Below are 56,996 nucleotides of genomic sequence, written 5' to 3'. Positions count from 1 at the left end.
CGTGGATGTCTCGTGCGGTTGCCTTCTGCAGCCCGACGAGCGTGGAGTAGACGCTTGCCTCGTATTCGTTCATCCCGAGAGCCCGGAGCCCGGGAACTATTTCAGCAACCATTGCACCTCTGTTTGGTTGCAACACACTTATGGTTTGCGGGAGAGACGGATAGATCAGCGAGAGAGAACCCGTCTCCTCGCAAGAACGTCCCCATAGCAGCCGCCCGCAGAGGCATACACCCCGAACCGACCCCCACGCAGAATGGGTCGGATCGCCAGGCCGGGAATACCCACCATCGAAGAAGGCTGTCCTGGTGAGGACGAATTAGAGCAGCACGCAAGAGCGATACCACCTGAACCAACAGATACCCCGGATAGGAATGTCCTCAAAAGACCGAGATAGGTCATCAACATGCCCTGGAACGTATCCGGCGGCGACGGCGGCTGGCCCGGGGTGTGGCTGACCCGCCGCTCGAACCGCTACCTCTCCCGGGGACACTTCTATTCTACGGTATACCGGGACAGGCGGCACCTGCCGTCAGTAGCCGGCAAGGAGCGTGGCAATGAGCCGTGCCTCCGCCTTTCGCAGGTGCTCTATCGCGGTGGCTTTGCTGATGCCCACCTTCTCCGCCAGCTGCTGGCTGTTGATCTTACGAGGGTACTCGTAGTAGCCATACTGTTTTGCCGCGATCAGCAGGTCCCTCTGCCGGGGAGTGAGCCGTGAGAGGGGATTGTTCCCGGAAAAGGTTGCTTCCTCGAAGATGACGTTCTGGATCTCGCCGTAGGTGGACATGAGAAGGAGAACTTTGTTCAGGTTCTCGGCGTCGCCGATGCAGGTGTAGACATACAGTCGCGGGACTTGTACATGGGCAACGTCCAGATAATATCCAGGTCGAACTCGCGCATCTTCTCCAGCAGGAACTCGTCCTGGATGACACATCGCAGAAAGCAGGTATACGTCCGGCCGTCGGCCTTGAGCACCTCAAGAGAACCGAGAACTTCCGGGAGCTCAAGGTCGTTCGCGGTGTATCCCGCTTTCATCGTGATCTCGGCAATCACCGTCTCCTCCCCCCGCTCAAAGTTCATCTTGAGCAACTCGACGAGCCTGACAGATTCGACCCTATCCATGAAGTGCTGCACCGCCTGGTTGAGAACCTCTGCGTCGGCGGGCATGCCCATCAACGGATCCTTCAGGCAGACCTCGACGGTCATCTTGCGCATACACCGTGTGGGACGCCGCACCCTATAATCCCCGTACATATACGGGAGAACCTTGAATCCCCGGGTATTCCAGAGTACTGTATGGGAAGCACACGTGAACCGGCTGCAGGGAATCACACCGGGGAAGCGGAATCCGATATAGGTCCCCGCCCGGGTTGCAGCAGGTTCATATCCTGTCCCTTGAAAATACTACCCTCATCAGATGAGCCACTTATAACGAGGACAGACGTGAACTGCGCAACCACCTGCAACATCGGGTCTCGCCGGGGTTCCGAAGAAACCCGGTGCCGGAGACCGGCCCACCGCAAAGCACTCTACAAAGAACTTTTCTTTGAAGAGACCGGCCAGATCTGGATCGAAGCCGGATTCCTCCCCCCGGCAGACTACCAGCGAGCCGTGGCCCTGCTCCACCGTCTCGCCATGGACGAGGAGGGCACGGCATCCCTGCTCTCGTCCGTCCTCACCGAAACGACAAAATCCACCGAAACGGGCAGCGGCTACCGGGTCCTCGACCCCGCAAGACTCCGGCGCACAGCGGAGGAGTACGGGATTGAGCCCGCCGGAAGAAGCGACAGCGAGATTGCTCACGCGGTGACCATGGCGATCATCGGCGAGTACGGGGAAAAGGCGGCGGAGGAGCACGCATGAAAAATCCCTATGAGTGGCTCGCTGCCGCCATTAACAACCATACCTGGACCGTCGCCGGGGTTGCCGCGGCCATATTCATCCTGGCATGCTTCGGGCTCTCGATGGTCTCGATGGAAACCAGCGACGACGCCTACCTCGACAAGAGCACACCCCGCGGCGCGATGCTCGACCACTATATGGAGACCTACGGCTCCGACGCAATCATGCTCATCTACGAGACGGATAGCGTCAGGAGTACCGAGATTCTCAGGTACATCGACCATCTCCAGGAAGACCTCAGGAACGAACGCTACGTCGACGAGGTCTCCGGCGTCGTCGACCTCTTGAAACAGGCGAACGGCGGCACCCTGCCGTCGTCCACGGCGGAGATCGACGCGATCATCGCTCAGGCTCCCCCCGAAATGGTCGAGAGGATGCTCCCCTCGGACCTGATGACGATCAGCGTCATCGCCCTTGAGCCCGGCGTCACCATGGAGGCGCAACAGCAGGTTGTCGGGAACATCAAGACCATCGTCGGCATATCGGAGCCCCCGCCAGGGCTCACGGTCACGGTATCCGGCAACCCTGCGTTCTCGCTGGAGATGGGCGAGGCGATGGGATCCGAGACGGGCATGCTGATCCTGGTGGCCATGGTCCTGATGGTTCTCGCGGTGACGTTCCTCTTCTCCCACGTCCGCTACCGCCTGCTCCCGGTCGGGATCGTGGCCGTCGGGCTGATCATGACCTTCGGGTTCATGGGCCTCTTCGGTATTCCCATCAGCATGGTGGTGGTCGGGGCGTTCCCGGTGCTGATCGGGATCGGGATCGACTACGCAATCCAGCTCCATGCCCGGTTCGACGAGGAGATCCGGCACGGCACGATCCCGGAGGCCGTATGGGCCACCGTCACGCAGATGGGGCCGTCGATCCTGATCGCGATGTCGGCGACGGCGCTCGGGTTCATCGCGATGTTCTTTGCCCCGGTGCCGATGGTGGCAGACTTCGGGATGGTCTGCACCATCGGGGTTGTCTCCTGCTATGTCGCGGCGCTCATCATCGTCCCGGTCTTTGCGATCGTCACCCGCTACCGGCCGAGGAAGGAGGCCGCAGCCGTCGGATCCGAACCGGCGGGCGGGGAATCTCTCATCGAGCGTTACGACCGCCTCCTCGGCAGGCTCGCCTACACCGTCGCGAAATACCCGATCCCGGTCATCCTGATCTTTGCGACGGTCGCGGCAGGGGGCTTTTACCTCGACCAGAGCGTGCCCGTCAGTGCGGACGAGAAAACCTTCGTCCCCGACGATATGCCCGCCCTTCGCTCCCTCGAGAAACTTACCCGGGTCATGGGTTCGACGAGCACCATCCCGGTCGTCGTGCTCGCGGACGACGTCCTCTCCCCGGAGACACTTGCCTGGATAGATCAGCTGGGGGCCTACGAGCAGGAGCATAACGACAAGATAACCGGGGTGACGAGTGTCGCGACCCTGATCAGGGAGTACAACGGCGGCGTGCTCCCCTCGACCGAGAGGGCGGTCGACAATGTTACTGCCCGGATCCCGGAGGAGACGCTCTCCCGATACCTCAACGGGAATCTGGAGGCAGTGCTTGAGTTCTCGACGGTCGACATGGAGATGAGTGCCGCACGTGACCTCGTCGGGAGGATACAGAGCGACGTTGCGTGGAACAACCCCCCGGCCGGCGTGACGGTGAAGGTCACCGGTCAGATGGAGATGTTTGCCGCCGTCATGGACGACATCAGCGAGTCCAGGGTGTATATGACCGTGCTCGGGTTTGCCTTCATCCTCGGCTTCCTGGTTCTCGTCTACCGGAAATTCGGTGCCGTCTCGCCGGTCATCCCGATCGTCTTCATCGTGGGCTGGAACGGCGCGATCATGTACCTCCTCGGTCTCGACTACACGCCGCTGACCGCCGTCCTCGGGTCGATGACGATCGGCGTCGCGTCCGAGTATACCATCCTGATCATGGAGCGATGCGAGGAGGAACTCGCCAGGGGCACGGAGTTCCTCGACGCCATCCAGACCGCCGTGCAGAAGATCGGGACGGCCATCACGGTCTCCGGGCTGACGACGGTCTTCGGGTTCTCGGCACTCACCTTCTCGACCTTCAACATCATCAGCAACTTCGGGATCGTGACGGTCATATCGGTAGGGTTCTCGCTCGTGGGCGCAATCGTCGTCATGCCGGCGATCCTTGCCCTGATGTACCGCTATACCGGGCGTTCCCGGGTCGTAGCGGCGGCCGGGGTCCCGGAGTAACCTCTCCACCGCCCCTCGCCCTCTTTCTGAGAAGTCGTCTTTCGAAACGTTCCAGGTTTTCAAGTTCCTGTCCGGTGCACTTTGGGGAGCTCAAACTCGCTCGTGCTCGCACTCCCCCGGCAGCGGTCTCCCCGCGCTCCCCGGGTGGCGGGAACATCAAGGTTTATATAGTACGGACCATATCCTTCCCCCGGTGATATACCGTGACAAATGGAGACCTCTCGGCTCAGGTGTTTGAGCCTGTTGAAGAACTGGCTCGCAATGTCATTTTGTTTCTGCCAAACCTCATTGCAGCGATCGTCATCCTCATCATCGGCTGGATCCTCGGGCGTATCCTTGGAAGAGTTGTTTCCGAAGTCCTCGACAGAATCGGCGTCGACGACGCGCTTCGGAAGACATCAGTCGGCCAGCAGATCGAACGTTCCACGATGAACATAAGCCGCCTTTTCGACTTCATCGTCCGCTGGTTCATCTACCTCATCGCAATCCTCACAGCGGTCAGCGTCCTGCAGATCCCTGCCCTGACGACGGCGGTCGCGGCCATCGTGGCATACATCCCGAACGTCGTCGCGTTCCTCATCATCCTGGTCGCCGGATTCATCCTGATCGACTGGCTGATAGACATCCTCCAGAACATGGGGGAGGTGCAGAGCATCCAGGGCTTCGGGCTGATCACGATGCTGCTACGGGCGTTCCTTTACTTCGTCGTCGCCATCCTCGCGCTCCAGCAGCTCATGCTCGACCTCTCGATCATCTATGTCTTCGTCGTCCCGATCGCATGGGGAGTCGGGCTCGGCCTCGGTGCGGCGATCGCCATCATCGTCGGGCTCGGCCTGCGCGACCGGGCACCGGAGATGATGGACCAGTTGATGGGTAAAGTAAGAAAAGAATAATCCTTTTTTGGCGGGCTTACAGCCCGCCGAACTTTTGCACGTGCTCCCGGGCACGCCGGTAGCGCGGATCCCCGTCCCCTGCAGGGGTTCTCCGGCCGTAGTGCCGCCGGTCCTCTCCAACCGGGCAGACTTTGATGCAGATCCCGCAGGGGGAGATGTGATGCCGGGCGAGTTCGGCGCTGTTTGCTGCGCAGGCCGCCTTGTCGGTGAGACCTTCGGGGTAGTCCCGCTCGTCGAGCGCGCCCGCGGGACAGGCGTCGACGCAGAGCATGCACCGGGTGCAGAGGTCTTCCACGAGCAGCGGATTGGGCGGGAGGTCCGCAGCGGTGAGGACCGAGCCGAACCTGACCCGGGGGCCGTACTCCGGCGTGAGGAGGGTGTTGTTCACGCCGAAAGTCCCGAGCCCTGCGAGGAAGGCGGCGTGACGGTGCGAGAAGAAGGCGACAGGGTTCTTCTGGAGCACCTCGATGCTCCCGTAGCCGTCCCGCGGGACGAAGACCGACGGGTAGCCCTCGTCGTTGAGGAAGGAGGCGAGCCGGTAGGTGTACTGGTCGAGCAGGGTGTTGATGGTCTTATAGAGTTCGTGATAGTAGATGGAGGGGGAGGTCTCGAGCACCGGGAGGTGGACCGGGAGGCCGATGACGATCACCGACCGGGCCTCGGGAAAGATCGACTGCGGGTAGAACTCTTCCGGCATCCAGGGTTGGAACGGGGGGTTCTCCCACCGGTCCGTCCCCGCGACCCCGACGAGCGGGATCTCCATCCTCCGGCACCGTTCGAGGACGGCCGCCTTCAGGTCGCTGTTCATGGGTATCGATCTCTTGTGCCCGGCGGGAAAAAATCTTCCTGCCTGCCTGCCCGGGGATCAGAACGCCAGGCGAACGAGCCCCATCGTCGCCGCCATGACCACGAGGATCGCAATTGCCCACCCGGCGAGCATGCAGAGGAGAGAGACCCGCCGCGGGTACTGGAAGGCCCACGCGACGACGGGGGTTCCGTAGAGGGCAATCCCGGGGATCCAGATGACCGGGATCAGCATCAGGGCGCCGTAGCGCTTCAGGTAATCGACACTCCCGGTCTTCGCATCGATCTTCGAGAGAAAACCCTGGATCATCCGGGAGCGCCCGGCAAAGAGGTCGCAGACCTCGAGGATGCCGACCAGAACGGCGGCGGCCACCGATAGCAGGAAGACGAGGACGGCCGCCGGGTGCAGCCCGAGCGAGAGGCCGACGACGGCCGCGGCCGCCTGGAGGAGGAGGGTCGATCCGATGAGGGCGAAGACCGCCGCAGGGGACACGCCGAACGCGAGGCCGAGAAAGAGCGGAATCACCAGGATAAAGATGAGCACGAACGCAGTGGCTCGCACGATCCGGAACCAGCAGGTGCCCGGGGAGAGAGCCCGCTCGCATGTCTTGGGGTCAGCAACCCTGACCATTGTCCTTCTCCTGGACCTCGCAAGTAGATGAACCTGCGCACCGGGACCGTCCCGGACCCCGGGGATGATGAACCGATGTATTTACGTTCAGGGTCTGGCGATCATGCCGTTCCACTTCCGATGCGTGCCGGGAGCCGACATTTACGGCGCCGAACCGGGCAATCCCGGGTGCGGAAAGAACCGCGCCCCGGGCCTGCCGGTACCACCCGGTGTTGACCGGCCGATAGGGGAGAGGCGATGTGAAAGAGCCAGGTTTTTATCCCGGGCAGACCTACACCCACGTTTATGAGCGAGACTGAAGGTCGCTTTGAACAGGGGCGGTGGGTCGTCGACCCCGCCCCCGCACCGGAGGAGGAGCCGGCACCGGCCTCTCCTACCGTTGATGACCGTATGCACGAGGCATCAGAGTCGGTCCGAAGAGCGGTCAACGATGTAATGAACGCGGGCCACCACCTCTTAGGGACGCCCGAGGGGCACGAACGCATCGAGCAGGCGGCGCGCAAGGCCGGGGAGGATCTCGAGCGGGCGATCAACACCTGGGCGGAGGCCGCACGGCAGGCCTTACAGCGAAGGTGAGGAGGGCGAGAGGTACTCCGTGACGCGGGCGACGACCTCGGGGTTCCTCGGCAGCATGGTGTGGCAGTAGTGCTCCGGGTGCCGGGCCAGGTTCCCGGGGTCTGCCGGGAGCACCTCCACCCCCACCCCGGGGAGGAGTGAGTCGGTGTGGGGGACGATGCCGTCACCGGAATACGTCGTCCGCCACCCTCCATCCGGAGCGAACTCCCAGGTCCTGCCGCCGAATGCCGGGAAGAACGCCGGGGTCGCGGTGAGGTTCGCGGCGAGGAGGATCCGGTAGTCGATGTCGTCGCGGGTTCCGGCATCCCGGAGCGCCGCAACGATCCGGCTCCCGGGCCGGAATTCCTGGACGATGGTGTCCTCCCGGGGGTCGTAGTCCTGCGGCACGAACACCCCGATAAGCCGCCGGATCACCTCCGGACCCCGTTCGGGGTCGTTGAAGAGTTCGGCCATGGCCGAGCCGTTGTTCGGGGGGCCGATCCCGACGAGCTGCCGGACGTCTTCTTCGCGTTTATCGCCGTCGAGGACTTCGAGGAGGTACCGGGCGATGCACGTTCCCATCGAGTGGCAGACGATGTCGACCGGGCCGCCGTATCCGGTCTCCTTCCTTTTTGCGCGGATGTAGTCCTGGAGGGCAAGAGCGATCGTCTCCGTCCCGGCGCCCTGCATCGCGGTGTGGTCGAACCTCCAGAAGGGCACACCGGCCTCCGAGAGTCCCGGGGTGAGGCGGTTCCAGATGCCGGGATGGCTCCGCCACCCGTGGACCAGGACGGCCGGGCACCGGTGGTTCATCGGGATTGTACCACGCCTCCTCCAGGCAAGCAGGGGTTCATTCATTCATGATCCGACGCCGGCCGCGATGTATGTTTCGGCAGGGCGCTATCCAACCACCATCTTATTCGCTTTCAGGAAGAAGCCCGGCGGCATCGGGTCATCGAGTTCCCAGGTAATGCTCATCGGCCGGCTCCCCTCGTGGGAGACGTACCGGGCGGTGCCGAGGAAGAGATACGGTTGCGTGACGCCGCCGACCTTATTGTACTCGCGGACGAAGAGAAGGACCTTGCTCCCCCACCGTTCATGCTCGATATAGCGCCGGCCGGTCGGCGAAGACACCGAAGTGGTGCTCTGGGACTGCCAGTGGAAGAGGTTCTCGTTGACCGCGTAGTCCTTGTACATCGTTGTGGGCGAGTAGTGCTCCTCGGTCTTATTCAGGGTGACCAGGAACACATCGGCCTTCTTATCCTCCAGGTACACAACCCCCCTCCCGGCTGCCCCCCGCCGGTTTCCGGGTCAGGGTATAGTGGCCGAGTGCTGCAAAAGCCTGGGCCCGGGTGTACGTAGCGTGGAGTTCGAGGGCGTTCTCGAAACCAAGGTCGACGGGTTTTGGGAGGAACTCGATATGTGCCCCGTTATACTCAAGGAGGTCGCAGATCTCACGCCGGATCTCATCATATGCGAAGAGATCGGAGAAGATCTCTTCAATACCCATATTCTCGTCACGAAGAGGTACATCGCTGAGCGAGTAGTAGAAGAGTGCCAGTATGCTCTTCTCGCGGTCCGAGAGAGCCGCCGGGGAGTAATGGCAGGGGTCGGAGAGCGCATCCCTGATGAGGTGGATTGCTTCCGGGGAATTCAGTGTCGCCAGTCTAATTGCGGCGGTCCTGGGGAAGAGGCGTTCATCCGCGTAGGTCCCCGGGTATACACCCGCCTCTGCGGCCAGCGAACAGAACGTGCCCCTTCGGTAAACATCGAGAGGCTGCAGGCTGTAACGCTGGAGGAATTTCTTGAAAGTGAGAGGTTCGCCGGTCTCATCTTCGAACGAATGGATCTTGCGGATGAGCGTGGCCCGATTCGTTATATTTGCCCTGATGTTTGCAAGAACCTTCTCCCGGGCCTTCTCCTCGAAGTGGATATAACAACCCTTCGGAAGCGAATAAGAGTCACGAGAGACCTGTTCTACCAGGGTTTTCCCGCCAGGAGAGAGAAGCGCTGCAATCCTCTCACCGAACGGGAAGTTTTTGTTGTGATTGCCAACAAAATCAAGGACCGTCAGGCACTCCTTCCTGTCCGAGAGACGGAGCCCTCGCCCAAATTGCTGAATAAAAACCGTGAGGCTCTCGGTGGGACGGAGGAAGAGGATGGTGTTCACCTCGGGGATATCAACGCCTTCGTTGTAGAGGTCGACGACGAAGATGAAGTGGATCTTCCGATCGATCAGCCGCTTCTGGATGGTGGAACGTTCTTCCCGTGAACTTCCGGCGTGAAGACAGGCCGCAGGGATACCTGCCTCCCGGAACGCTGCAGCCATATACTCAGCATGCTCAACAGAGACGCAGAACCCGAGCCCGATGATCTCGTGGAGATCGGTCGTGTAGTCCTGCACAGCCCTGATGATCAGGTCTGCCCGCTGCTGGTTCCCGGTGTAGAGCCTGGAGAGCTCAGTGGAGTCGTAAGTTCCCCGTTTCCAGGGCACGCCATCGAGGTCGACAACATCGGTGACACCGAAGTAATGGAACGGGGCGAGCAGCTTCCGGTTGATTGCCTCAGGAAGCCGGATCTCAGCAGAGATCTTTTCGTTGAAATATTCGAGGATGTCAAGATTGTCCATGCGTTCCGGTGTTGCGGTGAGTCCGAGGAGGACTCCCGGGGTGTAGTAGGTGAGCAGCCTCTGGTATGAGGGCGCTGCGGCATGATGGAACTCGTCAACGATGACCATGTCGTAATAGTCCGGAGGCGTGATCTCCGGGAGGTTTCTGCTGTTCAGACTCTGGATTGAGGTGAAGAGATGCTCGATCTGCGGAGGTTCGCTCCCTCCGACGAGGAGATCCCCGAAGTTCTGGTCTTTGAGAACCCCCCGGAAGACCTGGAGGCTCTGTTTCAGGATTTCCTCACGGTGAGCAACGAAGAGCAGACGGGGATACTCCCCCGGCCTCTGGACGAGGCTTTTGTAATCAAACGCAGATATGACCGTCTTCCCCGTCCCGGTTGCGGCGACTATGAGATTCTTGTAGTTGTTGTGCAGTTCCCGCTCCGCCTTCAGCCGCTCGAGGATCTCTTTCTGGTAATAGTAGGGTGTGATGTCGAAGACCGGGCGCAGATCTATCTCACTCCGCCTCTCCTTTGAGAGGGCACGCTGCAACCGCTCCCGGCTCTCCGGCGTGTATTCGATGAACTCCGGATCTTTCCAGTAGGTCTCAAACGTCTTCTCGATCCTCTGGATGATATCATATGAGTCCTGCTCGGTGACCTTGACGTTCCACTCAAGGCCGCTCGTTATCGCGGGGTTCGAGAGGTTAGATGACCCGATATAGGATGTGGAGAAGCCGTTGTTCCTGTGGAACGTGTAGGTCTTCGCGTGCAGCCGGGTTCTGTCGGTATCGTAGGATATCCGGACAGTGGTGTTCCGAAGGGCTGCAAGGGCCTCGACCGCCTTGATATCGGTTGCCCCGGTGTACGAGGTCGTGATCACCCGAAGCTGGCCATGCCTGACAAATTCTTTTAAATCGTCGAGAATCAGCCGGAGCCCGCTCCACTTGATGAACGAGATGAGGAGGTCAACACGATCGGCGGTCCGGATCTCCTTCCTGAGTTCATCCACGAGCCCGGGCTCTCCGGGAGACCCGGTGAAGAGGCTACTCTGCGCGATAGAAGTCTCGGGGCGGGTGGGTGCAGTAATATTAAGCGCAGAGAGGCGATTGCGCTCCACAAGGGCGAGCAAGACCTTTGCTTCGGGCGTGATCTTACACCGTTCAAGAGTCTTATCCCGTAGTTCGGTACCGAGGTGTTCGATGAGGCGGTTGCAGATCAGGACCTGCTCTTCAAGCGAGGCTCCTGCCTCATCGGCAGACTGGAGGGCCGTTCTGAGGATCTTCGCGAGATATCGTGAGAGAACCGTCTGGGGATCGAAGCGCGCAAGAGGGTCTTTGAAGACCCTCCCTTCTTTTTCCGGACCGGAGAGTTTCGATGCAAGGTATTCGCTGATGACCTGCTCGTAGATCCCCGGGGACGGTTCCATACATCCCATTTGGGGGAGGGGTAAAAAAATGACTCTGTTATGTTTCGGCCTCATCGTATCGGGTCGGAGAGGGGGCCTGAACCCCCGTAATCAGGGCTGGAAGTCAGCCCAGAAGAAACGCCCTCCGATTAACTCATCTCGACACTGTAACTGTAATCCCGGCCGAGGTCCCCGTCCAGCGTGAGGCTGACCTTCTTTGTCTCCCCTGAAGGGATGGAGACCACCGTCGAGGCCTCGTCACGGACAAAACCTTTCTCGTCATCGATCAGTTTCATCGTCACGGTGACGTCGCCGTCGCCCCCGTCGTTCTGGATCACCGCGTTCACGGTATATCCGAGCCCTTTGGATAGGCTGATATCCGGGATCATGGAGTCCTCCACGACCCTGGGGCTCGGGCCGCCAAGCCCCATGCAACCGGCCGTCAGGACGAGCACTGCAGCCAGACCGAGGATAAGGAATCGCTTATTCATAGTATGCGTTGCTCAGCGAGATATAAAAATACGTAGGAACCATCGGGTTACATCCACGGGTTTTAAATAGAATTTTCGGGCAAATACAGCGATAATGGGCAGATGAAACCCCACTTCAACCGCCGGCCACGGGGGTTCACCACCCCCGGTATCTCGACCGGACCCTCTCCGGGAAGATGCTCTGTTGGAAGACCCACTCGAAGTAGCGATCGGTCATCCCGGCGATGAAATCCCGCGCGAGTTCTTCCGGCGCGGCGGTGGCGATGTACCGCGGGGACGCCCACGGTGCGTTGATGAGATCCTCATAGACCGGTGAAGCCTCGCGCTCTTCTGCGATATCCTCAAGGATTCGGTCGAAGAGGTACCGGAACATGAACCGGATCTTCTTCTGGTTCGCGAGGAGCCTTGGGTTTTCGTAGATGTGCTGCATATTGAACTCTTTGAAGGCCGCGACGCACGCCGACGCCTCCTCCGAGAAGGCGATGCAGTCGGCATCGTAACTCCCGGCAATGATGTCGCGGATCAGGACGTCGAGCACCTTTCGGTTGATATCGGAGAATGCTTCTTTTTTATGTCCGGCGATACCGAAGAAGTCCATGCAGTTCTCCGGGAAGTTATCGAGATCCCGTTCATCGATGACCTCGACCTCGAGGGCGTCCGCCAGATCGCGGCCGAGATAGGAGATGCTGTCGGCGCACCGGACGACGCACCCCTCTGTCGTGAGGGGGAAAGCATCCCCTTCCTTCTCGATCTTCTCCATCTTATCCGCAAACGAGTCCCAGTCGGCCTGGCCCTCAACCGTGAGGATACGGTCGTTAGTTTCGCCGTTGTGGCAGAGGATCCCGTCCAGCACCTGCAGCGTGAGGTCGCAGTCCTCGACGACGTCGAGGAACCGGACGCTCTGGACGTTGTGCCGGAACCCCCCGAGCCCATGCTCGGTGCAGAGTTCGTCGAGGAACTTCTCGCCGAGGTGGCCGTAGGGCACGTGGCCGATGTCGTGGCCGAGGGCGATAGCCTCGATAAGATCCTCGTTTAAGCCGAGAGCCCGCCCGATCGTCCTTGCGATCTTTGACGCGAGCTGGACGTGGAGGACCCGGTGGGTGATGTGGTCGTTCTCGACGAGGTAGAAGACCTGGGTCTTGTCGATGTAACGCGAGTAGCCCTTCGAGTGGATGATCCGGTCGGCGTCGCGGGAAAACGGCGGCCGGATGACCGGCTCCTCGGGTTTATGGCCGGACCTCCTCAGGTAATCGGCGTTCCTGGTCGCCCGGGGCGAGAGGAGCGATTCCCGGTCGGCCATGCTCCGGGCCATCCGGTCTGAGATGCTGTGCGGGATCTCCATCGGGTATCCTCCGGGAAGGCGGACCGGGTCAGGCCGGGCCATCCTCCGATAGAGAGTTCTCGGCCGGGAGAGGGGATAGGGCTTTCTGTATCGGGTAGAATCCGCGCAGGCTATATCCCCGATGCACGTACCCTTCCCGCATGTACCCGGAAGTCATCATCCACAACAGCGTGAGCCTCGACCACGCGGTGACGGGGTTTGAGGTCGACCTCGGCCTGCACTACGGCGCTCTTCTGGCCCTCGAGCCGGGGGCGGTCCTCGCGGGTTCGACTACGGCAAAGACCGGGATCGAACTATTCATGGACATCAGCGAGCCCGAGACGGAGGCCGACCGGCACCGGCCCGAAATGCAGCCGGACGACCGCCGCCCCCTCTGTGTCATCGTCGACAGCAGGGGTGTGCTCAAAGATCTGCTCCACTTCTACCGGAAGATGGAGCACACGAAGGACGTCGTCGTCCTCGTCTCGGAAGCGACGCCGGAGGATTACCTCGACTACCTCCGCGAGCGGGAATACCCGTTCATCCAGTGCGGGGCGGAGCGGGTGGACCTCCGGGGTGCTCTCCGGGAACTCGGGGAACGGTTCGGGATAACGCGGGTGGTCTCTGATTCCGGTCCCGACTTAAACAACGTCCTGATCCGGGAGAGGATCGCGGATACGATCAGCCTGATCGTCCACCCGGTCATCGTTGGCGAGGGTGAGAAGAAGCTCTTCGACCGGGCCGGGGGGCGGGCGGCGCTGGAACTCCGGAAAGCCGTGCCGATGGAGCACGGCACGGTCCACCTGGTGTACGCGGTGAAGAAGTAGAGGGGGTTCCGGGAGAGGTCAGACAGGCTGCCGGTTCCGGAAGAAGAGGAGATTGCCTGAGACCGGGCAAGCAGCTCCTCAGGCACTGATGGCGCAGAGCGTCCCGCTACCGGTCATGTAGAGCCAGTAGCCCTGCATCGGCTTCATCTCCCCCATATCGCTGTGAAGGCCCGTAGCGCCGTTGATCATTGAGGTCTCGTACACACCGGCTCCGGCATCGTAGCCGATCAGGGTCGTCCAGGCATCACCGACGGACGACAGAGTATCCCGTGCCGGTGCAGGGATCGTATCGGAGAACCCGATCGCATTCCAGCCCCGGGAAAGAGTCGTTTCCGGCGGAGCCTGAAGCGGATCTTCGTTGAACGAGAGCGGGACCGATGCGTCCTGGTCGGCATAGACCCAGTAACCCTGGAGCGGGCGGACCTGAGAGGACGGGTTCATCTGAAGCCATGTTTCGGTCGCGGCATCGTAAGCATACAGCGGTCGGCCGGCCATATCCACAGAGAGGAATATCTCAGCGGTATCGTTTCCTGCCGAGAGCCTTCTCGGTGTCGAGACAAAGTTCCAGCCCCGGCTGAGGACGATGGTATCGTTTATGGAGGGGCCGATAGACCCACCCTCGACCGCTACGCTCCCGGAACGAAGGTTGTTCGCCCGGTTGGCATCGGTCACCGTGCAGTCCGGATCGACCTGGACGGCAACCTCCATGGTCCCGGAGGCGGACGGTGTCCATGCAAAGGCCACAGTAGCGCTGCCGCCGGGCCCGAGTGCGGAGATCTCCTTCCGCCCGACCTCTGTTCCGTCGACGGTGAGGGCGACGGCCGTCCCGGGCGCTGCTGCATCACCAGTATTCTCGACCGTTGCCGTCACTGTGTAGGTGGTTCCGGTGGAGGCCGATGCCGGGACCTCAAGAGAGGTCACGGCAAGGTCGGGGAGGGCTTCGGGTACCGTCAGGGTGAAAGCATCAAAACTCATCCCGTCCGGGTAGATCTCGAGCACCTCGTTATTGTCGTCCGAGACGAGAGCCACCTCAACGAACTCCATCGTGGCGCTTCCGTTTTCATGGACGATCACCTTCGTGTAGCCCAGGGTGTGCTCGAGGCTGTTCTGGTAGCCGTCCGGCCTTTCGGTCGAAAGCGGGTAGAGCGGGCCGCCGCCTGTGCCGGTGACGACGTAGTTGACGCCGTCGACGAGATAGCGCTCGTAGGCATGGACGTGACCGGAAAAGACGGCCGAAACGCTTTCATTGGCGATCACCGGCCCCCATTCTTCACGCAGGTAGATGTTGCCGCCGGGATTGCGCCCTTCTGAAGTATAGGGCGGGTGGTGGAAGGCGACAAACTTCCAGTCGTCTTCGCCAGCAAGGTCCGCTTCCAGCCAGGCGGTCTCGTCGTCCATCCGGTCGCCGATCCAGGTGTTGGAGTCGAGGACGGCAACGTGCGCCCCGGCGCAGTCGAAGGAGTACCACTCGGGCATGCCGAAGGCGTCGTAATAGGCGCTGCTGTTCTCTTCGTGGTTGCCGAGGGCCGGGAAGAAGCTGGTGTTCGCGAAGACCGGGTCACCGGCTTCGAAGAATCTCTCCCACTCGGCCGCATCGTCCACCATGTTGACGGTGTCGCCGAGGTGAAGGACAAAGAGCGGTTCTTCGGCGGCGATGCGTTCGGCAACGAGGCTATGCCGCTCGAGCTGGGTGAAACTCTGGGACTCCTGGGTGTCGCCGTAGACGATGAAGGTGAATTCTCCGCTTTCCGGGAAGGTGCTGAAGGTGCGGTCGCCGGTAGCGGTACCCTCGGCGACGACGTGGTAATGGTAGCGGGTGCCGGGAGCGAGACCGGCGAGGTCTACGTGATGGAGGTCAGTCACCGAGGGATCGTCGATCGTGTGCTCGTAGCCGCCGTTTGCGGCGTAGTAGGTCTCGTCGGCGTACTCAACGCTACCGTTCGACGGAAGGTCGGTCCGCCAGTGGATCGTGGCCGTTGTCGTCGTGGTGCCGGTGACATACGGAGCCCACTCGATTGCGGCGGTCGCTGCGGCGACGGTGACGGTTGCCGCACCGGTAATACTGCCTGCGGTGGCGGTGACATCGGTCGTGCCGACGGCGAGGGTCTCGAAGAAGCCGGTGGCGTTCACCGTGCCGACCGAGGTGTTTGAGGAGGCCCAGACGAAGACGGTCTCCACAACAGGCGCATCCGCTACATCGTAGGCGGTGGCGTCGAACTGCTGCGTCTCACCGAGCACGAGTGCCGCAGAATCGGGCGAAAGGGCAATCCTGGCGATTGAAGGGGTGGTATACGTGATGATGCCGTCCTGCCATGAACCCATCATCGGGTAGTCGTCCGCGTAGGTGCCAAACGACATGGGAGTATCGCCGATGCCGTCGCCGTTTGTGTCGGCGCCGGTGTAGAGGGAGTAATGGTTGCCGACGTAGCCGGTGTATGCCGTGCCGCGATAGGTGTAGGCCACCTCGGCCGGGGAGTGGTAGGTGTTCGCGGTGGCGAGTTCAACGGTGCCGTCGAAGGTGTTGGCCCAGATAATGTTGTCTGCAGCCTGGTCTTTGGCGCAGATCTCGTCGTCGGCGTTGTTCTCGCAGGTGTTGTTGTAAATCAGGTTGTCGTGGGCGGTGTCGCGCAGGCTGATGCCGCGGCGGGTGTTCTCGTGGCAGGAATTCTTCTCGACGGTGTTGTTCGCTGCCGTGCCGCCGAGGTGGATGCCGTTATAACAGCCGGCGCAGTCGTTGCCGGTGACGACGCAGTTATTGAAGCCGACGATCTCGATCCCCGCGATGTGCTCGTTCGTCGGGCCGCGGACTGCAAACCCTTCGACGGTTGCGCCGTCGGCGTCGACGTCGAAAACCGGCTTGTCGGGGGCCGCAGCCGTGACGGTGACGGCATCGGAACCGTTCTCGGTGCGGATGACGAGCAGTTTGTCCACCAGGACGTTCTCGGTGTAGGCACCGTCCTTCACGACGATGGTGTCGCCCACGGTCGATGCCGAGACCGCATCGGAGATGGTGGTGAAGTCCGCACCCCCGTCGTCGTCGACGTACCAGGTCGTCGGCTCCTGCACCGGCGCTGCGATACTGCCGTCCTTCCACGCTCCCGCCAGGGGTGCATGGTCGGTGCCGAGGCCGTCCGGGAGGACGTACGGGGTGTCGATGATCCCGTCGCCGTCGGTGTCGTCGCCGGTGTAATTCGACCAGAAGTTGCCGGGGTAGCCGGTGTACTCCGTGCCCTTGTAGGTGTAAGTGACCGGGGTGGTGGCGTTCCAGTAGGTGGTGGTCGGGGCGGCGGTGCCCGTGTGAAGGGCGACGCCCGAGGCGTTGGTGTTCAGGTAGAACCGATTGTTCTCGCCGGCGTCACGGAAGTAGAAGGTGTTTCCGTTGATATCGTTGAAAGTGTTCTCGGCGATGGTGTTGTTGATTGCCGTTGTTTTGTAGATAAAGATGGCCCCGAGTCCGGTTGTAATATTGGTGAATGTGTTGTTGGTGATTTTGCAGTTTGTCGAATCTCTCAGCATCACGGCACAAGTAAGAGTTGCCGTAGCATCCATGAAGGTGTTGTTCTCAAGCGTAATATTGTCACCTTTTGGAACTAAATTGCCTCCTACCATTTCTTTTAGTATACAATTCCTTACAATCGAGTCATTGGCAGGACCATAGGTTCCAAGTTGAAAACTTGGTTTCCCATTGAGAAATGTTAATCCGTCGAGAATTGTCCCTGTCGCGTTCCAATTTTCAGCGTCTGGGATCCTGGGTCCCTCACCTTCCTGACAGTCCACGATGACAGAATCGGCTCCGTCTCTGCTCTGGATGGTCAGGTGAGGTATTTCGACAATGAATCTTGAATAAGTGCCAGGCAGGATACAGATTGTATCGCCTGGCGATGCGGCGTCATGAGCCGCCTGGATGGTGGTATAGACCCCATCACCGCCGTCGTCATCGACGTAGAGGGTCGCCGGCTCCTGCACCGGCGCTGCGATACTGCCGTCCTTCCACGCTCCCGCCAGGGGTGCATGGTCGGTGCCGAGGCCGTCCGGGAGGACATACGAGGTGTCGATGATCCCGTCGCCGTCGGTGTCGTCGCCGGTGTAATTCGACCAGAAGTTGCCGGGGTAGCCGGTGTACTCCGTGCCCTTGTAGGTGTAAGTGACCGGGGTGGTGGCGTTCCAGTAGGTGGTGGTCGGGGCGGTGCTGTCCGTGTAAAGAACAGCACCCGATATATTGTTGTTCAGGTAGAACCGGTTTCCGTCGCCGGTGTCATAGAAGCAGATGGCGGTGCCACCAAAAGAGTTCCCGGTAATAACGTTGTCGGTTGCCGTTGTCTTCCATAGTCTAATTGCTTCATTGTGAGTGTTCTTGAAGGTGTTGTTGGCGACGGTGCAGCCTGTTACTTCACGAAGGGTGAGAGGGCGAGATCCTGTGCAGTTCTCGAAGAGGTTGTCCTCGATGGTTGCATTTGTAGATTCTTTCCTGATATACAGGGCGCTGGTGGTCACAGGTATGTTGACGAAGGTGTTGTTGACGATCCTGGCAGATGCACTGTATACATTGACTCCTGTATTGGTCGTAGGAGATAATAGGTTTTGAACGCTGTTGTTTGCAAAGGTGCAGTTCGGCGCACGAATTAGTATGGTGGCTGATCCTGTCAGCCCGTCAAAGACACAGTCTCTGATAATGCAATCTGAACCATATGTCGCCACCTGACCGGCTTTGAGGATCCTAAGTCCTTCGAATGTTGTTCCGGCCCCCTGTTCTCCGATATTGAGACTATTTCCTGTGCTATCCACTGTGACACAAGCGGCCCCCTCACCCTTAATGGTGAGATTAGGCACGGTTATGCTATAAAATGCCGGGTAGGTCCCTGCTCTGACGAAGATTGTGTCGCCCTCTGTAACGGCGCCCAGAGCCTCCGAGATAGTGGTGTAAACCCCATCTCCACCGTCGTCGTCGACGTAGAGGGTCGCGGCCGCAGTTGGTGCGACGAGGAGAGCAAGCAGGATAAGGCAGAATATTCCAATCGATTTTTTCATTGTAATCACCAAAGAAAAGGGTTAGTTGGCGTGGTGATGGGTCACCACGAGCCCTACGTAGTCGGTTGCAACGCGAGAAGACAGATCTTCCTCCTCCTCATAAACATGCGTCACGTTCTGCTTCACGAGCACTGTGACATTCCCGTTGACGACGTAGTTGACGATGTCTGAGGTAATGTCGCCGGTGAGCGCCTCGTAGCCGGTACCGTCCTTCCAGATGTAGGTGGTGGCGCCCTGGTCGGCACTGGAGTCGTCGTGGCTGCTGGTCCCGACCCAGGTGACGGCAAGTTTCTCGATGTTGCCCGCACTCTCGGTGACGTTGAAGACGAAGCGCTGGGCAGCGTACTCGCCGAGGGTTAATGTGTTGTACTCGTCAGCGTCGTTGTCGTCGTCTGCGATCTTCGACGTGTCAACAGTGGTGCCGCTCGGGTTGTTCAGGCCCGGAGAGGCGCCGACGCCGCCCTCATACGCGTACTCGACGGTGTCGCCGGTAGTGTTGAAGTCGTAGCGGTGCGGCGGGTAGATCTTCAGGTACTGGACGTACTTTGACGAGAGACCCTTTGCCGACGGCCAGCTGCCGCTGCTATCGGTATAGTTGTGACGATACCAGGGATCGAACGACGCCTCCATATCGCGGAGCGTCAGGTTGAGCGAATCGTCGACGCCGGGGGAAGACGCCGGGGTGTAGAAGAAGAGCCTCATCCCGTAGGTATAATGGGGGACGAAGCCGTAATCAGAGTCCCACCAGGCGACGATCATGTCGCCTTGACTGCTGTTCGGTGTGTAGACGTTGTCGTAGCCGAAGTAGAGGGGGAACCCGTCGCTTGACTGGACCTTGAGCTCGTCGCCGTCGCTCATGCCGCCGACTTCATCGGTGATGTTGCTGACCCGGGAACCGTTGTGACCATAGAAGTTGATCATGTTCTGGCCGCCGTCGCCCCAGGGGTCGCCCGGATCGAAGGTCGGGCCCTGCATGTAGACCGGCCCGTTGCTGTAGACCGACGAGAGCGCCTGCAGCTCGGCGAGGTTGAAGGTCTCGGAATCGACACTCTGCGAGTAGTTGTTATCGGCATACTTCGTTACGGTCACGCTCGTTGTTGCCGCCACGACAGGCGTGACAAGGACGAGCAGTACAATGCTCATCGTCATGACCGCAATGAATGCAGCCCGGTGCGAGGGAAGTCTTTCTCTGGAAAGCATGTTTTTTTTACACTCCTCTTTAAACAATTCCAATTTCAGTAACGAACGATATAATATAGTGTGTTTAATAAACAAGGTTTATCAGTCAGATTCGCATCTATGAGGAGTGCCACGTAAACCGAAGCTAATCGATATCCAGGCGATGTATATGCAATATTGTGGAGCCCGAAAGATCAGCCTTAAATCGAATGAATTTTGGCCTTTCCGGGCCCGGCCATCGGGAGGACGACCCCCTGAACCGGGATATGAAACCGAACGGATGACAAAGGAGCGATAAATGATAAATTGGGGTAGAATATTTACGCAGGTGCCGCGGAGGGCTTACCTGCGCGCCCCGGATCACCGGGATTTCTTGCGTCTCTGCAGGATGTAAATGGCTCCGACAGCGACGATCAGCACCGGGATCCCGGCCAGAGCCGCCCCGGGGATGGTGTCGGACCCTGGTCCACCTGCAGGAGCTCCGGTCTCGCCGGCCGAAGCCTCGGCAAGGGGCGTCTCAACCGCCTGCGAAGACGCTGTCTCCCCGGTAAACAGGGCGAAGACCGAGAAATGCGAGACCTTCGCCGTCACCGTCCTCGTGGCCGCGTCCACCTCGACCGGCAGGCCGACCCATTCGCCCGCCGCTGCGTCGTACCACCTGACAGAGAGGTCGGCGGCCCGGAGGTGCGACCACTCTTCCTCGCTGAGGGTGAAGGTGAGGGGGACGGCAGGACTGAACACCGCCCCCGCTGGCCCGCACTTCACCGCACGGCCGGCAAACGCATAGGTCGCACCGCCGGGGACCGGCGGTACGGCGCCTTCGTTCACCGTTTCAACCATCACTTCCCGGAGCGGCTTCCCGTCGGCACCGGTGGCGACCACGCCCGACGCCACCGCCAGGGTGCAGATGCGGTCCTCCGTCGTCACCGTGACCGACCGGGTCACCGTACCCGTAGAGGTTGTCTGAAGTTCTCCGGCCCCCGGTGTCTGTCCGGTCGTCGGTGTGGTGCTCTGCGCCGTGGTCCCCGAACCGCCGGCAGAAGAACTGCCGCCACCGCCGGAAGACGGGCCGCTGCCACCCGTCGAGACGCTCAGGTCGAAACGACGGCCGTCACCGGCCTTAAATGTCGCCGTTTCCCCGGCATACACTCCGTTCACCGTGAAACGGATCGTCCTCCCGCCATCATCATCGTCCCCCTCGACCACCAGTTTGTCTCCAAGTTCCGCGTAATTACCATACTTTCCGATCTCGGTCGTCGTGATCTCTCCACGTGTCTCGCCGTCGATCAGGGCGGCAACTGTCGTCCCGACCGGGGCCGGGTTCCCGTCGATCGTCACGCTGCCATGGAAGGCGCAGGGGAGGGCGGGAATCGCCCAGGCCCAGGATACCAGGGCAGAGAGAAGAACGAGTGTTATCACCGCCGTTCCGGTTCGTCCCATGCAACTCACCCGCTGATTGCACAGAGGCGTCCTGCAGATCTCATAAAGACCCAGTAGCCCTGCATCGGCTCGAGGTCGCGTCCATCCCCATGGGCCCCTTGTGCTCCATTGATGAACGAAACCTCATAACGCTGCTCCCCGGCGCCAAACCCGATGGCGCAACTCCACTCGTCCACAATCGAAAGGAAGGCATTCCGGGCCGACGTTGGAGAGAAACCGGTGAATCCGACAGCGTTCCACCCTTGAGCGAGAGTCCGCTCCGGGGGAGTGCTGACCGGGTCCGGATCAAAAGTGAGCGGCACAGTGCAGGGTGTCTCGGAGTACACCCAGTACGCCATGAGCGGGCTGAGTGGGTCATCTGCACGGAGCGTCTCCCATCCAGAGACGGCATCGTATGAGTACATCGGGCGGCCGACCATGGAAACACCGGAGAAGACTGCCGCCGTATCCAATCCAGATGCAAGCGTTCGCGGCACCGAGATAAAATTCCAGCCCTGAGAAAGAGGGATCACGTTGCCCTCTCCCACGTAGTTCCCGAACCGCTCCGCCAGCGGATAGCGGTCATACTGGGGGGAGAACTCCGGCGAATGGACTGGCAACGAATATATCGTGTCCCCGATCCCGTCGCCGTCTGCATCCTCCCCGGTATATCCACGACCACCCACGTTCTCCCAGTAGTTCCCGACATACCCCGAATATGTCCGGTTTTCATAGACATAGGAGAACGGTTCAGTCGAGTTCCAGGCGTTCGGCCCGGCATCGACAGTCACGAGGAGCACGCTGCTTAAGAAATCGTTCATATAAACGGTGTTGTTCTCCGAACCCCACTCTACCACAAGACAGTGAGCTCCCTGGGGGTTACAGCAGTCGAGCACGTTATAGGCGATAAGATTGTCGCACGACGCCCTGAGATTGATCGCCCCTCCGCCTTCCGCACCGACGAGGGTGTTCCAGATGAACTGGTTCCTACCAGAAGACTCGGCCCAGATACCGTAATCGGCGTTATAACTCAGGTTGCACCCTGTCACAAGCGTATCGTCCGAACCCTCATAGAGATCGACGCCGCGGTAACAGTTGTTGCAGGAGCAGTTCAGAATCTCGTTACCCGGCGCTGCGTGCAGGGAGATCCCGTGGCTGTTATTCGTGCAGACCAGATCCGCGAAGGTACACCCCGTCGCATCGAATACACCCAGACCGGCGCCGCCGGTTTCAGCATCCCGCAGGGTAAACCCACTGACGACGGCGCCGTCGGCCGTGACGGAGATCACATGATCGTCCTTTGACTCGGTCCTCGCCACGCGGATGATTGTCTTCTCGGGTCCGTTCTCCGACCGGACCACAATGCTCTTCCCGATGACGACGTTATCCTGGTAAGTCCCGTCCCTCACGATGACGCTGTCTCCCGCTCGGGCGGCGTCCACCGCCGCCTGGATGGTGGTAAAGTCTGCACTTCCATCGGCATCGACGACGTACGTCTGCGGTTCATGCGGCCCGGCCACCTCGACGGCGATCAGGTTCTCACGGGTGCAGGTGTCACTCCCCTGGTCGTTGGAGACGGTGAGCATCACCGTATAGACTCCATCGTTCTGGTATGTGTGCTTCGGGTTCTGTTCGGCGGAGGCCATGCCGTCCCCGAAGTCCCAATCCCACTCCGTCGGGACGTTTGCCGAGGTATCGTTGAACTGCACCGTGAGCGGGGCCTCCCCTGCAACCGGTTCAGCCGTAAAATCGGCTATCGGCGCCAGGGGTGTCTCGCTGCTGTAGATAGTAATGGTTTTGACGTTCTGCACCGAGACGCCGCTTGCCGAAGGATAGATCCCGGAATAGTAATACCAGTAATCTTCGGCCCAGGACTCATGCATATCCCAGTTGCCCCAGACATGCATGCCGTCTGCGTTGGTCGTCTCCCCCAGGAAGTACAGACGCATCCCATCGGTGAAACTCTGGTTCACATAACCGGTGTCGCTACCGTGATACCAGGCAAGGCAGAACGGGCCCTGCCTCGCGTTGGGGCTGTAGATGTACTCCGCAGGCCATTCTTTCGGCAACCCGTCCGATGCGACGAACTTCACCCTATCCTGGGGTTCCGCACCGCCGGCAAGGTCGAGCAGATCCGCAACATCGGTGCCCATGAACTCCCCGTGGTCCTTATAGATCAGGTTGACGTCCTCGCTCGGGTTCCACGGGTCGTATGTCTCACCCGGGTGGGCTTCATTCCAGGCATCCTCAAAGATCGGACCCTGCATATAGTAGATCGTCTCTCCGTCGCCGATTACCGGGAGGTTCTCCTTCATCCACTGCCAGTCCACCGTCGTCTGGTTGAGGACCGTCACTCCGTCGGAAGCAAGTTTGGTGACGGTCACCTCCGTCGTGGTCATGCCGGCTGAAACGGGTGCGACAAGAAGGCTGCAGAGGACAAGAAGGCATAATGCCGTGATGCCGGCTTTGCAATTCGTTCCTGCTCCGGCATTCAGTAAATTCTCAAAAGGTGCGGTTCCATACATAGAGATCACTGCTCTCGATGACCGGTCATCCGGATGGGGGTAGGATATGGTCAGGATCGATCTCATCGCCCGGGTATAAATAATGGATCATTATAAATTAAACAAGTTAATTTAAATATATTAATTTATGCGAGTTTCCCGACCGGGACGCCAGTTTCCGGGCCGTGGCTCCGCCCCGCTACTGATGTTTGTGATAAGGATTTTATTTGGAGATTACAGCCCTCCGTATGGGTATAACGGCAAAGATAGAAATGGACGGATCCTTGAGAGCGCCGAAGGACAGTCCCTGCGCCACACGGATCGAACGCCACTCCCGCCAGACGCTTGCAGGATTCTGCGAACGGCAGCACGCTGCAGTCAGAGAGAGGCACACCCGGTTCGATCATCAGGGATTGCTTTATTGCGAAGAAAGTGCTACATTCGGATAACTCGCAGATATCAGGGCCCGCCTGAACGCCTATCTCACCTGCTGAACGGTGATCGGGGTCTCCATCTTCGACAAACCATGTCCACGCACACATCTTCCGACCATATCACGCCACCATCCCACGATACTTGAGAGGATGCAGTTTCCTTGCGGAGGGTAGCCTTGAACGAAGAATTCAAATCGGCCAGCATGCTCCTTGCGCTCGGAAAAGTCGCCGCAATCACGCTCCTGTTGATGAGCGCGTTCCAGCTCGCCAAGACGCTCTTTTACCCGAACATCTCCATCATGGAGACGCACATCACCACCGTCGGGTTCACCACCCTGCTGGCTGTATTCGCCGCGTTCTTCGTTTTTCGCAACCAGCAGAAATTTCTCAGGGCGATGACGGCCGAAGTACATGAACGGAGAAGAGCGGAAGAGGCACTCCGGCACCGCACCGACGAGCTCGCCCGGGTGCACCGCCAGCTGGAGGCTTCGCACCGGGAGGCAAACCTCTACCTGGATATCCTGACCCACGATATCGGGAACACCGAGAACGTCTCGAACCTCTACGCCGAACTGCTCGTCGAGACCCTGGACGGAGAGCCGGCCGGGTACGCAGAGAAGTTGCAGCGGAGCGTCCAGAAGAGCATCGAGATCCTCGGCATCGTCTCGAAGATCCGGCGGATCTACGCAGGACCACCCGATATCCGGCCGACCGACCTCGATGCGGTCATCAAGGCGGAGATAGCCAACTTCCCTGGGGCCTCTATCCGCTACGAGGGGATCCCACGGCAGGTTCTTGCCGACGATCTCCTCTGCGAGATCTTCGGAAACCTCATCGGCAACGCCGTCAAGTACGGCGGGTCCGGGGTCGCCATAACCGTCCGGGTCGAGGAACGGGACGGCGAGGTGCTGGTATCCGTCGAGGACACCGGGCCCGGCATCCCGGATGCGGACAAGCAGGCAGTCTTCCACCGCTACGAGCAGCAAAAACGCGGCGTCGGGGAAGGGCTCGGGCTGTACCTGGTCCGGATCCTGGTGGAGCGCTACGGCGGCAGGATCCGGGTCGAAGACCGGGTGCCGGGCCGTCCGGAAGAAGGAGCGGTGTTTTTGTTCACGCTCCGGGAGGCTGCGGGCGGGGGATAGGCGGGCCGGGACCTCCCGGCATGAACCGTATACGCACTCCCTGTCACCGTCCTCGGCATCTACTGGCTGGCGAATGGTATCGTCGTGCTCCTCAGCCTCTCCCGACATAAAACCGGATGGGGCTGGAAGATGCTGGTTGGCATCCTCGGCATCCTCGCGGGTATCCTCGTGCTCGCCTACCCCCTCTACAGCGCCATCCTCATCCCGACGATCTACGCCGTCATCATCGGGGTGGAGAGTCTCGTCATCGGGGCAATTTACCTGGTGCAGGGGTTCTCCAGTAGCGGATGGGGAACGGGGGTTCTCGGTATCCTGAGCATCATCTTCGGCCTCGTCCTGATCGCGGACCCGCTCATCGGGGCGGTGGCCCTGGTGCTGCTCCTCGCAGGGCTTGCCACCTTCGGGGGAGTCTCGGCCGTCATCCTCGCATACCGGATGCCGGGATAAAAGAGTGAGTGGCTGCCCGGGCTCCGGGCGAGGAGGTGCACTTCTCCCCTTTTTCTCAGTCTCACTCCTTTTTCGCAGCCGCAACGCCGGCGAGGAGCACCCCGAGGATGCAGATGATCAGGCCGAGGGTGCCGGTGCTGAGCCCTGTCGGAGGGGAGCCGATGAAGTAGTAGGGTGCGGCCGAGAAGTGCAGCACGAACGCGATGCCGAGGAGGGAGAGGGTGATTGCCGGGATGCCGGTGTTGGTTGCCATGGGTTTCGGATCAGAGGTGGGAGGGGATGGGTTATCCATCTTCTGGCTCACGGGAAGAGATCTATTGGCGATCCCAGGAAGACGATCCGGGCCTTTCACCGGGGAGGGGTAGAGGTAAGGGAGCCGGCATCCGGCATCATCTTCCTCCAGACGTCCGGAACGGTCCCGACCATCCCCTTCGTCGCGATGGTATTGTTTTGAGCCGCGGCCAGAATACCTCAACATTTATTGTTTTACTCTGCCAAGATACCCGTGCAGGCGAGAGCGGCAGGAGGTGATGAGCGGTGATCAATATCAAACGGCAGTACATCGTAACCGACAACGACAGGAAGGTCGGGGTCGTTCTCGACATCGAGACGTTCGAGAAGATCGAGGAGCTCCTCGAAGACTGCGGGCTTGCGCTCTCGATGGAAGAGGTCGAGAAGGAAGAATCCCTCTTGCTCAACGAGGCGCAGCAGTGCTATGCACGTATGAAGAAACGGTAGCATGGTCCTTTGCCGCTATAAAAAGACGTTTTTGAAGGATCTGGCAAGGGTCCACCCGGACTACCGGGAAGAGATCTATGGTGTCTTTCCCTGAGGGGTTCTGAACCCACGGCCTACTATCGAACCCACGAATCGGCAAAAAGTGCATATATACAGATTTGAATCTTCAACGAAAAGAGCCGCTGGGGGGACTTGAACCCCCGACCTGCTGATTACGAATCAGCCGCTATACCGCTAAGCCACAGCGGCAACTGCCTTACAATGTTGCACCTTCGGAATTAAAAAGGTATCACCTGCCGGGAGCCCGTCGGTCCGGCCCCGTTCAGGAGTACCCCCGGATGGTGACGTTGCTCTCCTGCTGCGCTGTGGCCTCCGGGGCGGTTATCTTGCCGAACTTCTGCTCGTAGTCGGCGACGCTCTTCGCGAGCACCTCGACAAGGTTCTTCGCGTGCCGGGGGCTGATCGAGACGATTGCCTTCCCCCGCGCCTGGTTCATGCCGGGGATCTCGTGCAGAAAGAGGAACGTGAACTCGTCTTCCTTATAAGCGATCTGGATGCGGTTGGAGTAGACCGGATCGAGGTTGCCGGGGATGTTGACCGATATCTCGCGGTTTGCCATACCCTTCTTCTGTGACCCGCTCCGGCATAAGGGTTGGTCTTGCCGTCACATCGACGAAAACGGGATCTCATCCCCGGGCGGAAGCGCACCGCCTCCGGCCTCCCCGTCCGCCACCGGCAGCCAGTCCGCCGGCAGGGAGGGAACGACGGCGGTCGCCGGTCCGGGTGCCGTCGTCCCCGAGAGGCATCCCCCGGAGAAGGCCGCACAGCCAAGCACGATCAGCGTGGCGATAAGAATCAGGTTCCGGTTCATGGATGTCCCTTATTTTATAGAGGGAGGGTGTAAACCTTTCTATACGTGATTGGCTGAACATGAGCGAATACATCCCGGTATCCGGCGTCGTCGCGTGCCACATCTGTCCCCGCCGCTACTACTTCGAGCGGTCGGAGGAGCACCCGGAGTCGCCCCGCTACACTGTCTGTAAACAGGTCTCCACGCACCTCGGCGAACTCCTCGAGGCAGAGGAGATCTGGCGGGAGGTCCTCTGCGTCCTCCCCGACGCCTCCGAAGAGACCCGGGAACTCCTCGATGAGTGCGTCGGCGCCTGCCGGGAGACCGCCTGGCAGCGGCCCGTCCAGGCCGACCTCGCCGTCGAGTCCGACACCCTCGGCATCCGGGGAAGAGTCGATAAAATCTTCGAGGACGGAACGTTCGCCGTCGCCCGGTCGAGCACCGCCCCGAAAGCGGGGATCTATGGCACCGACCGGCTCCGGGTCGCCTGTTACGTCGCCTGCCTCAAAGAAACCCTCGGCCGCCCCATCGCCGGCGGCTACGTCGAGTACGTCGCAAGCGGTGTCTGCCGCTACGTCGAGCCCCAGCCCCGGGACCGGCGGGAGATGATCAAGGCGATCCGGGCGGCAAAAAGGGTGGTCGCGGGCGAACTCCCGCCCCGGCCCCTCCGGGCGCCCTGCGAGGGGTGCCCGCACCTCGAACGGTGCACCGCCGGGCCGCGGCGGCTCTCCGACCTCTTCTAAACGCTCTCAAGCAGCGTCTTCGAGACGATGTACTCACCCTTCGCCTCGCGGGTCGTCCCGACGATCAGCCACCGCTCGTCGCCGTGTTCCTCCACGACGCCCTTCGCCTCGATGACCTCCCCCGCGAGCGCCTGGCCCGAGTAGGTGTGGGTGAAGGAGAGCACCCGGCTGATCTCATCGTGATCCACCGCGTAGATCGCCGGGCTGTCGAAGGAGAGGGAGGCGTCGGTGACCGTCGCCTCGATCGTCGCCCGGCCGACCACCTTCCCCGCGCCGGAGGGGACCGCATCCAGGTTTTTGTAGGCGCGGGTATAGAGGAGGTCAAAATAGGTCCCCTCGAACTCCCCCCGGTTCCACTTCCGCTGCTCGTGCAGAACAAAAGTTTCAAAGGAGATCTCCGGCACCCTCTTGTCGTAGACCTTCCGCCACATCGCGGTACTCATCCCGGGGATCACTCCCGTCTCCACCAGGCGGCGGAGCTGGTGCTGCGCGACGAACCAGGCGTCGCCGTAGACCACCAGGTCGATGTCGGAAGCGTCGTTCTCCAGGCCGCAGAGCAGCGAACCCGTGCACCCGAACGAGCCCGGCGAGAGATCGAAGTGGGAGAGGAGCCTTGCCACCCGGACGTTGCGGGCCGCCACCCTCCCGATCTCCTCCTCCGGCTTATAGATCCGGACCACGTCGCAGTAGGGCACCCGGTGGACACTATCCAGGTACTCCGGCTTGTGCTCCCGGACCCAGTCGAAAGACTCGGCAAAATCGTATTTATGATACCGCCGGCCGGCGCGGTTCGTTCGCTCCCCGTCCGCGTCGGGAACGTAGCGGAGGATGCACCCGATCCGGTCGGCGTTGTCGTAGTTCGAGACCGCATAGAGGCAGCCGTCGCGATCCTCGATGAAGTCGCGAAGCCGTATCGCATTCATTTCAGGCTCTCCAGGAACGCCTCCACCGCTTCCCATTTCGCACCCTTCCGGAGGATACGCCGGACGGTCAGGTCCACCACCGTGCTCGGGGTCCCGGGGAGTTCCCCCCCATCAACCAGGTAGTCGTGGGGGACCGAGACCTCATCGGGCCGGGTCGGCGGAATATCGTCCGACATATTCGCGCTGGTGGACGTGATCGGCGCATCAAGCCGGGCGATGATAGCGATAGCGACCGGATGATCGGGCCACCGGATACCGATGAGACCCGTCCCGCCCGTCAGCACCGCCGGCAGGCAGGACTTCGCCGGGAGGAGCACCGTCACCGGGCCGGGCAGGAACCGCTCGATGAAGGCCCTCGCCGCGTCGTCCACCACCGCGACGGCGGCAAGCATCTCCGTATCCGAGACCGCGATCGATATTGGTTTGCCGACCGGCCGGTTCTTGGCTTCATACACACGCATCACGGCATCCTCGGAGAGTGCGTCCGCCCCGAGGCCGTAAACCGTCTCGGTAGGATAGACGACGAGCCCGTCCCGCGAGAGCACCCGAACAGCCATATCGATGGGATCCATATCAGAATTCACGCCCACGCACGCGGTTGATATCAAAGACGGCCTTGCCGCTGACGTGCATCACGGCAAAGACCCCGGCCTGGATGGGGTCGGTCACGACCAGATCGGCGTGCGAAGGAACGCTGCCGGCCATCTTGAGGGCGATCACCGGGATGCCCGCCGCCCGGACACGTTCCACCGCCCGCGAGACCTCGCCGCCCATCAGCGACCCGGCGAGCACCAGGATGGTCGCCCGGGGCAGCCGGGCCACCGCATCCACGGCGAGCGCCAGATCCTGCTCGCCGACGAGAGGAATCGTGTCCACCGATATCCGCTCGCCGCGGATGTTGTGGCGGTCCGCCTCGTTCACGGCGCCGAGCGCCACCTGCGCCACCTGTGCACCGCCGCCGATGATGATCACCCTCGACCCGAATATCCGGGAGAACGGCGGGTAGATGGTGACGTCGACGACAGACGGCACCCGTGCCAGATCGGCGATGAGTTCGCCATGATTTCCGCACTCCTCGAACTCGAAGTAGAGGTAGGCATTCCCGGTGTTCGGGCCGTCGGTGATGATCGACTGCTGGATCATCTGGATGTTTGCCCGGTAATCTGCCATCACCGTGGCCACATCGCGCAGCACGCCGGCCCTATTCTCGGTGATGATCGAGAGAGCATACATATCGGTATCGGTGGTCATGACCCTCCCCGGTCGGAGATCAAAAGGTCCTCCGATCGCTTCACGAACAGGGCATTTTTCGTCATATCCTCGTTAATTGATAGATTTTGGTCTCATAAGAGTTATAGGTTTTCAGTAGGGGTCTCCCGCGCGGCAAGAGCGGCCGCGAGGAGACCGAGGGGAATGTTAAGGAAGTAGAGGATCAGCCGCCAGAGAACGACGAAGAGGCCGAGGAGGTAGGTGGGCACGATCCGACTGTACAGCGTGGCAGCGCCAAGCTCCGCGATCCCTGCCGCGCCGGGGACGAGCGGGACGGTTGCGATCATCTGGAGGACACCCTGGAAGAGGAACGACTCCGGGAGGGACGGCGGCAGCCCGAGTGCGATGAGCAGTGCCGATGCCGTGGAGAAGAGGAAGACCCAGTCGATGATGCTGATCAGGATCGCGCCGCCGACGGCCCGGCGGCCGGCCCTCGCAAACCGGGAAGAACTCGCGGCAAAGGTCTCGGTTTCGCGCTCGATCCGCCGGGTGAGGTGCTCCGCACCCTCCGCGCCTGGACAGAACCGGAGCCAGCGCCGGCTCCGGCCGCACCGATCGAGCACCCGGATGGCAGCGCCGCCGATAACCCGGTTCGCGAGGGACGGGCGGCGAATCAGAACGGTGAGTGCAGCGAGAAGGACAAGGACGAGGAGGAGGAAGGCCGCCACCGGATAGAGGATGGTGGCGGCAAGGTAACTCCAGAGGTGTCGGACGGCGAAAAGGGCTGCAAGAGTGATGGAGACGAAGACGGCGAGGTCGAGGACCCGCTCCGTGACGACAACGGCAACGGCGTCCCCGACGGCGAGCCCGGCTCGCGAGAGCCGGTGAATCCGGACGGGTTCGCCGCCCACCTGGCCGGGGGTGAGCGAGCCGGCGAAGAGCGAGAGGCTCTGGGTGATCGCGAGGCTCGATAACGGCACGGTGTAGCCGAGGCCGCGGCAGATGACCCCGATCCGGACCATGCGGCAGAGGATCGACGCGGCCCGGAGCCCCAGGGCAAGAAGGAGGGCGGCGACGCCGACCTCCCCGAGGTAGGCCCGGGTTGCTGGGGTGAAGGTCGCCGCGAGCAGCCCCGCGAGGGCCGCGCCGCTGAGGAGGAGCGAGAGCGCGATCCAGCGCAAGTTCTTCATGCCGGTCCCCCTCCCCGGCGGCTCCTTATCCAGTGGTGCACCACAAGAGAGGGTAGGTGGCGGGAGGCCGTGATTATGGTTCCCCCGGGGTTTTGGATCCGGCAGCTCCTCCTCCGGGCCGGTAACAGTCGGGGGCGAGAGGAGGACACCTCAGGCCGTCAGAGAGGGTTTATGGGCGATAAACGACAGATTACCATCAATGGACGGCAAACACCGTGCAGCCTACACCGTGATCGTCCTCTTCGGCATCGTAAGCCTCTTTGGGGATGTCATCTACGAAGGGGCACGGAGCGTCTCCGGCCCCTACCTCTACATCCTCGGTGCCGGCGCTCTCGCCGTCGGGGTGGTCGCGGGGCTCGGTGAGTTCCTTGGCTACGCCCTGCGCCTGGCCTCCGGGTACCTGGCCGATACCACGCGGCACTACTGGGCGATCACGTTCATTGGCTACGGGATGCTCGCCGCAGTCCCGCTCCTCGCGCTCGCCGGGTCCTGGGAGGCCGCCGCGCTTCTCCTCATCCTCGAACGGGCGGGGAAGGGCATCCGGGTGCCGGCACGGGACGCCATCCTGGCGAATGCCACGGCGACGGTCGGCCGGGGTTGGGGATTTGCCGTGCACGAGGCCCTCGACCAGATCGGGGCGGTCATTGGGCCCCTGATCTTTACCGCCATCTTCCTTGCGCAGGGAGACTACCGGAGCGGGTTTGCCCTCCTCGCCGTCCCGTTTGTGCTGATGATCCTCGCCCTCCTCTTCGCCCGGCGTCGGGCGCCTGAACCGGTTTCACTTGAGGATAGCGGCTCCGATTCCCGGGGAACCACCCTCCCGGGGTCCCTGCTCCCGTACGCCGTCTTCACCGCGCTCACCATGGCCGGGTTTGCGGCGTTCCCGGTCATCGCCTACCACTTCGCCGTCACCGGCACGGTCTCAGAAGCAGAGATCCCGCTCTTCTACGCCGTCGCCATGGGCGTCGATGCCATAGCGGCTCTCGCGATCGGGCGGGCATACGACCGGTTCGGGCTTGTCACCCTCCTCTCCGTGCCGCTCCTTGCCATCGGCATCCCCTTCCTCGCCTTCGGGACGAGTTACGCCCTCGCGCTTGCCGCTGTTCTGCTCTGGGGCGCGGCGATGGGCGCACAGGAGACGATCCTCCGTGCTGCCGTCGCGGATTATACCCATATCAGCAAGCGCGGGACGGCATACGGGATATTCAACACCATCTATGGGGCGGCCTGGTTTGCCGGGAGCGTCGTCATCGGCTGGGCCTACACGGTCGCCGTGCCGCTCGTCGTCGGGTTCCTGGTGGCGATGCAGGTCGGGGCGCTCGCGGCGTTCGCCTGGATGAGACGCGGGTTTGCCGCACCGGCGGGCTGAAAAAAGGAGGTATCGGGACGATCTGTCCGGCATAATGTTGCTGGGGGATGGCACGCGAACCCTGGCACTACCGGGCGCGGATCTCCCGCGCCACCTTTCGCCCGAGTTCATACGCCCGGGCAAGCTCGTCGCCGTCCGGGCGGTAGTTCACCTGGAACCCACCGTCGATCACCTCAATCCCGGCCGCCTTCAGGGCATCCTCTGCCTGGGCGACCGCACCCCCCATACCGCCGTGCGATCCGAACGCGCACCCGATCTTCTTTGCTCCAAGGCGGCCCGGCCGAAGCCCGCGGAGGTAACTGAGGAATCCGGCCACCGTGGGGAGGACCTCGTCCTGGAGCGTCGGCGACCCGACGAGGACCGCCTTCGAGTCGAGCACCTCCGTGACGATGTCGCTCCTGTGCGTTCCTTCGTAGCGGCCGTCGGCGAGGAGGCAGACCCGGACGTCGGCGCCTTCGGCCATGACACCTTCGGCAACCGCCTTTGCCAGCATCGTGGTCGAGCCGTGCATGGTGTCGTAGACGATCGTGACCTTGTCTTTTGCAACGCCCCGGCTCCAGTCGGTATAGGCCTTGAGGATATCGCCGGCATGCGACCGCCAGATGATGCCGTGGCTTGGCGCGATCATCCTGATCTCGATGCCGAGGCTCCCGACCTCGTCGAGTTTCTTTAAGACCTTCGGCGCAAGTGGCACGATCAGGTTTGCGTAGAACTTCTGCGCATGGGCCATCGCCGCGTCGTGCCCGATCTCGTCGTCGAACCGGGCGGCGCTCGCGACGTGCTGCCCGAAGGCGTCGTTCGGGAAGAGGATGGCGTCTTCGGCGAGGTAGGTGAACATCGAGTCGGGCCAGTGGAGCATCGGCGCCTCGAGGAAGACGAGGGTCTTTCCGCCGAGGTCGAGGGTGTCGCCGGACCTGACAACCCGAATGTTCCATCCATCTGTGTCGTAATGGCGGGCAAGACCGGTGCGGGCCCGCTCCGTGCAGTAGATCGGGACGCCGGGCATCCGCCGCACGAATGCCGGCAGGGTGCCGGAGTGATCCATCTCAATGTGGTTCACGACGATGTAATCGATCGCGCCCGGGTCGCAGACGGATCCGATACGGCCGAGGACTTCACCCTCGAATCCAGCGTAAGCGCCGTCGATCAGCGCCGTCTTCTCGCCCCGCACGAGATAGGCGTTGTATGTCGTTCCCGGGAGGGTGTAGCCGTGATACTCCCGGAGATTCCAGTCGATCGCCCCGACCCAGTGGACGCCGGGGGCAAGTTCTGTAGCCATCATGGTTGTTCCTCAAACCGTTCGTGACAATACGAACATACCTATATCAGAACATTCCCTATATCCCTTTTTCGATCTTGATCTGAGGAGCGCCAGATGGGCGCCGGGTGGAGAGCAGACCGGAGCCGCGAGATCGACCACTGCTGCCCCGACCAGGCATACGGGTGCATCATGACCCGGCCGGCCGGGCCCGGAAAAGAGAGGTATTTTGAGTGACAGTGAGAGGCGCCACCGATAACCGACACCCTAAGTCTCCGAACGCTCCGGGGACTCGGGTTTTACTATAAGATCATCCGGTCCGTTCTTGCGAATGCAATGGAGGCAGTGTAGCGGGCCCCGGAGAATAGCCCGGACCGGCTCACCATGGTAGTTGCAACGCGCCTCACTGTGTGGCATCGACCTCGATCACGTACGGGTTCGGGAGGTAGTGCCCGCTGACCTCGTAGTTGTTTAAGGTGACGGTGTAGTAGCGGAGGAACTTCTCCTTGACGTCACGCATCACCTGCGGGTTCTCGTTGACCTTCGCGTTCACCCAGAGGGTCCGCTTGTTGCCGTTGCTCGCGATCTCGCGGTCCCTGACGACCTGAACACCGGTCTTGAAGAGGTGCTCCGCGTTCGAGAACGCCGTCTCGATGTCGTCGGGTGCGTAGGGCTCGTTCGGGTTGAAGTCGTAGACGGCAACATCCGCTTCGAGGCCGGGCGCAAGGCTGCCGTACATGTGCGCAAGACCGAGCGACTTTGCCGGCCCTGCCCGGGTCATCTGCGCGATCTCGTAGAGGTCGAGTTCGCGGTCGATGCCGGCGATGTTGGTCGCGTCGATGACCTTGTCCTTGTGCTTGAAGGCGTCGATCTGCTGCTCACGAGCCTCCTGGCTCATGAGCCACTTCATGATCCGCGGGTAGCGGATGAACGGCCCGGCGTTCGGGTGGTCGGTAGTGATGAAGATGCGCATCGGGTCTTTTGCGAGCAGCGCAAGTTCGAGGCCGATAGCCCACTGGATAGCGCAGACCTTGATATCGGGGCTGTAGACGTAGGGCACGACGCCCGAGCCGGTCTCGAGTTCCACATCGGTGTTCGCCCACTTCAGATGGTTCAGCTCGGTGAGGTGGTGCTCGAACGGTCCGTCGGCGGTCATGGTCGTGGTCTCGTCGAGCGTCACCTGGCCCATGTCGATGGTGATGTTGTCGTGCGAGTTCACGTAGTCCATGATCTCTTTTGTGCGGGAGTCGACGTTCGCCCAGGAGTCACCGCCGTAGGAGTGGAACTGGACGTGGGTGTGGTGCATCACCTGGTCGCGGCCGAACTTGCTGTTCGGCTTGATGCCCTCCGAGAGTTTGAACGTATCGAGCGTCGTCGTGTAGTTGCCGGGGTTCCCGAGGTTGTTCGCGTGCATGTGCATCGAGTGCGGGAGACCGAGGTATTCGTTCGCCTCGATGAGGCCCTTGATGATCTGCGCCGGGGTGATGTCGAAGTAGGGGACCGGGTCGTGCACGTTCTCGCAGTTCAGGCCCCATCCCCAGGCTTCCGTGCCGCCGGGGTTGACGACCTTGACCGCGTAGCCCTTCGTCGCCTTGAGGAGCCAGGCGATGTAGGCAGCGGTGTTCTCGATCTCGTGGTTCTTGAGGTACTCAAGCACGAACCAGTTGTTCCCGAAGACCGGGTAGGCGCCCTGGTCGAGGATTGGGGTGTCTCGTATCTCTTCGTGCACGTGCCGGGCGTAGAGCGGCGGCATGGCCGCTTCCATCACCGTGGTGTAACCCATCCGAGCGTAGTTGTAGCCGGTCCGGATCGTCGTCGGGACCGAGAACCCGCCCTGCATCCGCTCGATACCGTTTTTGGGCTTGTAGGTGAAGAGTTTGTCTTCCGGGCGGAAGTTGCGGCCGATGTTCACCTTCGGGCCGGCGACATGGGCGTGGATATCGACACCACCGGCCATGACGGTCTTGCCTGCGGCATCGATGACCTTCGGGCTGCTGAGAGCCGTCGTCTCGACGATCTTGCCGTCCTTGATGGCGACGTCGGCTTTGTCGCCCTTGATCCCGAGAACCGGGTCGAAGACGAATCCGTTCTTGATGAGATACTCTGCCATCGCTTACACCCCCTGGATCTCCTTGACCCGCGCAAGAACGCGTTTCAGGAACTCTTCATCGGTCATCATGCCCTCCGGGGGCTCGATGACTTTTCTCGTCTCAATCGGCACGTTGTCCATCCGGTATGCGCATCCGCCCACCTCGACGCCGACGAAGGCGACCGGGACGTGGACCTTGCAGACCTCAGTGGTCGGGGTCTCGTGCGGGTCGATCGCGACCGACGGACGGTCGTAGATCTTCTTGACCGAGCTGAACGGGAAGTGCGCGCCGGGGTCACTGCCGAGGACGAAGACGGCGTCCACCTCGTCCCTGCGGAGCAGGTCGTTGGAGGTCGTCTCGCCGGGGTTGTAGCGGGCGTATCCGCGGGAGAGGTCCACCGCGAAGGGGAACCCGAACTGCCAGCCCCAGACCTGGCCGGAGCCGGTGACGTTGTAGTGCCCGCGCATCGGCATGATGGCTGCTTTCGTGTACTCGTTTAAGTCCCGGGTGACCGCGATTGCCTCGTCGATGTTGTGGTTCTTCCCGAGCGACTGGGTCACGCCCATGCCGAAGAAGATGATCGCGAACCGGCCGCTCTTGAGCATCTCGGCGGCCTCGTAGATCTGCTCCTTTGGAATGCCGGCGACGACGTCAGGGAGCTGCTTGCCCTTGAACGCCACGCGGAGCGCATTGAGGAGTTCATAGTCGCGCCCCTGCTCGACCTGCAGGTGGACGTCCGCCATGCGGGCGGTGTCGGTGGGCCGCGGGTCGATGACGATCACCTTGCGGCCGGTGTGGCCCTTGCCGGTGAAGAATCCACGAGGGAAGATCGAGTAGCGGGACATGTGCCGCGGGTGGGCGTGCGCCGGGTTGCATCCCCAGAAGAGGATCCGGTCGGCACGGTTCTTGACCTCACCGAGTGTGCAGCTCGGGATCCCGATATCCTGGACCGCGATAAGGGAGGTGCCGTGGCAGACGGTCGCCGTGTTGTCCATGACCGCGCCGACCAGTTCGCCAATCTCTGACCCAATGGACTGCGCCTCGCAGTTCGTGGAGCTCCAGCCGTACATCAGGGGCTTCTTTGCGTCGGTGAGCATCCTGGCAGTATACTCGGCCGCCTCCTCGTAGGAGATCTCCTTCCATGACCCGTCCTCCTGCCTCATGCGGGGGCGGGTGATACGGTCTTTTGCCTGGGAGTGGAGAAACTTCTCGGCGCCGATAGCGCACGCGTTGTAGACCTCATGGATCTTCTTTCCATCATCGCTGACGACGACCTCGAGGTCGTCGCAGAGCGTCCCGCAGAACGGGCAGATTACGTCGGTTACCGTCTTCGTCATATGCGTTCACCCTGTATCCCTTGGGTACCAGTTCAGGTGAGTCGGGGAATGGGTCCGTTCCGGGCGACCCCACCCAACATGTGTGCCTTTAAACGTTGGGATCCGCATCAAGGATCCGGCGTGAGCGGTCCTCTCACCACGGACGAGGCCAGTCTTGCAGGTTGTTCCGGGGAGTGTGCAGCCAGCTGCCCCGGTCCGGTGGACGGCGAGGGCAAGTTCTGGAGCAGGCACCCGAACGTTCGTTGTCCGACGAACGTACTAGTATATCCGAACATTTGATATATCTTCCTTTCGATCAGTACCTATGGTACAGGGGATGACCGGCAGGGGGAGGTCCGGTCGGCCGAGACCGAGCCGTGACATAGATCTCTATTCGACACCAGGAGGGACACGGGCGGTCGGGAACCCGGTGCGGCGTAGTATCCTCGCGGCCCTCCGGGAGCGCGAGCATACGTTCGAGGAGCTCGTCGTCCTTGCGGGTCGGGCCAAGTCAACGGTCTCGGTACACCTCCAGGATCTCACGGCGGCGGGCGTGATAGGGTCGCAGCCCGATCCGGAGGACTCCCGGAGAAAGGTTTTTTTCCTAACCGGCGACCTCGTCGCGAGCGTCTCGCCGGACGACCGGGTGGTCGATGCGCTCGCCGCCTATGCAGGGGCATACCAGGCGGGGTCGCGCGACCCGAACGCGTTCTACCGGCTCGCGTTTCGGGCGATCAGGGTGGCGCTCATGCAGGAAGGAGTCCTCCTCGACCCGCTTCTCTCCCGGGCCGGAGAGTGGATCGGCGAAGAACTCTACCCGGCAGTGGCCCACCCGGAGACCAGAGCCTTCTGCACGAATATCGCCCGGTTCTGGGAGGAGCACCACCTGGGAAGAATCGAGGTCGCAGGGACGGAACCGCTCGTCCTCCTCGTCTACGACTGCTTCGAGTGCGTCGATCTCCCGGTCACGGGCCGGCCCGCGTGCGCCTTCGACTCAGGCATCCTCCGGGCGCTCTTCTCACGCCACTACGGCCGGCCGACGGCGGCGGTCGAGACCCGGTGCTACTCGATGGGGTTCGATCACTGCCGGTTCGAGATCGCCGTGGAAGGCGGCGGAAGAGAGGAGTGACGGCACAGGGATGCTGGAAGGGAAATAACAAACAACAAGAAAAAATGTCATGCGATAGCCGGGGATCGAACCCGGACTAGAGGCTTGGGAAGCCCCTGTCCTACCATTAGACTACTATCGCACCGGTACCAGTACACGTTAACCCGGGAACAAATAAATCTTGGGCTCACTCCGTCGCCGGACGGTAACGCGGCAGGGTGAGCGTGAAGGCCGCCCCCTCCTCCGGGTGGCCGGGGACCCGGTCGCCCACCCGGACACTTCCCCCATAGCGTTCCACAAGCATCCGAACGATGTAGAGGCCGAGACCCTTCCCGCTCTTCTTCGTCGTCCCGCGAACGCTGCGCTTAAACAGGCGCGGTTTGAGGTCGTCGGGGACCCCGGGGCCGGTATCGGCAACCGTCACCGTGACCGTATTTTCCTCTTCCTGAACGCTGACAGTGATCACGGCCTCCTGGCCGCCGAATTTAACGGCGTTGCCGATCAGGTTCGCAAAGACCACGCTGATGAGGTCGTCGGCGAGGAGCGTTGCGTCCGCTCCGTTGCAGACGATGTGGGATCCTGCGTGGTAACTGCAGATGTTCCGGAACACGGGTCCGAGCGGCACCGGCCGAAGTTCGGCATCTCCTGATTTGAGCTTGCGGAGTGCCAGGACATTCTGAATAACCTCGTTGCTCTGGTAGATAGCCGCAAGTGACTTCCCGACGAATGTCCCGTCCGATCCGTCGCCGGACTCACTGAGCATCTGCAGGTAGCCCATCGCTATGGTGTTCGCGTTGTTGATGTCGTGGGTGAGGATATCCACGTAGAGGTTGACCTCCGAGAGCGCCTCCTCAAGATCCTCCTGGAGCATCCCCTTCACGATCGCGTTGCCGAGTTCCTCACCGACACTGCGAAGGATCACGCGCTCGCTCCGCGTGATCGTCTCCTTGACCTTGCTCCCGACCTCGATCCATCCCGTCGGACCGTCATCACCGGGGATGGGCATCATGGCAAGGACACGTACCCTTGAGCCGGGATACCTCGTTACGAAGTCCTCAACGCAGTGCAGCGTTCCGGCCCGGACAAGTTCCTGATAGAGGGGGTGCTCCCGGTGCACCTTCTCCGGCAGAACCCGGCTCTCTCCCTCCTGGGCACGGAGAACCGCCACATCATCCCCGGGATGAACCAGGTAGACCGCCCCGCAGTCGAACCCGAGCAGGGTGAGAACCTTTGCGAGCGAGAGCCGGCAAAGGTCTTCCAACCCGTGGGACGCAGCCGCGGCAGCGACGATCTCGTTGACAACCGAGAGACGCCGGTTCTCTTCCCGAATTGCCTCTTCCGCCCGGCGCCGTTCGGTGATGTCCCTGAACGAGACGACCAGCAGCCCCGAAGAGGACCCGTTCTGTTCAAAGCGAGTGATCGTGATCTCCGCAGGCCATTCGGTGCCGTCGAGCCTGCAGAGCGTGCACTCTCCCGGAAGAGGAGCCTCTCCGCGCAGCGCCTTTTCCCGGTAGGCCCGAACGATATCCCGGTCGCTCTCGGCAACCAGATCACAGGGGTTTCTTCCGACCAGATCCTCCCTTCCAGCCGCGCCGAAGAGCTGGACCGCAGCTGTGTTCGCCTCCGCAATCTCCCTGCCCGGATCAGTGAGGATGATCCCGACATCGGTGGTGTCGAGGATGACCCGGAGCATCTCCTCCGAACGACGGAGCCGGCTCTCCATCCGCTTCAGTTCCGCCGTTCCGGTAACCACCGCACAGCCCTCCTGCTGGCCGGGGAGAAGGGTTGCCGAGAGGAGCACCGGGCGGGGCGCCCCGTCCCTGGCGGCGAGGCTACAGTCCAGACTCTCGATCGGGCCTTCTTCAAGAACGTTGGAAAAATAGGAATATTCCGGCCAGATCGAGGAGATCTCCAGGGACCGCGCCTCTTCCTCGGAATACCCGAGCAGCGTAGAACAGCCCCGGTTCATCTCCGCGATCTCCCCGGTCCCGGGCGAGAAGAGAAAGATTCCTGCTCCAGACGTCTCGAATATCCCCCGGTACCGGCTCTCCCGCGCTTTCAGACGGCTGGAGAGGTTCGATACAACGACGGCGACAATGAAGAACATCGCGATGCGGAGCAGGGCGTTTGCAATCTCCAGATCATTGCCCGGGGAGAAGAACAATACCTCTGCAAAGTAGCCGGCGGCAAGCGCACCGGTGAATGCAAGACACCGCTCCGGATACCCGTAGCCCGCAAGGACAATCGGGATATAGAAAAGATGGGAGAAGACGATGAATATTCCGGTGGAGAGGCAGTATGTCGTGGCACCAAACGCGACCAGGGTCGAAACCGCAATGCTAAAGGTGATAAGGGATTCCCTCGTGAAGGTACCGGGCATAAGAGAGAGCGAGAGTCCGCCGTTCACTCAATAAATGTCACTCTAAACGATAATAAACACCCACTAATCGCTTTTGCCGCTGGTAACCACGCATGCATCCGATACCCTTAAGATTCCTCCCGGAGAATATGATGCAGCACAATATGTGCTGGCTATGGTAAGTCCGACGTGCTCCCGGAAGCACTGCCCGTAAGGGCTCGGGATTACAGAGATTAGTCAGTAAAAGGACTCTTTTCTGGACTTAACATAGTATATCTAACGGAGGTGCATGAATGGCAAGAATGTATGCTCGGCGCCGCGGAACCAGTAGTTCTGTCCGACCTTACCGGAAGGAAGCGCCCGAGTGGTCCAATACGGACGCAGCTGAGATCGAGAAGATCATCGTCGAGCTCCGCAAAGACGGCATGTCGGCAAGCCAGATCGGCCTTGTACTGCGTGACAGGTACGCCGTCCCCGACGTCAAGCTCGCCACAGGTAAGCGCGTGAACGAAATCCTCCGCGAGAAGGACCTTGAATCGGAGATCCCCGAGGATCTCCGGAACCTGATGCAGAAAGCGCTCGGGATAAGGAAACACCTTGCGGAGAACAACAAAGACGTTCACAATAAACGGCAGCTGCAGATCGCCGAGTCCAAGGTGCGCAGACTGGTCAAGTACTACGTCAGGTCCGGACGGATGCCAAAAGGCTGGACCTACAAACCGGAGACCGCGGAGATCCTGCTCACCCGCTGATGATCCATGTCGCTTGACGCCGCTGCTGCAAGCCTGGCCGACCACCTGCTCGAGCAGGAGTTCGTGGAGGTGCTGGCGCACCACGATGCGGACGGTATAGCCGCCGCATCCATCCTCTGCCACGCCATGTTCCGCAAGGGCGGACGGTTCCGGCTGAGGATCCGCCCGGGCATCACCACGGCCGACCTTCCCGGCGACGGCAGCGTGCTTCTCTGCGACTTCGGATCGGCACTCACGGACCTCCCCGACGACGTGATGGTGGTGGACCACCACCTGCCCCATTTCGAGGGCGACCACCACGTCAACCCGCATCTCGCCGGGATCGACGGCGACCGGAACCTCTCGGCAGCCGGTGCGGCCTACCTCGTCGCCCAGCGCATGGGAGACAACCGGGATCTCGCGGGGCTCGCGCTCCTCGGGATCATCGGGGACAGCCAGGCCTTCGAGGGGCCAAACCGGGAGATCACGAGCGAGGCAATTGCGAACGGGTTTATCGCGCCCCGCCGCGGCCTCCGCCTCCCGGGAAGAGGCCTCGTCGAGCAGCTCGCGCTCGCCGTCAATCCCTACCTCCCCGGGTTCTCGGGTGAGCCCGACGCCGCCCGGGCACTGGTCGCAGAGGTCACCGACGAGGACGATATGGACGTCGAGTCCCTCCTCTCCCGGATCGTCCTCGCGGCCGCCCCGGACGCATCGGTCTCCACACTCTGCGGGATCTGGGGCACCACCTACAGCCTCGGCCGGGAGGTGGTCGACGAGGCCCAGAGTCTCGCCGCCGTCGTCGACGCCTGCGGCAAGGCAGGCAACGGCGACATCGGCGCATCGCTCTGTCTCCGTTCAAGCCACGCGCTCCAGGAAGCCTGGGAGATCACCGCCCGCTACCGGCAGGCGGTCATCGCCGGCATCCGTGGGGCGCGCCGCCTCGACGAGCGCGTCGCCCTCTTTGCGGTGGGCGATGGGTCGGTCGCAAGCGACGTCGCAGACGCGCTCGCAAACGACTTCGTCCAGAACAGTCCGGTCTTTGTCATCGGAGAGGTTGGAGACCGTTACGCCGTATCGGCACGCTGCCCGCCGGGCATCGACCTCGACCTCGAGGCGCTGATGCGAAGGCTCGCGGAGGCGTGCGGCGGCCAGGGCGGGGGACATCGCCGGAGGGCCGGCGCCCGGATCCGCGCCGACCAGTTGGACCGGTTCAGACAGGAGCTCCTGGAGGCGGTTTTTGCATGATCCGGATCAAGGGCGTCATCGAGACGCCGCACAGGTTTCCCGAATGCGTGGCCGCGGCACTCGAGCCCGACAACCTCACCCTGATCAGAACAACCGCGATCGAGGGCGCGGTGCGGGCCGAGATCTGTGGGACCAGGCTCCGGTCGATCACCGCCTCGGTGGACGACTACCTTATGAACCTGGCGATCGCAGAAGACGTATGCACCGCCGCCTCACGGCGGCAGAGCGGATCGGAGAGTTCCAGAGTCGAATCAGCATCAAATAGGCTGAATAATCGATACTAACAGAAAGAAGTGATACTATGGCAAGAAAGAAACAGGTTGGAAGAAGGCTGGAAGGCTGGAAGGCCAAGAAGTGGTATCGTGTTTACGTACCTGACGCCTTCGGCAAAGCCGAGATCGGTGACGCCATCTCGGCCGACCCCGAGAACATGGTCGGCCGCATCATGACCGCGACGCTCGGCGAGGTTGTGCAGGACTACTCAAAGTCCCACATCAAGATGAGGTTCAAGATCAACAACGTGGCCGGCGATGCCGCGTATACCGAGTTTGTCGGGCACGAAGTGACCCGGGACTATCTCCGGTCGATGGTCAAGCGGCGGGCATCCCGTATCGACACCATCCACCCGGTCGTCAGCAAGGACAAGAAACTCCTCCGGGTGACGGTCGTCTGCCTCACCCTCTCGCGGGCAGACCAGAGCCAGGTCCACGCTGTACGGCAGGCAATCTCGCAGGCTCTCTCTGCCCGGGCGGTGGAGAGCGACTTCGAAACCCTGGTCAAGGATATCGTCTCCGGCGACATGGCCCGGGACATCTTCAAGGTCGTGAAGACGATCTACCCAATCCGCCGGGTCGAGATCACCAAATCCAAACTAGAGCAGGTCGCGGCCGTATAAGGTCGGCTGCTCACCCTACTTTTTATAGTCATCGTATCTTCGCCGTTCCCTCGATCCCGGTGACGGGGGCGACAAGGATATATGCCCTGTGACCGGACATACCTCCGTCGGAGCATGGCAAAGAGGTGAAGATGGTGACGACCCGGGAGCAGTATGCGGCTATACGGCGGGCAGACCTGGCCCTGCTCGAACGACGGCCCTTCGACGAACAGCAGACGATAGCGAGGGAGATCATCAGGGGGATGCTCACCCAGTTCCACCGGGAGTGGACCGACCTCCAGACCAGGGAGAGCGACGCAGCCAGGGTTCATGCCACAAACTCACTGCTTGACCGGTATTCGCACCAGCTCTACGACGTCGTATGCGATATGGAGGCGGTCCTCGGCGAAGACCTGGTCGTGGAGATCCGGTGTCTCACGGCAGATATGATCAAGACCACGAACGTCCTCATCATGCTCGGCTGCGGAGAGGAATGCCGCGCCGAAAGCGACGCTCTCGCGAAGGAGGCGCTCCGCCAGGTCGAACGGTGCCTGACACTTGTCCAGGCGAAAGGAGGGGGCCTGGCAACCCGGGTATTCATCGTCCACCGGGAAGAGTAATCAGGTTCTGGATCGCATCTGTTCTCGATGATTGCTGACAGGATTCTCTTCCTGGTACTGGACGGGATCTCCGACCGCCCCTGCGAAGCACTGGACGGACTGACGCCGCTCGCCGCCGCACGGACCCCTGTTCTCGACAGGATCGCTGCTGAAGGCGTATGCGGGATCATGGACTCCATCGCGCCCGGCATCCGGCCGGGGTCCGACACCTCCCACCTCGCCCTTCTCGGCTACCCACCGCAGGAGTACTACACCGGCCGCGGCCCGCTCGAGGCCGAAGGAACCGGGATCCACATGACCGCCGGAATGATCGGGTTTCGGTGCAACTTTGCCACCGTGGACGCGGACGGCCTTGTCACCGACCGCCGGGCCGGCCGGATCTCCGGGACGGAATCCCTATCTGAAGCGATCCGCGACACCGTGGATCTTTCACCCCTCGGTCTCGGGTTCAGATTCGAGTCAGGCGCCGGCCACCGGGCGGCCCTCGCCCTCACCGGAGAAGGGCTCGGCGATAAGGTCTCCTCGAACGACCCGAAGAAAGACGGGGTAAGACCGCTCACCGTCCTGCCCTGCACCGACGAACCGGCTGACCAGAAGACCGCCGAAGCCTGCAATGAGTTCATCCGCCAGTCGCAGGAGATCCTCTTCGACCACCCGATGAATGTCCGGCGGATGGAAGAAGGGCTCCCGCCGGGAAATCTCCTCCTGATCCGGGGCGCCGGGAATATGGGCTCGTTTCCGCAGTTCTCCGAGCGCTACGGGCTCTCGGGGAGCGTCATCTCCGCGGCCACCCTCATCTCCGGGATCGGGAAAGTGGTGGGGCTCGAGCATGTCCCGGTGCCGGGGACGACGGGGTCGGTCGACTCCGATCTCGACGCCAAGGTAAAGGCGGCCATTGGAGAACTCGACCGAAAAGACTTCGTCCTGATGAACATCAAGGGCGCAGACGAGGCCGGCCACGACGGGAAGGGCATCCTGAAACGGGACTTCATCGAGACTATCGACACGGCGCTCGAACCGCTGCTCGCGCTCTCCGATACCCTGATCGTCGTCTGCGCAGACCACAGCACCCCCTGCTCGGTCAAGGATCACAGCGCAGATCCGGTCCCGGTCGTCTTCAGGGGCCCGGGGGTCCGTACCGACCGAACTGCCCGGTTTGACGAGGTCTCGTGTGCAGAGGGCGGCCTCCATCGTATCCGCGGTCACGATCTCATGCCAATCGCCCTGGATCTAATTAATAAGAGTCATAAGTATGGCGCATGAAGATTATACCGGGTAAATGGAACAGACAGGAGACCACGACTGGATAAAGGCCTGCATCCTCCCCGACCACACTGAACTCCAGGAGAGGACCCTCAAGACCGGGCAGGACATCGTCATCGGCGAGAAGTGTCGGATCGATTACGGCCTATACGGAAACGATGTCGTGGTCTGTGAATTCAGCAAAATAAACGGCGACATCGTTGCGGGCGGCGACGCCAGAATCGACAACTGGTGCGAGGTCAACGGGGACGTCGTCGTGGAGGAGGACGCCTACCTCGGCGAGGGAGTCAAGATCCAGGGGAAGCTGGTCGTCAAAGGTGATCTCGATATCGGGGACAACGTCCAGATCGAACGGGGATTCGAGGCGAAGGGCTGGATCTCTATAAGGAACCCGATGCCGGTCATCATCTATATCGTAATGTACCTGGTAGCCGTCCTCGGGATCGAGAAGGAGGAGGAACTGAGTTCCGTCCTCGAGAAACTCTTCGGCGACGACGAGACACCCGACGAAACACCGCTGATGATCCCGGCCGGCGCCGTCGTCAACATGCAGACTTTCTCGGTCCCGGAGAGGATGTCCGTCGGGACCGGGTGCCGGCTGCACGGGAACATCCGCGCCGGTTCGATCGGGATCCGGGAGGAGACAACGATCTTCGGGAGCCTGCATGCGCGGGAGAGCGCAAGCATCGGCCGGGGCTCGGTCATCCACGGGGACGTCCAGAGCAGCGGCGACGTAGTCGTCGAGCAGGAGGTGCATATCCTCGGGAGCGTCTCCTGCCAGTGCCTCACCCTGCACGAGGATGCCCGCGTGGACGGGATCATCCGGGCACCCGGGGGCCTGAAAATCGAGAGGCGAGCAGCATGAAGATTGCAGATATCCTTGAGGTCGACGGATGCCAGCTGGTTGAACCGTCGTTTGCGGAACTGACAGTAGACTCCTATACGGCCATGCTGCTCCGGGCTACGCCGGACCAGGCCCGTCTCCTGGTCGACGAAGAGGAGGAGCCGATCGCGCTCGCGCTCCATGACGGCGAGGAATGGTACGCCGTCTCGTTCCTTTTCCGCGATCCGACGCTCTCCGCCATCGAGTGTTTTGAGGCCGTCGGAGGTGATATTTACCAGGAGAGGCGGGATGCATGGCTCTCAGCGGTCCGCGAGTACTATAGCGCGGAACTCCTGGCAACCACCCTTCCCGCTCTCGAAGACCTGCGCCCTGATCGGACGGCAAATATCCGCGACCTCCTCGACGAAGTCTGGGGCGACCGTGCAGGAACCCTCTGCCTCGACTGCTGCTGCGGGTCCGGGGTCGGCACCGCAGCTCTCCGGGCCGGCGGGGTGCGGGCGCTCGCCTACGATAACGATCCGACGCTCCTTGCACTCGGCCTCTCGAAGGGGCGCCTCGTCCCGGACGACACCATGTGCATCGACGCGCGGAAGGCTTCACACTACGTCGCGCCGGTGCCCCTCGGTGCCGCGTTCATGGCCGGAGAGATCTACTCCTACAACGCGGGTCTCTGGAAGTCGATCCTCACCGGGCTTCTCGCCCTCACCGATGAGACGCTGATCACCATCGGTACAGAGGAGGAAGCAGCCCGGGTGGAAGGGTGGTGCACAGAAGAGGGGCGGGTTGCTGAGATTTTCGAGAACCGGCGTGACCTGCTCTACGACCGGTGGTGTTGCGTTGCACGGCGGGCGTGATCCCGGCCGGCGACCCAACGTATAAGGTGCAGTATCGCCAATCTCTGTTTTCGCAATTACGAATACCGACCGCAGATCGCGCCCTGCGGCTTTGACTCAAATCCGGTGTAACCTGCATGAATACCGCAAAGCGCATATACAACGTCTTATTCATCTCTGTCTTCGCCACCATGCTCGGGCTCGGTGTCGTCAGCCCGCTGCTTCCCATATACGCGGAAAATCTCGGAGCAACCGGCATCTGGCTCGGCATCATCTTCTCAGCCTTCGCGCTCTCCCGGTCGATCTTCATGCCCATCATCGGGAGGATATCGGACCGGCGGGGAAGGAAGTGGATCATCCTCATCGGCATGTTCATCTACGCAGTCATGTCGCTCTCCTACATCATCGCCGACAGCGTCTACTCCCTCACGGTCGTCCGCTTCGTCCACGGGATCGCTTCGGCCATGGTCGTCCCGATAGCCATGGCCTACATCGCGGATTTCGCGGAGAAGGGAAAGGAAGGGAGCAGAATGGGGAACTTCTCCATCTCGATGTTCCTCGGCCTGGGGACGGGGCCGCTGCTCGGCGGGTTCCTGAACGATGCATTCGGAATGGACTCGGTCTTCTATGCCATGGCTGCCTTTTCGGCTCTTGCCACGCTTCTCGTTGCTGTCTCTCTCCCGGAAGCAAAACGGAGTAAGTTCACGGTCCCGGACGCGGAACCTACCCCGATGCGGGAGATCTTCGAGCTGCCGACGATGCGGGGGGTAATGGTCTTCAGTTTCATCAGCGCCCTCGGGCGTGGAGGCATGATGGTCTTCATCCCGATCTTTGCGCCGCTGATTGCGATCAGCGCCTCAGAGGTGGGTATCGTCCTCTCCGTGAACACCTTCCTGATGGCGCTCCTCCAGGTGCCGATGGGGAGGCTCACCGACACCGGGAACAAGGTCGCCCTGATCGTCGCGGGCTCGACCATAACAGCGATAGCGCTCGCCATCATTCCCACCTCCGGGTCGTTCTGGCCCCTGCTCGCGGCCACTTCCCTGATCGGCGTCGGTGGTGCCGTCCAGCAGCCGGCCATTATGGCCCTGACGGTCGATGCGGGCCGGACGATCGGGATGGGGACCTCGATGGGCGCCTACAACACGGTTTTTGGTATCGGCATGATCATCGCACCACTGCTCGGGGGTGTCTTCATGGACTTTGTCGGTATCGACGCCGTTTTCTACGTTGCCGGGGGGATAAGCCTTCTCGGGACCGCTGTATTCGCGTTGATGATGCAGAAAAACGCCCGGAAAAGCGCCGGCAGGGACATTTCCGGATCCGAGTAGCCAGTTTTCCGTCTCCCGGCGGTGCCGCGCCAAAGACCAGCAAACATCTTCTGATGCCGGGAGCGCCTCTTCTTATGACTGGAAATCGATATTCCGACTGTACACAGTCCTCCCATATGAGAAAATATTATATAGTTGATTCACTATTATGGGATACGATGGCGTATGGGTAAAAAAGCGCCGGAATCGTCACGATAGAAACCTGCGAACCAGACCAGATGATGCCCCGGACACACCCTGCAGGCTATGGGCAGATATCTGCCCGGCATGAGCGACACAGTACAACCAGCATGGTTCCCTGCAAGAATGCACCACTGCTCCCGATTGCCCGGCCTACGCTTTGTGCCCGCAGTCCTGCCCTCTTCCTCATCCTCACCCTTCCTTCCGGCCTTCCCGGGGAGATCTGGACCTCCCCGGGCGTCCTGATCCTCGAACTCCTCTCTGTCGGCATCGCCTTCGGGCTACTCGGCGTCTGGCTCAAGGAGCGGGAAGTGGCTTCCCGCATCGCCGGCATGGACGCAAGCTTCGAGAGCATCAAGACGGCGAACAGTGTCCCGCCTCGGCCCCCTGCAGTCGGGGGCGACCCGGTCTCGCGGTTTGTCGACGAGATCAACCTGATACTCGACGAACTGGAACGCTCCCGGCGGGATCTCCAGGAGAGCAGGGATCGTTATCGTCTCCTCTTTGAGAGCGGGAACGATTTTCTGCTGGTATGTGCCGTCGGGAGGGAAGGGACGCCCTACCGGATACTGGATGCGAACGCGCTCGCCTGCCGGTGCCTCGGATATACCCGGGATGAGCTCTTCGCCCTCGCTCCCGGATCAGTCATCCTCGTCCGGAGCGACTTCAAGAGAAACGACCACCGTCTCCACAGCGCCGACCTGATTCCCCGGGAGGGCGAACGGATCCCCGTCGAGGCGAGCATCCATCGCATCACCCTCGGGGGCACGCCGGCCATCCTCATCATCGCCCGGGACGTGACGGAGAGACGGCAGGCCGAGAAGGAGCTGATGGACTACCGCTACCGTCTTGAGGAACTGGTGACACAGCGGACAGAAGAACTCCGGGCGGCAAATGAGAGCCTCAGGCGCGAGATGAGAGAGCGGGAGAGGATAGAACGAGAGAGAATGGAGGCGTACCGCCAGATCGAGCGGAACATCGAGCAGTTCGCGGTCCTGACCGACCACATACGAAACCCTCTCCAGGTTGTTCAGGGGATGGCCGACCTCATCGACGATGAACGGGCGGAGAAGATTCAGGAGCAGGTCAGGCAGATCAAGGTGATCCTCAGACAGCTCGATGAAGGGTGGGTCGAGTCGGAGAAGGTGCGGGAGTACCTGGAGCGCTATCGGTGAAGGGGTTTGGACAACAACCGTGGGGTATGAGGGGCCAGTGAACCTACAGTGATGGTTGAGAATACTGCAGTGCTATTGACCACCGACAGAACTGTTGAGACAAGAGAGTCCCAATACAGTGGACCGTGGTGGCTATCGCCACGTGGGGGTGGGGCTGACGGGGAGGGGGGAGCATCCCCCCTCCCCTGTCTCCGACGCCCATCGCAGGTGCTTTAGTTCTTCTAATTGAGGACCCGTCCTCTTCGCCCCCACCCCGCCCGGCCTCCGGCCTCCTCATTCGCACCTCGGGGCGGGGGCAGTGCGTGGCGATAGCCAGTGGAAATCCGTGCACGGGATTTGCAACGTTTCGAAACGTAAAACCAGGGGACAAGGAATCTTGAAGAACACAAATAAATGTGGCTTTTTGGAGGGGGGGTTCCAGGCGAGTTCCCCGGAAACCCTGAAGAAAAAATCCCTACGGCGTCTTCTCCTCGACGCACTCGAGTTCCGCGACGATCTCAGCCGCATCGTCCATGCGGCAGACGAGATCCTTGATCTCGATCAGGCGCTCGGCGCCGATGAAGTGCTCGGCCATCACCCGGGCCATATCAGTGAGGTCGATGCGCCCCGCCCGCCGCCGGACCAGCCCGTAGTCGAGGAGCGTTGGCAGGGCGGGTTCCAGCGTCCCGACCATCGTGCGGTTCATCCTGATAATCTGCTGCTCGTCGCCGTTCGAGACCACGGCGTTCGCGACGAACTCCTCCGTGCTCTGCTCCATGTCGTACTCGGGGGCGACCTCCTCCATCTCGCCCCGCAGGAGGCCGACGGCGACCTCCTCCTCGGTCATCCCGGATGTCCGCGAGTACGAACCCCCGGGTTCGGCCATGATGACCACCCGGCCGAGGTCGTGGAAGTCCGGACGACCAGCCCGGCCCATCATCTGGTGGAACTCCTGGACGGTGAGCCACTGAATGCCCATCGCCAGGGCGTCGAAGATCACCTGGGATGCCGGGAAATCGACGCCTGCGGCGAGCGCCGCCGTGGTCACGACGGCCGAGATCTCTCCGTTCGCGAACCGCCGCTCAACGTCCCGGCGTTCCTGGGCGGACAGCCCCGCGTGGTAGGGGCCGGCCTTCTTGCCGAGGGCATCGGCGATGACATGGCACCGGGCGCGGGAGTTCGTGAAGACAATCGTCTGGCCCCGGTAACCCTTCGACGAACGCACCTTGTACTCCTCAGCGACCATCTGCTTGATGAACCCGATCTTCTTGCTCCGCTCCACAAAGATGAGGTGGCGCTCGAGCGGGACCGGCCGGTCCGCATAGCGGACAAGGTTCGCCCGAAGTTTCTCCGCAAGCAGCCCGGGAAGGCCGATCGTAGCCGAGAGGTAGAGGAACTGCGCCTCGGGAGCGACATGCTTGAGCCGGGCGATCAGCCCGTCGAGACGGTGGCCTCGTTCCGGGTCCTCAAGCATCTGGACCTCGTCGATGACGACAGTCCCGATGTCCTTCAAGGACCGCCCGGTCCGCAGAGCGTGGTCGATCCCCTCGTAGGTCCCCACCACGACGGGCGCGTTGACGTCCCGGTCTCCCGCTGACCGGGTCTCGGGGAGGTTGAGGCGGCTCACCCCGGTCTGCAGGGTGACCCGGACAAGGTGACCGTAGCGATCGCGGAACCGCTGGTATTTCTGATTCGCGAGGGCGACCAGCGGAACCAGGAAGAGCATCCTCCCCCGGCCCTCGAGGAAATTCTTCATCCCGGCCATCTCCCCGATGAAGGTCTTGCCGCTCGCGGTGGCCGAGACGACCAGGAGGTGCTGCCCCTCGAGGAGCCCGTCCTGGACAGCGAGCTGCTGGACGGGCATCAGGTATTCGACCCCGGCGGCCTTCGCGAACGCAGGAGGCAGCGGCAGATCGGTGATATGGGTGGTTTTCTGAACTTCGTGCGCCTCGAGCCGGTCAAAGAGCGTCCGCTTCCGGTCGGGGTGGTCGGGCCCCACCGATGCCAGCACCCGGTCGAGGTCCCGGACCTGGGCAAGAAGTTTTTCCAGGTGGACGAGCACCGAGCCGCCGAACTTCCCCAGGTAGCCGAGTTCCCGCCGCATTTCGCGCTTTGCGCACTCCATGCAGATCCACTCCCCGCCATACCGGACGCCGGTCGCCCTGTCAACGGGTACGAACCGGTCCTCGAGCTGGCAGAACCGGCAGATGTTGATACGTGACGACGGGATCTGGAGGTCGGCAAGAAACGACTCAAACTCCGGGCTCTTCGCCGCAAGAAGTACTGAAGAGCGGCGCAACAGGGCAATCAGGTCCCGGGTCGGGGTGGGCTTAAGTTGTTTGCCCCGGCGGCGCATCTTGAAGTTCTTGGGCCGCCGGCCCTTCGGAGTCCCTGCCAGGTCGACGAATCCCGAGCCTTCGACACGGCCGCCTTCGACAAACAGCAGTTTGTACGTGCCCTTCTGAGGCTGGACGATAACCTTCATGGTGAAATCAGGTCGTGGATCGTGTAGGTGAGCCCCACCGTCTCCAGACGCTTGAGGAAATCGGTAAACTCCTCATCGACAATAAGAATTGCGCACTCCCGGCCGTGGAACGCCGCCTCGACAACGCCTTCCCGGGAGCCGAAAAACATATCCGGCTCGATATCCGCCTTTCTGAGGGCCACGTAGGACTCAAGCCCGACGGCGCCCACCATCTCCGCGTCCCGGACGGCCTCCCGGAGGAGTTCCGTCGAGACCTGCCGGGACCCGCCCCGCTCCACCCGCGGCACCTTGCAGACGTGAATGAGCCCCTCCTCGTGCTGGATGATGCCGTTCAACTGGGCGACGCCGAGATCCTCTCCGGGCACCGCGTCCATGGTCGCGAGGCCGGTGGCGCTCTGCTCTTCTTTCGTCGCATAGAGCCACCCGTTCTGCATGAAGACGCCGACCGTATCCCCCTTCCCGATCACATCCTGGGCGATGGCCGTCCAGACTGCAACCTGCTGGATGATGTCCCGGTTAATATGACGGGCGTAAGACTCGAGCGCCTCGGCGTGCCGCAGAACCCACTCGATCCCGTTCTTCGTCACCTCGTACCGGCCGCGACCGTGAGCGGTGACCAGCCCCTCATCCACCAGCTCCCGGATGTACTCGGAGACCGCCTGGGGCGTCACGCCGAGTTTCCCGGCGATCTCCTGCTGGCGGACAGCTGGCTGGTGTTCGGCGATCTCTACGAGAATCTGGAACCGGGTGGCCTCCCTCTTGCTGCGCAGGATGACGTAAAGGGGATCGTCAGTGAAGTCGGTCAAGCAACACCATTCCCTGCCCTTTCACGTCGAGACCGGGGATCCGTTTCGCCAGTCCCTTGATGAAGATCGGACTGACACCGTATTTGCGGGATATATCGCCGATAGAGGTTGTCCCGGTCACAATCTCCTGCTGGACCGAATCCACGATGGTGCGGAGACCCTCGTCGTTCGAGATGGCGATATGCAGCAGGTCCCCGATATCGCCCATGGAACACTGAAAATTAGCCCTGAATTTGCTGTATGTCGCCCGGTATTCCTTCGTAGGCTTCTCTCCGGGCCTGGGCATCCGCCACTGCTCTTCGATCAGGTTTCCCTTCTTGAGGATAGAGAGGCACTCGGTCACTGTCAAGGACCCGGCATACGCCTCGAGATCCTCCTCGGTCAGCCAGGCCTTGTTGAGGAGTTCGTAGATCCTTTTATAGTCAGCATTATTGAACGTTATAAGAAGAGGAACCAGTTCTACTGGATCGTTAAGAATTTTAATATGTCCCGTCACTGCGATACCCTATTGTTATATGGTGGTATAACTCCATAAATTTTTGCTGAAATCTCAATGCGTACACGTGGCATAATTATCATCCGGGGCATCGTCCAGGGGGTCGGATTTCGTCCCTTTGTCTATGCAAAGGCGCGGGAATTCGGAATAACCGGGACCGTCAAAAACCTCGGGAGCGAAGTGGAGATCCATGCATTCGGGGACCACTTCGAGAATTTTTTGAAGGCTGTTTCGGAAGGTACGCCGCTATCTCAAATAGATTCCGTAGATGTCCAGAATCTGCGCGGCAACCCACCCGATACGTTTAGCATTCTCGAGAGCGGTTCAGGGAGCCTCTCGGGATTCATTCCGACCGACGTCGCCACCTGTGACGACTGTATCGCGGACATTTTTACGCCGGGCGGGCGGTACGAGGGTTACTGGGCGACATCCTGCGTCAACTGCGGTCCGCGATACAGCATCATCACCGCCATCCCCTACGACCGGGAGCGGACGTCGATGATGGAGTTCCCGATGTGCTCCACCTGCGATAGCGAGTATACCGACCCGTCGTGCCGGCGCCACCACGCCCAGACGATCGCGTGTGCAGACTGCGGACCGCACCTCACTCTGCTCCGGGCCGACGGGGCGCCAGTGACGGGGGACCCCATCCGGGAAGCGGCGGCCCTTCTGGATGCCGGTTCGATCGTCGCCATCCGGGGGATAGGAGGGTTTCATATCGCCTGTACCGAGGAGGCGGCCCCTGAGCTGAAACGCCGTCTCGGCCGGACGGAGCAGCCGCTCGCGGTGATGGCAACCCCGGAGGAGGTGGAGCGGATCGCGATTGTGTCAGACGAAGAGCGGGAGATCCTCCTTTCCCGGGAACGTCCGATTGTGGTGCTTGCAAAGCAGGACCCTGCATCCCACCCTGCGATCTCGACCCTCCACACCATCGGGTGCATGCTCCCCTACACCGGGCTGCACCACCTCCTCTTCGCGCACCTCGCCCATCGGCTCATCGTGATGACGAGCGCGAACCTGCCGGGCTACCCGATGATCACGGATCTATCGGTTGCCCTCGGCCGGCTCTCGGAGCAGGTCGACTACATCCTCACCCATGACCGCCGGATCGTCAACCGGTGCGATGACTCTGTTCTCCGGGACGGCTACATCATCAGACTCTCGCGTGGCCTCGCCCCGAAACGGGCGGCGATCGATCTCGGGGATGCGTGCATCCTCGGGGTCGGCCCGGAACTGAACGCGAATGTCTCCGTTTACCGTAACGGCTTCTGCATCACCTCGCCCCACGTCGGAAACGTCAGGAACCCCCAGACCCTCGCCTATCTGCAGGAGACGGCGGAGAAGATCGGGGGGCTCGTTGGGGCACAATACGACCGGATCGTCCACGATCTCCACCCGCAGTTCCTCTCGACCCGCTACGCGAGGGAGGTTGCCGAAGCGGCCGGAGCGGAACTTCTCGCCGTCCAGCACCACCGGGCGCACATCGCGGCCACGACCCGGGAGGAGTGCGTCGGGATCGCGATCGACGGCGTGGGCTACGGCGACGACGGGACAATCTGGGGAGGCGAGGTGTTTGCGGGAGAGGTCCCCCACCTCGACCGGGTGGCCCACCTCGAGGTCGTCCCGATGCCGGGTGGTGACCTCGCCACCCGGTTCCCGGAGCGGATGCTTTACGGCATCCTGCCGACGTCGGGGATTCGGGATCTGCTCGCATCGCGGGGATGGAGTGAGATGGAACTCTCAGTCCTCGCCCGGCAGGTGGAGCGGGGCCTGAACGTCGCCGCGACCTCGAGCACCGGCCGAGTGCTGGATGCCGCCTCGGCTCTCCTCGGGATCTGCCGGGAGCGGACCTACGATGGGGAGCCGGCGATGAAACTCGAGTCGGCGGCATACGGCAGGAGGGCGTCGGCCTGGGACCTCGACTTCCTGCGTGGTGATGACGGCTGCGAGGTCCTCTCGACCCGCTCGCTCCTTGTGGAGGCCTACCGGCGGTTAGCCGCCGGGGAACGGATGAATGATATCGCCGCGTCGTTCCAGTATAACCTGGCGAGAGGCGTCGCTGCGATGGCTGTTGCCGCGGCGGAGGAGCGGGGGATCCCCCGGGTGGCGCTCTCTGGCGGGGTGGTGTATAATAGGGCGATCCGGGAGACGATCATCGGGGAGGTCCGGGCTGCGGGGCTTGAACTGCTTATCAACCGGGAGTATCCGCTCGGGGACGGGTGCATCAGTTTTGGACAGGTGGTGTACGGGGGGAGCGTGGAGGAGTAGGGCGCTCCGCCGGGTGACTGCCCGGGTAAAGCCTCTTTTCATTTTTCGAGTAGTGCCGGGAAGCGGTGCGTTCCCGATCAGGCCACGTTTCCGCAGGCAGCGCGCGCGGGCGGGAGCGGGGGAGAGAAGCCCGCCCGCTGTCCGGTGGGGCTCCCCAGCAACTCCCTTCGAGCGAAAAGCCCTTTATTGAGAGCAGTTTTGATAAAACGGGTTTATCACTGAAGTTATAACAGAGAAAAGTTTTTCTCTACTTAAAGATTAGTATCGTGCATAGCCAGATCGCCGATCCGGCATCACGAGGGAATGACTTCCCCGATCGAGAGGCGTTCATCGACCGTCGCGGCCATCCCGGCATCCGGGCACCCCGAGACCCCTGCTTCGCTTCCCCTTCTCGACTCCCGGGCAGGCAGGAGCTCGCCGGCAGGATCGGTGTCGCGGGTGCGTGGTCGTGATGAAGCGGATACTCTCTCTCGTGGTTCTTATTGTACTGGCAGCGTTGCTGCCGGCGGCAGCGGCGGTGGATACAGAAACGGGTGGTGCGCCCCCGGATTTTCTTGAGGTTGATGATGGAGCAAACTATCGACTTCTCAGTTTGGGTTTCATCCCGAATGTCGGCCAGTGCGACCCCGGGGTGGAGTATGTCCTGCAGCACCAGGGAACGACGGTCTTCTTTACGAGAAACGGACTTGTGCTGGTCCATACCCCGGGAAGCCCGGACAATGCCCCGGTAGACGTTATACGGCAGTCGTTTGCCGGTGCATCCCCGGACACGCAGCTGACGGCAAGCGGTCAGCGTCAGGGGGTCGTGAACTATTACGTCGGGAACGACTCGTCGGAGTGGCTGAGCGGCATCCCGGTGTACTCCCGGGTTATATACGAAGGCCTGTATCCCGGGATCGATCTCGTGT

General features: G+C 61.6%; 51 protein-coding genes, 2 tRNA genes and 1 pseudogene (2 of these 54 running past the window's edge). 24 read left to right on the top strand and 30 right to left on the bottom strand.

The window, feature by feature from the left end:
- The 3 genes from HL657_RS03250 to HL657_RS03240 all read right to left on the bottom strand — a co-directional run.
- Positions 1 to 112 carry the beginning of a TrmB family transcriptional regulator gene (locus HL657_RS03250; RefSeq protein WP_301676731.1) on the bottom strand. Its footprint begins 641 nt before the window's first position, so 112 of the gene's 753 nt are visible here — the first part of the coding sequence; its start codon is at positions 110 to 112; the stop codon falls past the left edge of the window.
- Between the two features lie 417 nt (positions 113 to 529).
- Complete coding sequence (locus HL657_RS03245) at positions 530 to 784, bottom strand: helix-turn-helix domain-containing protein (RefSeq protein WP_317295392.1); 255 nt, start codon at positions 782 to 784, stop codon at positions 530 to 532.
- A 17-nt stretch (positions 785 to 801) separates the two neighbouring features.
- Positions 802 to 1,212 carry a hypothetical protein gene (locus HL657_RS03240; protein ID WP_317295391.1) on the bottom strand — a complete coding sequence of 137 codons (411 nt, stop codon included), beginning with the start codon at positions 1,210 to 1,212 and terminating at the stop codon, positions 802 to 804.
- A 228-nt stretch (positions 1,213 to 1,440) separates the two neighbouring features.
- On the opposite strand from HL657_RS03240, the gene HL657_RS03235 reads away from it, so the two are divergent.
- From HL657_RS03235 to HL657_RS03225, 3 genes are all read left to right on the top strand, one after another.
- Entirely contained in the window at positions 1,441 to 1,860 is a 420-nt protein-coding gene (locus tag HL657_RS03235) for a hypothetical protein (RefSeq protein ID WP_317295390.1), read from the top strand.
- Positions 1,857 to 4,115 carry an efflux RND transporter permease subunit gene (locus HL657_RS03230; protein WP_317295389.1) on the top strand — a complete coding sequence of 753 codons (2,259 nt, stop codon included), beginning with the start codon at positions 1,857 to 1,859 and terminating at the stop codon, positions 4,113 to 4,115. Before HL657_RS03235 ends, HL657_RS03230 begins: the two co-directional genes overlap by 4 nt.
- Positions 4,116 to 4,318: 203 nt before the next feature.
- On the top strand, positions 4,319 to 5,008 hold the full coding sequence (locus tag HL657_RS03225) for a mechanosensitive ion channel family protein (protein ID WP_317295388.1): 690 nt from the start codon (positions 4,319 to 4,321) through the stop codon (positions 5,006 to 5,008).
- Between the two features lie 16 nt (positions 5,009 to 5,024).
- Here the strand turns inward: HL657_RS03225 and HL657_RS03220 are convergent, their stop codons facing one another.
- Together HL657_RS03220 and HL657_RS03215 are read right to left on the bottom strand one after the other, a co-directional pair.
- Entirely contained in the window at positions 5,025 to 5,816 is a 792-nt protein-coding gene (locus HL657_RS03220; protein ID WP_317295387.1) for a 4Fe-4S binding protein, read from the bottom strand.
- 57 nt (positions 5,817 to 5,873) lie between these two features.
- Entirely contained in the window at positions 5,874 to 6,443 is a 570-nt protein-coding gene (locus HL657_RS03215; RefSeq protein WP_317295386.1) for a hypothetical protein, read from the bottom strand.
- A 285-nt stretch (positions 6,444 to 6,728) separates the two neighbouring features.
- Between HL657_RS03215 and HL657_RS03210 the strand changes: the two genes are divergently transcribed.
- Complete coding sequence (locus HL657_RS03210) at positions 6,729 to 7,019, top strand: hypothetical protein (RefSeq protein ID WP_317295385.1); 291 nt, start codon at positions 6,729 to 6,731, stop codon at positions 7,017 to 7,019.
- Here HL657_RS03210 and HL657_RS03205 read toward each other — a convergent pair.
- The 5 genes from HL657_RS03205 to HL657_RS03185 form a co-directional block, all read right to left on the bottom strand.
- Positions 7,005 to 7,856 (bottom strand): lipase family alpha/beta hydrolase, encoded by an 852-nt coding sequence (locus HL657_RS03205; protein WP_317295384.1) that lies wholly within the window; start codon positions 7,854 to 7,856, stop codon positions 7,005 to 7,007. The genes HL657_RS03210 and HL657_RS03205 overlap by 15 nt on opposite strands.
- 42 nt (positions 7,857 to 7,898) lie before the next feature.
- On the bottom strand, positions 7,899 to 8,273 hold the full coding sequence (locus HL657_RS03200) for a DUF3427 domain-containing protein (RefSeq protein WP_317295383.1): 375 nt from the start codon (positions 8,271 to 8,273) through the stop codon (positions 7,899 to 7,901).
- On the bottom strand, positions 8,257 to 11,034 hold the full coding sequence (locus tag HL657_RS03195) for a DEAD/DEAH box helicase family protein (RefSeq protein ID WP_317295382.1): 2,778 nt from the start codon (positions 11,032 to 11,034) through the stop codon (positions 8,257 to 8,259). Before HL657_RS03195 ends, HL657_RS03200 begins: the two co-directional genes overlap by 17 nt.
- 128 nt (positions 11,035 to 11,162) lie before the next feature.
- The gene (locus HL657_RS03190) at positions 11,163 to 11,504 is read right to left on the bottom strand and encodes a hypothetical protein (RefSeq protein WP_317295381.1); all 342 of its coding nucleotides are present in this window, start codon (positions 11,502 to 11,504) and stop codon (positions 11,163 to 11,165) included.
- Between the two features lie 136 nt (positions 11,505 to 11,640).
- The gene (locus tag HL657_RS03185) at positions 11,641 to 12,846 is read right to left on the bottom strand and encodes a deoxyguanosinetriphosphate triphosphohydrolase family protein (RefSeq protein ID WP_317295380.1); all 1,206 of its coding nucleotides are present in this window, start codon (positions 12,844 to 12,846) and stop codon (positions 11,641 to 11,643) included.
- A 140-nt stretch (positions 12,847 to 12,986) separates the two neighbouring features.
- Here HL657_RS03185 and HL657_RS03180 point away from each other — a divergent pair, with 140 nt between their 5' ends.
- The gene (locus HL657_RS03180; RefSeq protein ID WP_317295379.1) at positions 12,987 to 13,652 is read left to right on the top strand and encodes a dihydrofolate reductase family protein; all 666 of its coding nucleotides are present in this window, start codon (positions 12,987 to 12,989) and stop codon (positions 13,650 to 13,652) included.
- 78 nt (positions 13,653 to 13,730) lie between these two features.
- Here HL657_RS03180 and HL657_RS03175 read toward each other — a convergent pair whose 3' ends face one another.
- From HL657_RS03175 to HL657_RS03160, 4 genes are all read right to left on the bottom strand, one after another.
- Positions 13,731 to 18,680: a NosD domain-containing protein gene (locus HL657_RS03175; RefSeq protein WP_317295378.1), complete on the bottom strand. Its 4,950-nt coding sequence runs from the start codon at positions 18,678 to 18,680 to the stop codon at positions 13,731 to 13,733.
- Between the two features lie 21 nt (positions 18,681 to 18,701).
- Positions 18,702 to 19,880, bottom strand: a complete 1,179-nt coding sequence (locus HL657_RS03170; RefSeq protein ID WP_317295377.1) for a hypothetical protein — start codon at positions 19,878 to 19,880, stop codon at positions 18,702 to 18,704.
- 339 nt (positions 19,881 to 20,219) lie between these two features.
- Positions 20,220 to 21,299 (bottom strand): hypothetical protein, encoded by a 1,080-nt coding sequence (locus tag HL657_RS03165; RefSeq protein WP_300182347.1) that lies wholly within the window; start codon positions 21,297 to 21,299, stop codon positions 20,220 to 20,222.
- Positions 21,300 to 21,304: 5 nt separating this feature from the next.
- Complete coding sequence (locus HL657_RS03160; protein ID WP_317295376.1) at positions 21,305 to 23,677, bottom strand: NosD domain-containing protein; 2,373 nt, start codon at positions 23,675 to 23,677, stop codon at positions 21,305 to 21,307.
- Positions 23,678 to 24,392: 715 nt separating this feature from the next.
- Here HL657_RS03160 and HL657_RS03155 point away from each other — a divergent pair.
- The 3 genes and pseudogenes from HL657_RS03155 (at position 24,393) to HL657_RS03145 (ending at position 25,805) form a co-directional block, all read left to right on the top strand.
- Positions 24,393 to 25,358 (top strand): sensor histidine kinase, encoded by a 966-nt coding sequence (locus HL657_RS03155; RefSeq protein WP_317295375.1) that lies wholly within the window; start codon positions 24,393 to 24,395, stop codon positions 25,356 to 25,358.
- 54 nt (positions 25,359 to 25,412) lie between these two features.
- A pseudogene (locus HL657_RS03150) lies at positions 25,413 to 25,520 on the top strand (HdeD family acid-resistance protein); the annotation flags it as partial.
- A 6-nt stretch (positions 25,521 to 25,526) separates the two neighbouring features.
- Positions 25,527 to 25,805 carry a DUF308 domain-containing protein gene (locus tag HL657_RS03145; RefSeq protein WP_317295614.1) on the top strand — a complete coding sequence of 93 codons (279 nt, stop codon included), beginning with the start codon at positions 25,527 to 25,529 and terminating at the stop codon, positions 25,803 to 25,805.
- Between the two features lie 61 nt (positions 25,806 to 25,866).
- Here HL657_RS03145 and HL657_RS03140 read toward each other — a convergent pair whose 3' ends face one another.
- Positions 25,867 to 26,058: a hypothetical protein gene (locus HL657_RS03140; RefSeq protein WP_317295374.1), complete on the bottom strand. Its 192-nt coding sequence runs from the start codon at positions 26,056 to 26,058 to the stop codon at positions 25,867 to 25,869.
- A gap of 284 nt (positions 26,059 to 26,342) precedes the next feature.
- Here HL657_RS03140 and HL657_RS03135 point away from each other — a divergent pair, with 284 nt between their 5' ends.
- Positions 26,343 to 26,543, top strand: a complete 201-nt coding sequence (locus tag HL657_RS03135; protein ID WP_317295373.1) for a hypothetical protein — start codon at positions 26,343 to 26,345, stop codon at positions 26,541 to 26,543.
- A gap of 177 nt (positions 26,544 to 26,720) precedes the next feature.
- Here the strand turns inward: HL657_RS03135 and HL657_RS03130 are convergent.
- From HL657_RS03130 to HL657_RS03120, 3 genes are all read right to left on the bottom strand, one after another.
- Positions 26,721 to 26,792 (bottom strand) — tRNA-Thr (locus tag HL657_RS03130).
- A gap of 73 nt (positions 26,793 to 26,865) precedes the next feature.
- Positions 26,866 to 27,162 carry a DUF3467 domain-containing protein gene (locus tag HL657_RS03125; RefSeq protein WP_317295372.1) on the bottom strand — a complete coding sequence of 99 codons (297 nt, stop codon included), beginning with the start codon at positions 27,160 to 27,162 and terminating at the stop codon, positions 26,866 to 26,868.
- A 45-nt stretch (positions 27,163 to 27,207) separates the two neighbouring features.
- On the bottom strand, positions 27,208 to 27,414 hold the full coding sequence (locus HL657_RS03120) for a hypothetical protein (protein ID WP_317295371.1): 207 nt from the start codon (positions 27,412 to 27,414) through the stop codon (positions 27,208 to 27,210).
- 59 nt (positions 27,415 to 27,473) lie between these two features.
- Between HL657_RS03120 and HL657_RS03115 the strand changes: the two genes are divergently transcribed.
- Positions 27,474 to 28,136, top strand: coding sequence for a CRISPR-associated protein Cas4 (locus tag HL657_RS03115; RefSeq protein WP_317295370.1), 663 nt, complete (start codon positions 27,474 to 27,476; stop codon positions 28,134 to 28,136).
- On the opposite strand, the gene HL657_RS03110 is transcribed toward HL657_RS03115, so the two are convergent.
- The 4 genes from HL657_RS03110 to HL657_RS03095 form a co-directional block, all read right to left on the bottom strand.
- On the bottom strand, positions 28,133 to 29,059 hold the full coding sequence (locus HL657_RS03110) for a DNA polymerase subunit beta (protein WP_317295369.1): 927 nt from the start codon (positions 29,057 to 29,059) through the stop codon (positions 28,133 to 28,135). The genes HL657_RS03115 and HL657_RS03110 overlap by 4 nt on opposite strands.
- Positions 29,056 to 29,631, bottom strand: coding sequence for an L-threonylcarbamoyladenylate synthase (locus HL657_RS03105; protein WP_317295368.1), 576 nt, complete (start codon positions 29,629 to 29,631; stop codon positions 29,056 to 29,058). Before HL657_RS03105 ends, HL657_RS03110 begins: the two co-directional genes overlap by 4 nt.
- Position 29,632: 1 nt before the next feature.
- On the bottom strand, positions 29,633 to 30,310 hold the full coding sequence (locus HL657_RS03100; RefSeq protein WP_317295367.1) for a DUF5612 domain-containing protein: 678 nt from the start codon (positions 30,308 to 30,310) through the stop codon (positions 29,633 to 29,635).
- Positions 30,311 to 30,411: 101 nt separating this feature from the next.
- Positions 30,412 to 31,458, bottom strand: a complete 1,047-nt coding sequence (locus tag HL657_RS03095; RefSeq protein ID WP_317295366.1) for a lysylphosphatidylglycerol synthase transmembrane domain-containing protein — start codon at positions 31,456 to 31,458, stop codon at positions 30,412 to 30,414.
- 199 nt (positions 31,459 to 31,657) lie between these two features.
- Here HL657_RS03095 and HL657_RS03090 point away from each other — a divergent pair, with 199 nt between their 5' ends.
- Positions 31,658 to 32,827 (top strand): MFS transporter, encoded by a 1,170-nt coding sequence (locus HL657_RS03090; protein WP_048114809.1) that lies wholly within the window; start codon positions 31,658 to 31,660, stop codon positions 32,825 to 32,827.
- Positions 32,828 to 32,894: 67 nt separating this feature from the next.
- Here HL657_RS03090 and HL657_RS03085 read toward each other — a convergent pair whose 3' ends face one another.
- From HL657_RS03085 to HL657_RS03075, 3 genes are all read right to left on the bottom strand, one after another.
- On the bottom strand, positions 32,895 to 34,109 hold the full coding sequence (locus tag HL657_RS03085; protein ID WP_317295365.1) for an FprA family A-type flavoprotein: 1,215 nt from the start codon (positions 34,107 to 34,109) through the stop codon (positions 32,895 to 32,897).
- A gap of 379 nt (positions 34,110 to 34,488) precedes the next feature.
- The gene (locus tag HL657_RS03080; protein ID WP_317295364.1) at positions 34,489 to 36,195 is read right to left on the bottom strand and encodes a formylmethanofuran dehydrogenase subunit A; all 1,707 of its coding nucleotides are present in this window, start codon (positions 36,193 to 36,195) and stop codon (positions 34,489 to 34,491) included.
- 3 nt (positions 36,196 to 36,198) lie between these two features.
- A complete protein-coding gene (locus HL657_RS03075) occupies positions 36,199 to 37,512 on the bottom strand; it encodes a formylmethanofuran dehydrogenase subunit B (protein ID WP_317295363.1) in 1,314 nt (437 codons plus the stop codon).
- Between the two features lie 409 nt (positions 37,513 to 37,921).
- On the opposite strand from HL657_RS03075, the gene HL657_RS03070 reads away from it, so the two are divergent.
- Positions 37,922 to 38,620 carry a V4R domain-containing protein gene (locus tag HL657_RS03070; protein WP_394804639.1) on the top strand — a complete coding sequence of 233 codons (699 nt, stop codon included), beginning with the start codon at positions 37,922 to 37,924 and terminating at the stop codon, positions 38,618 to 38,620.
- 50 nt (positions 38,621 to 38,670) lie between these two features.
- On the opposite strand, the gene HL657_RS03065 is transcribed toward HL657_RS03070, so the two are convergent.
- Together HL657_RS03065 and HL657_RS03060 are read right to left on the bottom strand one after the other, a co-directional pair.
- Positions 38,671 to 38,741: transfer RNA gene (locus tag HL657_RS03065), tRNA-Gly, on the bottom strand.
- 45 nt (positions 38,742 to 38,786) lie between these two features.
- Positions 38,787 to 40,979, bottom strand: coding sequence for a PAS domain S-box protein (locus tag HL657_RS03060; protein ID WP_317295361.1), 2,193 nt, complete (start codon positions 40,977 to 40,979; stop codon positions 38,787 to 38,789).
- Positions 40,980 to 41,251: 272 nt separating this feature from the next.
- On the opposite strand from HL657_RS03060, the gene HL657_RS03055 reads away from it, so the two are divergent.
- The 10 genes from HL657_RS03055 (at position 41,252) to HL657_RS03010 (ending at position 50,054) form a co-directional block, all read left to right on the top strand.
- Positions 41,252 to 41,710, top strand: a complete 459-nt coding sequence (locus HL657_RS03055; RefSeq protein WP_317295360.1) for a 30S ribosomal protein S15 — start codon at positions 41,252 to 41,254, stop codon at positions 41,708 to 41,710.
- A 6-nt stretch (positions 41,711 to 41,716) separates the two neighbouring features.
- Positions 41,717 to 42,934, top strand: a complete 1,218-nt coding sequence (locus HL657_RS03050; protein ID WP_317295359.1) for a DHH family phosphoesterase — start codon at positions 41,717 to 41,719, stop codon at positions 42,932 to 42,934.
- Positions 42,931 to 43,218, top strand: a complete 288-nt coding sequence (locus HL657_RS03045; RefSeq protein WP_317295358.1) for a KEOPS complex subunit Pcc1 — start codon at positions 42,931 to 42,933, stop codon at positions 43,216 to 43,218. Before HL657_RS03050 ends, HL657_RS03045 begins: the two co-directional genes overlap by 4 nt.
- A 17-nt stretch (positions 43,219 to 43,235) precedes the next feature.
- A complete protein-coding gene (locus HL657_RS03040; RefSeq protein WP_317295357.1) occupies positions 43,236 to 43,829 on the top strand; it encodes a 30S ribosomal protein S3ae in 594 nt (197 codons plus the stop codon).
- A 131-nt stretch (positions 43,830 to 43,960) separates the two neighbouring features.
- Positions 43,961 to 44,428, top strand: coding sequence for a hypothetical protein (locus HL657_RS03035; protein WP_317295356.1), 468 nt, complete (start codon positions 43,961 to 43,963; stop codon positions 44,426 to 44,428).
- Between the two features lie 27 nt (positions 44,429 to 44,455).
- Positions 44,456 to 45,691 (top strand): 2,3-bisphosphoglycerate-independent phosphoglycerate mutase, encoded by a 1,236-nt coding sequence (locus tag HL657_RS03030; protein ID WP_317295355.1) that lies wholly within the window; start codon positions 44,456 to 44,458, stop codon positions 45,689 to 45,691.
- A 16-nt stretch (positions 45,692 to 45,707) separates the two neighbouring features.
- Positions 45,708 to 46,556, top strand: coding sequence for a polymer-forming cytoskeletal protein (locus HL657_RS03025; RefSeq protein ID WP_317295354.1), 849 nt, complete (start codon positions 45,708 to 45,710; stop codon positions 46,554 to 46,556).
- A complete protein-coding gene (locus HL657_RS03020) occupies positions 46,553 to 47,389 on the top strand; it encodes a class I SAM-dependent methyltransferase (protein ID WP_317295353.1) in 837 nt (278 codons plus the stop codon). The genes HL657_RS03025 and HL657_RS03020 overlap by 4 nt, the downstream gene beginning before the upstream one ends.
- Before the next feature lie 116 nt (positions 47,390 to 47,505).
- A complete protein-coding gene (locus HL657_RS03015; protein WP_317295352.1) occupies positions 47,506 to 48,699 on the top strand; it encodes an MFS transporter in 1,194 nt (397 codons plus the stop codon).
- Positions 48,700 to 48,989: 290 nt separating this feature from the next.
- Positions 48,990 to 50,054, top strand: coding sequence for a PAS domain S-box protein (locus HL657_RS03010; RefSeq protein ID WP_317295351.1), 1,065 nt, complete (start codon positions 48,990 to 48,992; stop codon positions 50,052 to 50,054).
- A 454-nt stretch (positions 50,055 to 50,508) separates the two neighbouring features.
- On the opposite strand, the gene HL657_RS03005 is transcribed toward HL657_RS03010, so the two are convergent.
- Genes HL657_RS03005 through HL657_RS02995 form a run of 3 tightly spaced genes read right to left on the bottom strand, consistent with a single transcriptional unit; the run spans position 50,509 to position 53,820 of the window.
- Positions 50,509 to 52,518: a DEAD/DEAH box helicase gene (locus HL657_RS03005; protein ID WP_317295350.1), complete on the bottom strand. Its 2,010-nt coding sequence runs from the start codon at positions 52,516 to 52,518 to the stop codon at positions 50,509 to 50,511.
- Complete coding sequence (locus HL657_RS03000; RefSeq protein WP_317295349.1) at positions 52,515 to 53,324, bottom strand: DUF7839 domain-containing protein; 810 nt, start codon at positions 53,322 to 53,324, stop codon at positions 52,515 to 52,517. Before HL657_RS03000 ends, HL657_RS03005 begins: the two co-directional genes overlap by 4 nt.
- Entirely contained in the window at positions 53,308 to 53,820 is a 513-nt protein-coding gene (locus HL657_RS02995; RefSeq protein WP_317295348.1) for an ArsR family transcriptional regulator, read from the bottom strand. The genes HL657_RS03000 and HL657_RS02995 overlap by 17 nt, the downstream gene beginning before the upstream one ends.
- A 57-nt stretch (positions 53,821 to 53,877) precedes the next feature.
- On the opposite strand from HL657_RS02995, the gene hypF reads away from it, so the two are divergent.
- The gene (hypF, locus tag HL657_RS02990) at positions 53,878 to 56,088 is read left to right on the top strand and encodes a carbamoyltransferase HypF (protein ID WP_317295347.1); all 2,211 of its coding nucleotides are present in this window, start codon (positions 53,878 to 53,880) and stop codon (positions 56,086 to 56,088) included.
- A 451-nt stretch (positions 56,089 to 56,539) separates the two neighbouring features.
- A protein-coding gene (locus HL657_RS02985; RefSeq protein WP_317295346.1) for a PKD domain-containing protein crosses the window boundary here: on the top strand, positions 56,540 to 56,996 show its beginning. The gene runs 4,460 nt beyond the window's last position; the window shows 457 of its 4,917 coding nt (coding positions 1-457); the start codon lies at positions 56,540 to 56,542; its stop codon lies off the right edge, out of view.

The sequence above is a fragment of the Methanoculleus nereidis genome (genome assembly GCF_032944295.1).
GTDB lineage: Archaea > Halobacteriota > Methanomicrobia > Methanomicrobiales > Methanoculleaceae > Methanoculleus > Methanoculleus nereidis.
The sequence above is the reverse complement of the archived record's forward strand: the minus strand, read 5'-3'. Positions and strand labels throughout refer to the sequence as shown.

What these genes read in the sequence shown, in the direction of transcription:
- HL657_RS03245 (WP_317295392.1), bottom strand. Translation starts at nt 784, where the DNA reads ATGTCCACCTACGGCGAGATCCAGAACGTCATCTTCGAGGAAGCAACC.
- HL657_RS03240 (WP_317295391.1), bottom strand. Translation starts at nt 1,212, where the DNA reads ATGCGCAAGATGACCGTCGAGGTCTGCCTGAAGGATCCGTTGATGGGC.
- HL657_RS03230 (WP_317295389.1), top strand. Translation starts at nt 1,857, where the DNA reads ATGAAAAATCCCTATGAGTGGCTCGCTGCCGCCATTAACAACCATACC.
- HL657_RS03220 (WP_317295387.1), bottom strand. Translation starts at nt 5,816, where the DNA reads ATGAACAGCGACCTGAAGGCGGCCGTCCTCGAACGGTGCCGGAGGATG.
- HL657_RS03215 (WP_317295386.1), bottom strand. Translation starts at nt 6,443, where the DNA reads ATGGTCAGGGTTGCTGACCCCAAGACATGCGAGCGGGCTCTCTCCCCG.
- HL657_RS03210 (WP_317295385.1), top strand. Translation starts at nt 6,729, where the DNA reads ATGAGCGAGACTGAAGGTCGCTTTGAACAGGGGCGGTGGGTCGTCGAC.
- HL657_RS03205 (WP_317295384.1), bottom strand. Translation starts at nt 7,856, where the DNA reads ATGAATGAACCCCTGCTTGCCTGGAGGAGGCGTGGTACAATCCCGATG.
- HL657_RS03195 (WP_317295382.1), bottom strand. Translation starts at nt 11,034, where the DNA reads ATGGAACCGTCCCCGGGGATCTACGAGCAGGTCATCAGCGAATACCTT.
- HL657_RS03190 (WP_317295381.1), bottom strand. Translation starts at nt 11,504, where the DNA reads ATGAATAAGCGATTCCTTATCCTCGGTCTGGCTGCAGTGCTCGTCCTG.
- HL657_RS03185 (WP_317295380.1), bottom strand. Translation starts at nt 12,846, where the DNA reads ATGGAGATCCCGCACAGCATCTCAGACCGGATGGCCCGGAGCATGGCC.
- HL657_RS03180 (WP_317295379.1), top strand. Translation starts at nt 12,987, where the DNA reads ATGTACCCGGAAGTCATCATCCACAACAGCGTGAGCCTCGACCACGCG.
- HL657_RS03175 (WP_317295378.1), bottom strand. Translation starts at nt 18,680, where the DNA reads ATGAAAAAATCGATTGGAATATTCTGCCTTATCCTGCTTGCTCTCCTC.
- HL657_RS03170 (WP_317295377.1), bottom strand. Translation starts at nt 19,880, where the DNA reads ATGCTTTCCAGAGAAAGACTTCCCTCGCACCGGGCTGCATTCATTGCG.
- HL657_RS03165 (WP_300182347.1), bottom strand. Translation starts at nt 21,299, where the DNA reads ATGGGACGAACCGGAACGGCGGTGATAACACTCGTTCTTCTCTCTGCC.
- HL657_RS03160 (WP_317295376.1), bottom strand. Translation starts at nt 23,677, where the DNA reads ATGACCACGACGGAGGTGACCGTCACCAAACTTGCTTCCGACGGAGTG.
- HL657_RS03140 (WP_317295374.1), bottom strand. Translation starts at nt 26,058, where the DNA reads ATGGCAACCAACACCGGCATCCCGGCAATCACCCTCTCCCTCCTCGGC.
- HL657_RS03125 (WP_317295372.1), bottom strand. Translation starts at nt 27,162, where the DNA reads ATGGCAAACCGCGAGATATCGGTCAACATCCCCGGCAACCTCGATCCG.
- HL657_RS03120 (WP_317295371.1), bottom strand. Translation starts at nt 27,414, where the DNA reads ATGAACCGGAACCTGATTCTTATCGCCACGCTGATCGTGCTTGGCTGT.
- HL657_RS03115 (WP_317295370.1), top strand. Translation starts at nt 27,474, where the DNA reads ATGAGCGAATACATCCCGGTATCCGGCGTCGTCGCGTGCCACATCTGT.
- HL657_RS03110 (WP_317295369.1), bottom strand. Translation starts at nt 29,059, where the DNA reads ATGAATGCGATACGGCTTCGCGACTTCATCGAGGATCGCGACGGCTGC.
- HL657_RS03105 (WP_317295368.1), bottom strand. Translation starts at nt 29,631, where the DNA reads ATGGATCCCATCGATATGGCTGTTCGGGTGCTCTCGCGGGACGGGCTC.
- HL657_RS03100 (WP_317295367.1), bottom strand. Translation starts at nt 30,310, where the DNA reads ATGACCACCGATACCGATATGTATGCTCTCTCGATCATCACCGAGAAT.
- HL657_RS03095 (WP_317295366.1), bottom strand. Translation starts at nt 31,458, where the DNA reads ATGAAGAACTTGCGCTGGATCGCGCTCTCGCTCCTCCTCAGCGGCGCG.
- HL657_RS03090 (WP_048114809.1), top strand. Translation starts at nt 31,658, where the DNA reads ATGGACGGCAAACACCGTGCAGCCTACACCGTGATCGTCCTCTTCGGC.
- HL657_RS03085 (WP_317295365.1), bottom strand. Translation starts at nt 34,109, where the DNA reads ATGATGGCTACAGAACTTGCCCCCGGCGTCCACTGGGTCGGGGCGATC.
- HL657_RS03080 (WP_317295364.1), bottom strand. Translation starts at nt 36,195, where the DNA reads ATGGCAGAGTATCTCATCAAGAACGGATTCGTCTTCGACCCGGTTCTC.
- HL657_RS03075 (WP_317295363.1), bottom strand. Translation starts at nt 37,512, where the DNA reads ATGACGAAGACGGTAACCGACGTAATCTGCCCGTTCTGCGGGACGCTC.
- HL657_RS03060 (WP_317295361.1), bottom strand. Translation starts at nt 40,979, where the DNA reads ATGCCCGGTACCTTCACGAGGGAATCCCTTATCACCTTTAGCATTGCG.
- HL657_RS03055 (WP_317295360.1), top strand. Translation starts at nt 41,252, where the DNA reads ATGGCAAGAATGTATGCTCGGCGCCGCGGAACCAGTAGTTCTGTCCGA.
- HL657_RS03050 (WP_317295359.1), top strand. Translation starts at nt 41,717, where the DNA reads ATGTCGCTTGACGCCGCTGCTGCAAGCCTGGCCGACCACCTGCTCGAG.
- HL657_RS03045 (WP_317295358.1), top strand. Translation starts at nt 42,931, where the DNA reads ATGATCCGGATCAAGGGCGTCATCGAGACGCCGCACAGGTTTCCCGAA.
- HL657_RS03040 (WP_317295357.1), top strand. Translation starts at nt 43,236, where the DNA reads ATGGCAAGAAAGAAACAGGTTGGAAGAAGGCTGGAAGGCTGGAAGGCC.
- HL657_RS03035 (WP_317295356.1), top strand. Translation starts at nt 43,961, where the DNA reads ATGGTGACGACCCGGGAGCAGTATGCGGCTATACGGCGGGCAGACCTG.
- HL657_RS03030 (WP_317295355.1), top strand. Translation starts at nt 44,456, where the DNA reads ATGATTGCTGACAGGATTCTCTTCCTGGTACTGGACGGGATCTCCGAC.
- HL657_RS03025 (WP_317295354.1), top strand. Translation starts at nt 45,708, where the DNA reads ATGGAACAGACAGGAGACCACGACTGGATAAAGGCCTGCATCCTCCCC.
- HL657_RS03020 (WP_317295353.1), top strand. Translation starts at nt 46,553, where the DNA reads ATGAAGATTGCAGATATCCTTGAGGTCGACGGATGCCAGCTGGTTGAA.
- HL657_RS03015 (WP_317295352.1), top strand. Translation starts at nt 47,506, where the DNA reads ATGAATACCGCAAAGCGCATATACAACGTCTTATTCATCTCTGTCTTC.
- HL657_RS03010 (WP_317295351.1), top strand. Translation starts at nt 48,990, where the DNA reads ATGGTTCCCTGCAAGAATGCACCACTGCTCCCGATTGCCCGGCCTACG.
- HL657_RS03005 (WP_317295350.1), bottom strand. Translation starts at nt 52,518, where the DNA reads ATGAAGGTTATCGTCCAGCCTCAGAAGGGCACGTACAAACTGCTGTTT.
- hypF (WP_317295347.1), top strand. Translation starts at nt 53,878, where the DNA reads ATGCGTACACGTGGCATAATTATCATCCGGGGCATCGTCCAGGGGGTC.